At 67.1% G+C, this 44,056-nt stretch carries 50 protein-coding genes, 1 tRNA gene and 5 pseudogenes; 30 read left to right on the forward strand and 26 right to left on the reverse strand.

Annotated elements, in window-relative coordinates; genetic code table 11:
• Positions 1 to 12: 12 nt before the first annotated feature.
• Both MFF01_RS06290 and MFF01_RS06295 read right to left on the reverse strand, forming a co-directional pair.
• Positions 13 to 938 (reverse strand): annotated as a pseudogene (locus MFF01_RS06290) (IS3 family transposase); the annotation flags it as partial.
• A 253-nt stretch (positions 939 to 1,191) separates the two neighbouring features.
• Positions 1,192 to 1,407 (reverse strand): DUF2934 domain-containing protein, encoded by a 216-nt coding sequence (locus MFF01_RS06295; RefSeq protein ID WP_238223118.1) that lies wholly within the window; start codon positions 1,405 to 1,407, stop codon positions 1,192 to 1,194.
• 179 nt (positions 1,408 to 1,586) lie between these two features.
• Here MFF01_RS06295 and MFF01_RS06300 point away from each other — a divergent pair, with 179 nt between their 5' ends.
• Positions 1,587 to 2,147: a recombinase family protein gene (locus tag MFF01_RS06300; RefSeq protein WP_238223120.1), complete on the forward strand. Its 561-nt coding sequence runs from the start codon at positions 1,587 to 1,589 to the stop codon at positions 2,145 to 2,147.
• An 83-nt stretch (positions 2,148 to 2,230) separates the two neighbouring features.
• On the opposite strand, the gene MFF01_RS06305 is transcribed toward MFF01_RS06300, so the two are convergent.
• On the reverse strand, positions 2,231 to 3,115 hold the full coding sequence (locus MFF01_RS06305; RefSeq protein ID WP_238223122.1) for a DUF6662 family protein: 885 nt from the start codon (positions 3,113 to 3,115) through the stop codon (positions 2,231 to 2,233).
• A 162-nt stretch (positions 3,116 to 3,277) separates the two neighbouring features.
• Between MFF01_RS06305 and MFF01_RS06310 the strand changes: the two genes are divergently transcribed.
• Entirely contained in the window at positions 3,278 to 3,469 is a 192-nt protein-coding gene (locus MFF01_RS06310) for a recombinase family protein (RefSeq protein ID WP_238223124.1), read from the forward strand.
• 83 nt (positions 3,470 to 3,552) lie between these two features.
• Here MFF01_RS06310 and MFF01_RS06315 read toward each other — a convergent pair whose 3' ends face one another.
• The 3 genes from MFF01_RS06315 to MFF01_RS06325 form a co-directional block, all read right to left on the reverse strand.
• A complete protein-coding gene (locus MFF01_RS06315; protein ID WP_238223126.1) occupies positions 3,553 to 3,735 on the reverse strand; it encodes a DUF3606 domain-containing protein in 183 nt (60 codons plus the stop codon).
• 63 nt (positions 3,736 to 3,798) lie between these two features.
• The gene (locus tag MFF01_RS06320) at positions 3,799 to 4,158 is read right to left on the reverse strand and encodes a VanZ family protein (RefSeq protein ID WP_238223128.1); all 360 of its coding nucleotides are present in this window, start codon (positions 4,156 to 4,158) and stop codon (positions 3,799 to 3,801) included.
• Between the two features lie 167 nt (positions 4,159 to 4,325).
• Positions 4,326 to 4,727, reverse strand: a complete 402-nt coding sequence (locus MFF01_RS06325; protein ID WP_238223129.1) for a hypothetical protein — start codon at positions 4,725 to 4,727, stop codon at positions 4,326 to 4,328.
• 208 nt (positions 4,728 to 4,935) lie between these two features.
• Here MFF01_RS06325 and MFF01_RS22035 point away from each other — a divergent pair, with 208 nt between their 5' ends.
• Positions 4,936 to 5,067: a hypothetical protein gene (locus MFF01_RS22035; RefSeq protein WP_283207162.1), complete on the forward strand. Its 132-nt coding sequence runs from the start codon at positions 4,936 to 4,938 to the stop codon at positions 5,065 to 5,067.
• Between the two features lie 76 nt (positions 5,068 to 5,143).
• Positions 5,144 to 5,368, forward strand: a complete 225-nt coding sequence (locus MFF01_RS06330) for a hypothetical protein (RefSeq protein ID WP_238223130.1) — start codon at positions 5,144 to 5,146, stop codon at positions 5,366 to 5,368.
• Positions 5,369 to 5,504: 136 nt separating this feature from the next.
• Here MFF01_RS06330 and MFF01_RS06335 read toward each other — a convergent pair whose 3' ends face one another.
• Entirely contained in the window at positions 5,505 to 7,310 is a 1,806-nt protein-coding gene (locus MFF01_RS06335) for a glycoside hydrolase family 15 protein (protein ID WP_238223131.1), read from the reverse strand.
• 720 nt (positions 7,311 to 8,030) lie between these two features.
• On the opposite strand from MFF01_RS06335, the gene MFF01_RS06340 reads away from it, so the two are divergent.
• From MFF01_RS06340 to MFF01_RS06350, 3 genes and pseudogenes are all read left to right on the forward strand, one after another.
• Positions 8,031 to 8,210, forward strand: a complete 180-nt coding sequence (locus MFF01_RS06340; RefSeq protein WP_238223132.1) for a hypothetical protein — start codon at positions 8,031 to 8,033, stop codon at positions 8,208 to 8,210.
• Between the two features lie 3 nt (positions 8,211 to 8,213).
• Positions 8,214 to 8,864: pseudogene (locus tag MFF01_RS06345) on the forward strand (SOS response-associated peptidase).
• 220 nt (positions 8,865 to 9,084) lie between these two features.
• On the forward strand, positions 9,085 to 10,422 hold the full coding sequence (locus tag MFF01_RS06350) for a glutamate carboxypeptidase (RefSeq protein ID WP_238223133.1): 1,338 nt from the start codon (positions 9,085 to 9,087) through the stop codon (positions 10,420 to 10,422).
• Positions 10,423 to 10,469: 47 nt separating this feature from the next.
• On the opposite strand, the gene MFF01_RS06355 is transcribed toward MFF01_RS06350, so the two are convergent.
• Positions 10,470 to 11,708, reverse strand: a complete 1,239-nt coding sequence (locus tag MFF01_RS06355) for an MFS transporter (protein ID WP_238223134.1) — start codon at positions 11,706 to 11,708, stop codon at positions 10,470 to 10,472.
• 126 nt (positions 11,709 to 11,834) lie between these two features.
• Here MFF01_RS06355 and MFF01_RS06360 point away from each other — a divergent pair, with 126 nt between their 5' ends.
• Positions 11,835 to 12,734: a LysR substrate-binding domain-containing protein gene (locus tag MFF01_RS06360; protein ID WP_238223135.1), complete on the forward strand. Its 900-nt coding sequence runs from the start codon at positions 11,835 to 11,837 to the stop codon at positions 12,732 to 12,734.
• 260 nt (positions 12,735 to 12,994) lie between these two features.
• On the opposite strand, the gene MFF01_RS06365 is transcribed toward MFF01_RS06360, so the two are convergent.
• The 5 genes from MFF01_RS06365 to MFF01_RS06385 all read right to left on the reverse strand — a co-directional run bounded on the left by MFF01_RS06365 (position 12,995) and on the right by MFF01_RS06385 (position 16,446).
• Positions 12,995 to 13,762: an amino acid ABC transporter ATP-binding protein gene (locus MFF01_RS06365; protein WP_283207163.1), complete on the reverse strand. Its 768-nt coding sequence runs from the start codon at positions 13,760 to 13,762 to the stop codon at positions 12,995 to 12,997.
• Positions 13,755 to 14,411: an amino acid ABC transporter permease gene (locus tag MFF01_RS06370; protein ID WP_238223143.1), complete on the reverse strand. Its 657-nt coding sequence runs from the start codon at positions 14,409 to 14,411 to the stop codon at positions 13,755 to 13,757. Before MFF01_RS06370 ends, MFF01_RS06365 begins: the two co-directional genes overlap by 8 nt.
• Entirely contained in the window at positions 14,411 to 15,061 is a 651-nt protein-coding gene (locus tag MFF01_RS06375; protein ID WP_238223146.1) for an amino acid ABC transporter permease, read from the reverse strand. Before MFF01_RS06375 ends, MFF01_RS06370 begins: the two co-directional genes overlap by 1 nt.
• Positions 15,062 to 15,106: 45 nt before the next feature.
• On the reverse strand, positions 15,107 to 15,931 hold the full coding sequence (locus tag MFF01_RS06380; protein WP_238223148.1) for a transporter substrate-binding domain-containing protein: 825 nt from the start codon (positions 15,929 to 15,931) through the stop codon (positions 15,107 to 15,109).
• Between the two features lie 80 nt (positions 15,932 to 16,011).
• Positions 16,012 to 16,446, reverse strand: coding sequence for a RidA family protein (locus MFF01_RS06385; RefSeq protein ID WP_238223150.1), 435 nt, complete (start codon positions 16,444 to 16,446; stop codon positions 16,012 to 16,014).
• Positions 16,447 to 16,648: 202 nt separating this feature from the next.
• Between MFF01_RS06385 and MFF01_RS06390 the strand changes: the two genes are divergently transcribed.
• The gene (locus MFF01_RS06390; RefSeq protein ID WP_238223151.1) at positions 16,649 to 18,055 is read left to right on the forward strand and encodes an aminotransferase-like domain-containing protein; all 1,407 of its coding nucleotides are present in this window, start codon (positions 16,649 to 16,651) and stop codon (positions 18,053 to 18,055) included.
• A 396-nt stretch (positions 18,056 to 18,451) separates the two neighbouring features.
• On the opposite strand, the pseudogene MFF01_RS06395 reads toward MFF01_RS06390, so the two are convergent.
• A pseudogene (locus MFF01_RS06395) lies at positions 18,452 to 18,697 on the reverse strand (thermonuclease family protein); the annotation flags it as partial.
• Between the two features lie 98 nt (positions 18,698 to 18,795).
• On the opposite strand from MFF01_RS06395, the gene MFF01_RS06400 reads away from it, so the two are divergent.
• Positions 18,796 to 19,170, forward strand: coding sequence for a VOC family protein (locus tag MFF01_RS06400; protein ID WP_238223153.1), 375 nt, complete (start codon positions 18,796 to 18,798; stop codon positions 19,168 to 19,170).
• 44 nt (positions 19,171 to 19,214) lie between these two features.
• On the opposite strand, the gene MFF01_RS06405 is transcribed toward MFF01_RS06400, so the two are convergent.
• Together MFF01_RS06405 and MFF01_RS06410 are read right to left on the reverse strand one after the other, a co-directional pair.
• Positions 19,215 to 20,546 (reverse strand): Y-family DNA polymerase, encoded by a 1,332-nt coding sequence (locus tag MFF01_RS06405; protein ID WP_238223154.1) that lies wholly within the window; start codon positions 20,544 to 20,546, stop codon positions 19,215 to 19,217.
• A complete protein-coding gene (locus MFF01_RS06410; RefSeq protein WP_238223155.1) occupies positions 20,543 to 20,995 on the reverse strand; it encodes a LexA family protein in 453 nt (150 codons plus the stop codon). Before MFF01_RS06410 ends, MFF01_RS06405 begins: the two co-directional genes overlap by 4 nt.
• 359 nt (positions 20,996 to 21,354) lie before the next feature.
• Here MFF01_RS06410 and MFF01_RS22140 point away from each other — a divergent pair, with 359 nt between their 5' ends.
• The 4 genes and pseudogenes from MFF01_RS22140 (at position 21,355) to MFF01_RS06430 (ending at position 22,552) form a co-directional block, all read left to right on the forward strand.
• Positions 21,355 to 21,627, forward strand: coding sequence for a DUF6894 family protein (locus MFF01_RS22140; protein WP_373319662.1), 273 nt, complete (start codon positions 21,355 to 21,357; stop codon positions 21,625 to 21,627).
• Positions 21,618 to 21,854: pseudogene (locus MFF01_RS06420) on the forward strand (hypothetical protein). Before MFF01_RS22140 ends, MFF01_RS06420 begins: the two are co-directional and overlap by 10 nt.
• A gap of 147 nt (positions 21,855 to 22,001) precedes the next feature.
• The gene (locus MFF01_RS06425; RefSeq protein WP_238223157.1) at positions 22,002 to 22,376 is read left to right on the forward strand and encodes a hypothetical protein; all 375 of its coding nucleotides are present in this window, start codon (positions 22,002 to 22,004) and stop codon (positions 22,374 to 22,376) included.
• Complete coding sequence (locus tag MFF01_RS06430) at positions 22,376 to 22,552, forward strand: hypothetical protein (protein WP_238223158.1); 177 nt, start codon at positions 22,376 to 22,378, stop codon at positions 22,550 to 22,552. The genes MFF01_RS06425 and MFF01_RS06430 overlap by 1 nt, the downstream gene beginning before the upstream one ends.
• A gap of 271 nt (positions 22,553 to 22,823) precedes the next feature.
• Here MFF01_RS06430 and MFF01_RS06435 read toward each other — a convergent pair whose 3' ends face one another.
• A complete protein-coding gene (locus MFF01_RS06435) occupies positions 22,824 to 23,105 on the reverse strand; it encodes a hypothetical protein (RefSeq protein WP_238223160.1) in 282 nt (93 codons plus the stop codon).
• Between the two features lie 260 nt (positions 23,106 to 23,365).
• Complete coding sequence (locus MFF01_RS06440) at positions 23,366 to 23,626, reverse strand: hypothetical protein (RefSeq protein WP_238223161.1); 261 nt, start codon at positions 23,624 to 23,626, stop codon at positions 23,366 to 23,368.
• Between the two features lie 180 nt (positions 23,627 to 23,806).
• Here MFF01_RS06440 and MFF01_RS06445 point away from each other — a divergent pair, with 180 nt between their 5' ends.
• On the forward strand, positions 23,807 to 24,808 hold the full coding sequence (locus MFF01_RS06445) for an SDR family oxidoreductase (RefSeq protein ID WP_238223162.1): 1,002 nt from the start codon (positions 23,807 to 23,809) through the stop codon (positions 24,806 to 24,808).
• Between the two features lie 77 nt (positions 24,809 to 24,885).
• Positions 24,886 to 27,084, forward strand: a complete 2,199-nt coding sequence (locus MFF01_RS06450) for a xanthine dehydrogenase family protein molybdopterin-binding subunit (RefSeq protein WP_238223163.1) — start codon at positions 24,886 to 24,888, stop codon at positions 27,082 to 27,084.
• Between the two features lie 99 nt (positions 27,085 to 27,183).
• On the opposite strand, the gene MFF01_RS06455 is transcribed toward MFF01_RS06450, so the two are convergent.
• Positions 27,184 to 28,185: an asparaginase gene (locus MFF01_RS06455; protein WP_238223164.1), complete on the reverse strand. Its 1,002-nt coding sequence runs from the start codon at positions 28,183 to 28,185 to the stop codon at positions 27,184 to 27,186.
• 118 nt (positions 28,186 to 28,303) lie between these two features.
• Between MFF01_RS06455 and MFF01_RS06460 the strand changes: the two genes are divergently transcribed.
• The gene (locus tag MFF01_RS06460; RefSeq protein WP_238223166.1) at positions 28,304 to 28,891 is read left to right on the forward strand and encodes a Rossmann-fold NAD(P)-binding domain-containing protein; all 588 of its coding nucleotides are present in this window, start codon (positions 28,304 to 28,306) and stop codon (positions 28,889 to 28,891) included.
• 219 nt (positions 28,892 to 29,110) lie between these two features.
• Positions 29,111 to 30,251: pseudogene (locus MFF01_RS06465) on the forward strand (IS3 family transposase).
• A gap of 137 nt (positions 30,252 to 30,388) precedes the next feature.
• Here MFF01_RS06465 and MFF01_RS06470 read toward each other — a convergent pair.
• Both MFF01_RS06470 and MFF01_RS06475 read right to left on the reverse strand, forming a co-directional pair.
• Positions 30,389 to 30,604 (reverse strand): helix-turn-helix domain-containing protein, encoded by a 216-nt coding sequence (locus MFF01_RS06470; protein WP_238223170.1) that lies wholly within the window; start codon positions 30,602 to 30,604, stop codon positions 30,389 to 30,391.
• Positions 30,605 to 31,191: 587 nt separating this feature from the next.
• Positions 31,192 to 31,267 (reverse strand) — tRNA-Glu (locus MFF01_RS06475).
• Positions 31,268 to 31,424: 157 nt separating this feature from the next.
• On the opposite strand from MFF01_RS06475, the gene rlmB reads away from it, so the two are divergent.
• Positions 31,425 to 32,222 carry a 23S rRNA (guanosine(2251)-2'-O)-methyltransferase RlmB gene (rlmB, locus tag MFF01_RS06480; RefSeq protein WP_238223172.1) on the forward strand — a complete coding sequence of 266 codons (798 nt, stop codon included), beginning with the start codon at positions 31,425 to 31,427 and terminating at the stop codon, positions 32,220 to 32,222.
• 31 nt (positions 32,223 to 32,253) lie between these two features.
• On the opposite strand, the gene MFF01_RS06485 is transcribed toward rlmB, so the two are convergent.
• Positions 32,254 to 33,795, reverse strand: coding sequence for a CYTH and CHAD domain-containing protein (locus MFF01_RS06485; RefSeq protein WP_238223174.1), 1,542 nt, complete (start codon positions 33,793 to 33,795; stop codon positions 32,254 to 32,256).
• Positions 33,796 to 34,030: 235 nt separating this feature from the next.
• Here MFF01_RS06485 and MFF01_RS06490 point away from each other — a divergent pair, with 235 nt between their 5' ends.
• The 10 genes from MFF01_RS06490 to MFF01_RS06535 all read left to right on the forward strand — a co-directional run bounded on the left by MFF01_RS06490 (position 34,031) and on the right by MFF01_RS06535 (position 40,490).
• Complete coding sequence (locus tag MFF01_RS06490) at positions 34,031 to 34,777, forward strand: TlyA family RNA methyltransferase (RefSeq protein WP_238223176.1); 747 nt, start codon at positions 34,031 to 34,033, stop codon at positions 34,775 to 34,777.
• A complete protein-coding gene (locus tag MFF01_RS06495) occupies positions 34,774 to 36,045 on the forward strand; it encodes a class I SAM-dependent RNA methyltransferase (RefSeq protein ID WP_238223178.1) in 1,272 nt (423 codons plus the stop codon). Before MFF01_RS06490 ends, MFF01_RS06495 begins: the two co-directional genes overlap by 4 nt.
• A 57-nt stretch (positions 36,046 to 36,102) precedes the next feature.
• Positions 36,103 to 36,564, forward strand: coding sequence for a hypothetical protein (locus tag MFF01_RS06500; protein WP_238223180.1), 462 nt, complete (start codon positions 36,103 to 36,105; stop codon positions 36,562 to 36,564).
• A gap of 152 nt (positions 36,565 to 36,716) precedes the next feature.
• The gene (locus tag MFF01_RS06505; protein ID WP_238223183.1) at positions 36,717 to 37,415 is read left to right on the forward strand and encodes a glutathione S-transferase family protein; all 699 of its coding nucleotides are present in this window, start codon (positions 36,717 to 36,719) and stop codon (positions 37,413 to 37,415) included.
• Between the two features lie 338 nt (positions 37,416 to 37,753).
• The gene (locus MFF01_RS06510) at positions 37,754 to 38,122 is read left to right on the forward strand and encodes a hypothetical protein (RefSeq protein ID WP_238223184.1); all 369 of its coding nucleotides are present in this window, start codon (positions 37,754 to 37,756) and stop codon (positions 38,120 to 38,122) included.
• Positions 38,119 to 38,523, forward strand: a complete 405-nt coding sequence (locus MFF01_RS06515) for a hypothetical protein (RefSeq protein ID WP_238223185.1) — start codon at positions 38,119 to 38,121, stop codon at positions 38,521 to 38,523. The genes MFF01_RS06510 and MFF01_RS06515 overlap by 4 nt, the downstream gene beginning before the upstream one ends.
• A 102-nt stretch (positions 38,524 to 38,625) precedes the next feature.
• On the forward strand, positions 38,626 to 38,886 hold the full coding sequence (locus MFF01_RS06520; RefSeq protein WP_238223186.1) for a hypothetical protein: 261 nt from the start codon (positions 38,626 to 38,628) through the stop codon (positions 38,884 to 38,886).
• A 116-nt stretch (positions 38,887 to 39,002) separates the two neighbouring features.
• Positions 39,003 to 39,572, forward strand: coding sequence for a DUF2934 domain-containing protein (locus MFF01_RS06525; RefSeq protein WP_238223187.1), 570 nt, complete (start codon positions 39,003 to 39,005; stop codon positions 39,570 to 39,572).
• Positions 39,573 to 39,735: 163 nt separating this feature from the next.
• Complete coding sequence (locus MFF01_RS06530) at positions 39,736 to 40,020, forward strand: hypothetical protein (protein WP_238223188.1); 285 nt, start codon at positions 39,736 to 39,738, stop codon at positions 40,018 to 40,020.
• Between the two features lie 260 nt (positions 40,021 to 40,280).
• Positions 40,281 to 40,490, forward strand: a complete 210-nt coding sequence (locus MFF01_RS06535) for a hypothetical protein (protein WP_238223189.1) — start codon at positions 40,281 to 40,283, stop codon at positions 40,488 to 40,490.
• Positions 40,491 to 40,539: 49 nt separating this feature from the next.
• Here the strand turns inward: MFF01_RS06535 and MFF01_RS06540 are convergent, their stop codons facing one another.
• From MFF01_RS06540 to MFF01_RS06550, 3 genes are read right to left on the reverse strand one after another with little or no spacing between them, the layout of a single operon-like run.
• Positions 40,540 to 40,845 (reverse strand): hypothetical protein, encoded by a 306-nt coding sequence (locus MFF01_RS06540; protein WP_238223191.1) that lies wholly within the window; start codon positions 40,843 to 40,845, stop codon positions 40,540 to 40,542.
• A complete protein-coding gene (locus MFF01_RS06545) occupies positions 40,842 to 41,243 on the reverse strand; it encodes a hypothetical protein (protein ID WP_238223192.1) in 402 nt (133 codons plus the stop codon). Before MFF01_RS06545 ends, MFF01_RS06540 begins: the two co-directional genes overlap by 4 nt.
• 43 nt (positions 41,244 to 41,286) lie before the next feature.
• Positions 41,287 to 41,787 (reverse strand): peptide deformylase, encoded by a 501-nt coding sequence (locus MFF01_RS06550; protein WP_238223193.1) that lies wholly within the window; start codon positions 41,785 to 41,787, stop codon positions 41,287 to 41,289.
• A gap of 103 nt (positions 41,788 to 41,890) precedes the next feature.
• Between MFF01_RS06550 and MFF01_RS06555 the strand changes: the two genes are divergently transcribed.
• Positions 41,891 to 42,079, forward strand: a complete 189-nt coding sequence (locus tag MFF01_RS06555) for a hypothetical protein (protein ID WP_238223194.1) — start codon at positions 41,891 to 41,893, stop codon at positions 42,077 to 42,079.
• Between the two features lie 22 nt (positions 42,080 to 42,101).
• Here MFF01_RS06555 and MFF01_RS06560 read toward each other — a convergent pair.
• Positions 42,102 to 44,056, reverse strand: a 1,955-nt coding sequence (locus tag MFF01_RS06560; protein ID WP_238223195.1) for a translocation/assembly module TamB domain-containing protein, incomplete at its 5' end; no start/stop codon positions are given.

Genomic DNA, 44,056 nt, shown 5'->3' on the forward strand with positions numbered 1-44,056 from the left:
CGATTACGCCATCTCCCACGGCGACCCTGGTGCAATGTACTGGATCTGTGGGCCGGTTTTGGCGACCCATTTCCGCAAAGCCTTCGAGATCATCTCTGGACCATTGTCGCAGCGGATATTGTCTGGGATGCCATGCAGACACATCGCATCGGCCAGCGCCTCGATCACACCCAGACTATTGATGCGCCGCGCGACCTTGAGCGCCAGGCAGGCGCGACTGTGCTCGTCGATCAGCGTCAGGATGCGCAGGCTTCGCCCGTCATGGGTCTGACCCTGGACAAAATCGAAGCTCCAGACGTGATTGCGATGGAGAGCCCGCAGCCGCACGCAGGAGCCGTCGTTCAACCACAACCGGCTTCGTGGCCGATGCTTTTGTGGTACCTTGAGCCCCTCACGACGCCAGATCCGCTGAACCCGGTCCTTGCCCACCTGCCAGCCCGCCGCCTGTAGCAGCGCGGTGACACGGCGGTAGCCGTAGCGTCCGTACTCGGACGCCAGGGCGATGATGGCGCGGGTCAGCGCATCCTCGTCAGCCGGCACCGTCGGCACGTAGCGTTGCGTGCCCCGGTGCTGGCCGACGATCCGGCAGGCGTGGCGCTCCGAGAGGCCGTACTTCTCCTGGATCGCGTCGACTGCCTGCCGGCGTCGCTCCGGGGCTACAAGTTTCCCGAGGCGACATCCGCCAGCACTTGCTTCTCCAGGGACAAGTCAGCCACGAGCCGGCGCAATCGCGCGTTCTCCCGCTCCAGATCCTTCATCCGACGGGCCTGATCAATCTGCAGGCCGCCGTACTCCTTGCGCCAGCGATAGTAACTCTGCTCGGAGATCTCGGCCTCCTTGCAGGCCAGGGCCAAAGTCTTGCCCTGGGCCGTTTGAACCTCGATCTGGCGCAGCTTCAGAACCACCTGCTCCGCACCCGCCTTCTGACCTCGCTTCATATCCAGCTCCTTCAGTCCTGGCTGATCCTCTCAATCAGCCCGGTCCAAAGCCAGCCGGTCAGGTCACGTCACCCAGCTCACGCCGAGCGCGCGGATTGCATCGGCCACGCTCTGGCCCTGTCAAATCAACACATCCGCCTGCGGTAGCTTGGCGACAATCTCCTCGGGTTTCGGCTGCTTTGCCATCTTGTCCGTCCTCCAGGCTCAAAAGCCATACCAAAGGGCGGACCACTTCAATGGGGGACGATCACACTCACTCTCCCACCCCTCTGTCCGAGAGCGCCGCACAGACAATTTTCGTTTCCCGCTCCGCTATCAACTCGCGCTTCGCCATGAGCCAAAACTGCATCTCAAAGCCTTCTGGGCGATGATGCCGCTCCCAAATGTCATAGGCGCGCTCACGAATGTGCTCATCCGAGATCGCCTCGGCTTCTGAGCGAAGGGTCGGGGCTTCTTCACCGCACTTCACGGACGTTCCACACATCCATACCTCCAGCGCACTGGTCCCACCGTTCCAATAGAGCTTGCCCGTGCGGAACGTTCCAACGCCCTATCGTAGTCGTTCCACAAAAGTCATATTTCATTTCGGAACGGGGCATAGTTCAACGTCAAAAAACTTAATGGAACGACCCGAACCGGAACGCCCCCATGCTCATCGGATACGCCCGCACCTCCACCTTAGAACAGGAAGCCGGCCTGGAGGCTCAAACTCGCGACCTGACGGCCTTGGGATGCGAGAAGCTGTTCAGGGAGCAGGCGTCATCGGTCGGCCCCCGCAGGGCCCTGGAGATGGCCGTGGAGTTCGCCCGTGAGGGGGACACCATTGTTGTCACGAAACTGGACCGCCTGGCACGTTCGGTGACCCACCTGGGCAGCATCATTGCCGCCCTGGAGGCCAAGGGGGTGGCTCTGCGCATCGAGAACCTGGGCGTAGACACCTCGACGCCCACGGGCAAGCTCATGCTCAATGTGCTTGGAGGCGTGGCGCAGTTCGAACGAGAGATGATGCTGGAGCGCCAGCGAGACGGCATCGCCAAGGCGAAGGCGGAAGGCGCCTACAAGGGCCGGAAGCCCACCGCGCGGGCTAAGGCGGAAGAGATCAAGGCGCTGGCCGCGGAGGGCCTGAGCATGGGGGCTATCGCGACCAAGCTTGGGATTGGGAAAGGATCCGTGCATCGGGCGTTGAGCGAAGGTCCGAAGGCAGCGTGAGGGCCACCACGCAGCCAAGCCTGACTCGGCGGTCCTTCGGGCGGCCTAAGGGCTGCGTGCCAGCGGGGTGACAAACCTGGATGTCAGAAGTTGTAGCCCACCCTAAGACGCATCTGATGTCGGTCGAAACTCGTGAGGTCGAGCGACCCTGGCTCGCCCACGGCCTTCCCAGCTAACTGAACGCTCCATGTGAACGACGCCCAGGCATGAGGAGAAAGGCTCATGTAGATGGTCGGCCCCAGGTAGACCGCCTGTCCAACGAACTGATCGAGCGTCAGACCTTCGTAGGTGCGCGCGTAACGAACTTCGCCACCAACAAACAAGCCAGCTCGAAGTTGATAGGCGATGGCTGCGGCCAGCTCCGTGCCCGACCCAAGCACCCGCTCATCGCCGCTGTTGAGCCGCGTTGACGCGAAGGCAAAGCTGGCGTTGAGGGCTGCAACGAGCTTCCCTGGGATCAGCTCGTAATCTGCGAGCAACCCCACCTCTGTACCGAAGCTGCGTGCCCCCACCCCTGAGCCACTATCCACATCGCTGTAGCCCGGCACGATGTTGAGGGTGAGTCCAAACGGACCGGTTCGACGGTCGATGAAGCGGAGGCGAGTTTCCAAGAAGGCTCCCGCGATGCCACCGCTCAACCGCGTAGGAGTGCCAGGAGTACTAACATCGTAAGCGTTCAAGGTGATGCCGGGAGCCAGCCGGAAGTCACTCGTCAGTGGCACCTTCAGCGCCAGCCCGCTGTCAATGGCTACGAACCGCCGCAGACGTTTGCCCAGTCGCCCGGAGGTCTCCCATTCCAGCTCCGCTTCACCGGGCACACCAAGGTCACTACCTTCCGTGAAGCCAAACAGGTGCTCACTGTCGATATCGCCAGGAGTGAGGTTTTCAGCGGCGGTCGGTAGTGTCTGAGCCTTAGCGCGCGACGACAGAGGGACCTGCCCCGCTGCCAACGAAGCGAGCGCAAACAACCCAACGGAAGCTATACCCACGTTCCGGTGCGGGGGAGCTCGCATCCTGACAACCTCATTTATAGCCATTGCTATACGAATTAGTCATAGCTGCGCGGCTTCGTCAACGCCCTTCGCTAAGCTGAGGGGCCAACCAATGGGTTAGGGTGGAGGGCCAGCAGAATGGCCAAGGCGAACGAGCAGGCCGGTGACCTCGGGCCCATCCTCGCAGAGCTTCGTGGGGCCGGTATCGAGACCTCGGGGGGCATCGCACTTGCACTGAATGAACGCGGCATCCCGACCGCGCGGGGCGGCGAGTGGTCCCCCATGCAGGGCTCGCGGGTCGTCTCGAAGCTGGAGGCACAGGCCGGTTGAGGACGGGAGCCGCTTACGGGTCCCATGTGTGGTAGGTGAGGGGGCCTGGGGGCACCCGAGACCACTCATCGCCATCCCGGCCCCTACCGCTTCTTCCCCAGCTCGGCCGCAATGTCCTTGGTCATCCGGCCCACCTTCCGGTGCGCGGCAGTGAGCTGGTCCTGGGTCACGCCCCACCGCTTCGTCCAGTACTCCACGGCCTTGCGCTCCGAGAGGTCCAGGCGGTCCTTGTCGATGAAGCCTCGTTTGTCCTTCAGCCCGGCCATGTCCGTTCCCTCTTCCAGAGATCGCATGTCAGCATGGGGGCATCCGGGGTCAAGCTGGCCCCCTTACGGTCTGCCCAGGGGCACCCCCGCCCGTACCGTCATGCGAGTCAGGGTCACCGCCAGAGCCACGCCGAAGCCCCCGCCAGCGGCCTTCACGAAGAAGTCTCCAGTTCGGCCGTGCCGTGTCGCCTCAAGCAACTGAAGCGCCTCCAGACCGGCCCCCGCGAGGGTCACCAGGGCGAGCACTTCCCAGCGCCGCCGCGGGTAGCCGTAGGCGAACAGGAACCCGAGGGCGGCGAACGCGCCGAACCGTTCCAGGCCGACCGGAAGCCCGCTCACCGGACGCAACCCGATGGGGGCCATGGTCGCGAAGATCAGGGCGGCCAGGAGTAGCCATGCGAGGGACCGGGCAAGGTTCGACATGCGCCGGGTGTGGACGGCCAGCTAGGCGGCACTGAGGCGCATGTGACGGTTCGGTGAATAGGCCCGCGCGAGTGGTCTCGTACCTGAACGCAACGGCGGGCCGAGGAGGGGAACCGCTTACGGGTCCCCTGTGGGGAGGAGTGGGGGGGGGGTTAAGGCGTTCTGAGCTACCAGCCGCCGTACCCACGCGGACGGTCGCAGTCCCGCCGGAAGCCGTACCCTACGCGGCGATACCCGGAATCATCGTCCTCGTAGACACGCACGGGGCGGGGACGCCGATAGACCGGCACCTCTTCCACGTACTCACGAACCACCGGAGCGGGGCGATAGCGGACCACCGGGGGCGCCTCGTCCTCGTACCCGTAGACGGGGGCAGGGCGGCTGTAGCCGTAGCCATAGGCGGGAGCCGCATGGGCGTCCGAGATGGCGGCCCCGAGAAGGGCACCGGCCGCAAGACCGCCGATGACACCAGCGGCGACCGCGCCGCCACCCCGAGCTTCAGCCTTCGGCGTCCCGAGAGCACCGACCGCCACAATCGCCGCGGTCGTAAGAGCTGCAAACTTCTTCATCGCCCATCCCCTGACATTTCGAGGAGGCCGGCATCGTGTGTGGTGCCCGGTCTCGGTGACCCAGCCTATGGTCTCTCGGCTGTGAGAAGGAGATTGCCAGGGGGCGGCTGCATCAATGCTGAAGCTTATTGGCAGCGTCCGTTCAGGTTCGCGAAGGTGCCAGCAGAGGACGCCGGAGAGGACCACCCATGCCCATTCGGGGACGAGGATGGCCGAGAGACACTATGCACACCTCGCGCCCTCGTATGTCGCCGACACGATCCGCCGTACCGCCCCAGACCTGTCGATCCCACAGGGCAGCCTGATCAGCATGCCGAGGCCGACTGTGGTGCAGGCGTGAGCAGGGTTGGTCGCTCCGATCGGAGCGAGAGCCGCAACGCCGACGCACCGCATGCAGCGCGAGGGAGCGGGGCAGGATGGCATATTTCGTCGACATCATGCCAGCGCGGACGGGAGGGGCAGGGGGCGATCACGATAGACCGACCTTTCGCTTACCTGAGCGGTTTGACGACCTTGAGGACGCCGCCGAGTTCGCCCTTGCGCATTTGGAAGAACGGGGGTGGCTGCTCACCGAGTGGTCGTTCAACGTCGTCGAAGAGGCGGGCCGCATCATTCTGACGGCGGATGAGCCAGCGCCATGAAGCGGGGAGAGCTCGCTGGCGAAACATGCATTGCTCGCTCGCCCATATTCCGTCAGCCGCTTCTCCCAGGCTCGCTTTAAGCGATCCCTCTGCCCAGGATCGGCTTCCCCTTCTTCGTCGGGGCATTGGTCCGGCCTTAGAGTTCCAATCCCGACAAGGTTGCGGCCGCCTGAATCAATGCGAGATGGGTTAAGCCCTGCGGAAGGTTGCCGAGGTAGGCACCGGTGCTGGGGTCGGCCATTTCGGAATGGATGCCGGAGTTGCGATCGAGGACCTCGACCAAAGCCTCGAACTTCTGCGCAGCCTCGTCCCCCTGGCCCAGCAAGGCCATCGCCTCGACCAGCCAGAAGGTGCACGCAAGGAAGCACCCCTCTTCGGCATCCACCCCCGAATAGCGATAATGGTACGGTCCGCGCCCGAGATCGCGGTCGATGGCCTTGCAGGTCGCGGTGAGGCGATCAAGACTGCCGAAGCGGAAGCGAACTGCCAGCGCCAGCGACGCATCGAGCCTGTCGCTTCCGGGGTGCATCACGTAGGCCTGCTTTGCCTCTGACCAACAGTGCTCGTTGATCCAGTCGGCGACACGGTCCCGGGACCGCGCCCAGCGGTCCTTGCAAGAGCTCGGCAGATGGCCATCCTCGGCCAACTCGACCGCACGGGCCAACGCCTGCCAACAGCTAATTTTAGAACCTGTGTAGTGCTGCGGCTCCGGCAGCTCCCAGATCCCCGCATCCTTCAGCTTCCACGTCTCGGCACACTCGTCGGCGAGGCGCGCCAGCAGCGCGCCGCTTCGCAGATCGAGCATGCCGCCGCCGGACACGAAGCGTGCCGCCGTCTCGAAGATGTCGCCGTAGATCCCGTGCTGATGCTGCCCGGAGGCGGCGTTGCCGGTTCGGACCGGACGGGAATCGCGGTAGCCGGGGAGGTCGATTTCCTCCTCATCGGACACGACCTCTCCGTCCAGGGTGTAGAGAACCTGGGCGCCGTGCTCTTCAAGGCGACGGAACAGCCACGTCAACGCGGCACTGGCCTCGGCGTGGGCTCCGAGCCGGAGGAACGCCTTGATGACGTAGCCAGCGTCACGGACCCAAGCGTAGCGATAGTCGTAGTTCTTCTTGCCACCGATGCCTTCCGGCAGCGAGGTCGTGGCCGCAGCAGCGATCGCGCCAGTGGGAGAGTACAGCAGCAGCTTCAACGCCAGCGCGCTGCGCTCGACCTTGTCGCGGTAGCGCCCCCGGTAGCCCAGACGTTCGGTCCAGTTGCGCCAGGCGTCGCAGGACACCTCAATGCGGCGATCGATGTCCGCGACCGGCGCAACGACCAACGGCTCGTGCTCGCCAGCGACGATGGCGACGAGTTCGCTCTGGCCGGCAACGACCTCGACATGCGCTGTGATCGCGTGATCGTCCTCGGCGTCGACCTGAACGCCGTCCCCATGGCGAAACAATCCCATCAGACCCATGACGTGAAATGCTCGTCCGCTGGCGTTCGTCGACAGGAACGGACCGGCGGTATCCCCGCGGGTCCCGAAGACCAGTTCGATCCGGAAACGGACGTGCCCTTCCAGACCCTCAATGCGACGGGCGAGTTCCGCCCAAGGCAAACGGCCGGCGGGACCACTATTCAGGCTTTCGGTCAGCCGCGCCTTTCCCGTCGGCGTCGTGAAGACGGTCTCGTGCACGTTGCTACCGTCTCTGTACGCGATCTCGGCCGTGAAGGGCGCGTCGGGCGTCACAGCGAAGTAGCCGCCCCCTTCCGGAGCAAGCAGGCGGTCGAACAGCGGTGGGGAGTCGAGGTTTGGGCAGCACCACCAATCGATAGACCCGTCCGCGCCGGAAAGTGCCACGGAGCGGCCTTCGCCCAAGGCCGCGTAGGCCTCCAGGGGGAGATATCCGTTTTTGCGTTCGACAGGGCCGCCTATGCGGGGAAACGGCTTCAGCACAGACGACGACTCCTGGGTAACGAAAGGGGGTGGCCGTGCTTACGCCGACGCGCATCCGCCACTTGGCGCGCGTAGAAGGCCGCGTCGAGCTGTTCAGTCCGCTGTGCACTGACGGGCACAGTGGGCGTTGACCGACTTGCGTCGCTTCGTGGCGGGCGTGGTGAGGGAGAACGTGGTGGCGACGAGAAGAACGGGGCGAGATGTGGCCGAGGCTTCCGCTGGATGCGGCTCCAACGCGACCACCGATGGTTCGTTGCCGCCAAGCGCCACCTGCGGCAACGCGACCGCGATACAGCGAAGGTGCTCGGGAAGCTCCAAGAAGCCGCCACGCCCGATTTGCGGCTCAACCCTGATTTAGAGCTCGATGGCGGTGATCAGTGACCTGGCTTGCTATCTCCAGGTCTGGATACGGTTAGTTCTGCGCTTGATGGGAGCGGATGGCGCGGGATCGCGTTGAACTCTGCACACTGATATCTGAGGCAGCCGATGCATCCGAACCGACTGGCTGACACGGAGGCGGTTCTTGCCCAGGCCGATCGAAAGTGGCGCTCGGAGGTGACGCGCCTCTACGGTCCCGACGGCGTTCTTCGCTTCGGCTACAGCAGTGAAGGCCGCGGCGAGGATGGAACGCCGGTCCGACACGCCTACGATGCGCGCTGCCATGCGGTCGCCGCGTGGCGTCACGAGCGCCGACCCGCAGTCTGAAGCATCGAGCGCACCATGCCGACGTGGATCGTCTCCGTCCTGAGCCTGTGGGCTGCGTACTGGGCCGCGATGTTCGCGCAAGTCGCTCACCTTCGGGCCGTCGATGACGGCGTCGGCGCTGTCGCCTTCTCGCGGATTTCCGGTGCCTTCTTGATCGTCGGCCTGGGGTTGTTCGTCATCGCGAAGGGCGGGTAGGCCGTGTGCAACCTCTACAGCCTGGTGACGCCACAGGCCGAGATCCGGGAATCGTTCGGCGCCGCGGCCAATCGCACGGGCAACCTGCCGGCGATGCCGGGGATTTTCCCCGACCAGTGGGCGCCGATCGTCCGCATCAGCGAGGACGGCGAACGCGTGATGGAGATGTGCCGCTGAGGCATTCCGGGGCCGAAGCCGTTCGGCGAGCATCCCGTCACCAACGTGCGCAATGTGAAGAGCCCGCACTGGCGACCCTGGCTCAAGCCCAAGTTCCGCTGCCTCGTGCCGGTCTCGTCCTTCAGCGAGTACGCCGACACCAAGCTGAAGGAGACGCCGACGTGGTTCGCCCTCGACGAGGAGCGTCCGCTGTTCTCCGGCATCTTGCGCTCCCGGACCGGCATACGTGGCACGAAGGCTGAGAACCCCGACCGGGCCGAGGAGGAGCACCACCTGTTCTCGTTCCTTACATGTGAGCCGAACGGCGTGGTCGGACCCGTCCACCCGAAGGCCATGCCGGTTCTGCTGACGACGCCCGAGGACTGGAGCACGTGGCTCGTAGCCCCGACGGAGATCGCCCTGGAGCTGCAGCGACCGCTGCCGGACGCCCTGATGCGGATCGTGGCGCAGGGCGCGCGGCGGGATCCAGCGGAGTGATCCCGCAGGGGGCGCCTCCGACGCTCCGATCGGCCTGCTTTCGATCCGGGCTGAGCCCCATACCAACCGTTTTGACAGGCGCTCGCTCGCAGGAGTGTTTTGCTGTTCATCCCGGAGCGCGTTCGCAGCACCGTCGGCTGCAAAACCGGGATGGGCCGCAGCACGCGAGAGCTGCGCGATCCAAGCGCCGAATTGCGACCTACGAATTTTGAGAGCCTGGGTGGGCAAAGCCTCGGAAACGCGGAACAGGTGCGTTCAGCGAACCCCGAATCGCTGCGTCGACCCGCCAATGATCAGGACCTTCATGCGCGCTCCTGTTTGCTCACTCGCCATGGCGCTGTTCGTGACCCTGGCGCCCTTCCCGGCGCTGTCCGCGCCCGACGAGGCCGTTCTTGCCGTGGCCAAAGCCCAGGACGGTCCGTATCGCGAGACCTTGAAGGGGTTGGTCGACGTTGATACCGGAACCGGCGACGTGCCCGGCCTCTCCAAGGTTGAGGGGGTCCTGAAGGCGCATCTCGAAGCGTTGGGCCTCTCGGTTAACCTCCGAGCCGCCCCCGTGTTCGGCGGCAACACCCTGATCGGCACGAAATCTGGTAGCGGCACGCGCAAGATCATGCTGCTGGTGCACTACGACACCGTGTTCAGTACCGGCGACGCCGCCAAGCGCCCCTATACGGAGCGCGAAGGCCGCGCGTATGGCCCCGGCGTCGCTGATGCCAAGGGCGGTATCGCAATGATCCTGCATGTCCTTGCGGGCCTGGAAGCAATGCGTTTCGATGGGTACGGCACTCTCACGGTAGTGCTCAACCCCGACGAGGAACGCGGCTCACGCGGATCGCGCGACGAAATCGCAAAAATTGCCCGCGACCAGGACGTGGTTCTGTCCTTCGAACCGTCATTTGCCGAGGCCGGCATCGACGCCGTCACCGTGGCGACCAAGGGCATCAATTACGCGAGCCTCATCGTGAAAGGCCGGGCCGCCCATGCCGGCGGGGCGCCAGAAGCTGGCCGCAACGCGGTCGTCGAACTCGCCCACCAGATCCTCCAGCTTCAAGATCTCGGCGACCCGGCGAAGGGGACCAGCCTGCACTGGACTGTGTTTCATGGCGGTACCAAGCCGAACATCATCCCGGAGGAGGCGAAAGCGGAAGGCGACATGCGCTACTTCGCGCCAAGCGAGTACGACAGAGTGCTCACGGCGGCGCGCAGGATCATCGGTGCCCACCGCGTTCCCGACACTCAGGTGACCTTCGATCTCGCCAAGGGTCGCCCGCCGCTGCCGCGGAATCCTGCGACGCAGGCGCTCGGCGAACGCGCGCGGAGCATCTACGCGGAGTTGGGCGCCGATCTATCCCTCGCCGAGATCGGTGGTGGCACCGATGCGGGCTACGCCTTGCAGCCCGACAGCCCGGCGAAACCCGCCATCATCGAGTCGCTCGGTATCGTCGGCGGCCACTATCACAGCGCCGACGAGTTCGCCGTCCTCGCCAGCATCACGCCGCGGCTCTACCTCGCGACCCGCCTCGTGATGGAGGTGTCGAAGGACGCGAGCCGTTGAGCCGGGATGGTGCGATCGAAGGCCCGCGCCGTCTCCTCGGCCGAGCGTCATCGCCCCCTTGCGAGGTTCGGTGACAGGCGGAGCATGATCGGAACGACAGCCAAAGCCGTTACAGCCGCGGCCACGGCCGCCCAGGTCGGTCCGACCGCATCGCCCAGCGGGCCGTAAAGCAGAGGCGTCGCGAGGGCGCTGCCGCCGAGCGTCCAGGTGTAGAAGACCGCGAAAGCGCGCGCGACGCCCCCCGGCGGCGCGAGGTCCGGCACGGTTCCGTAGAGCACTGACGAGGTTCCGTTCAGCATCAGACCGAGGACGGGCAGCACCGTGAGGGCGGGGGTGAGGGGGAGTGCGAGGACGAGCAGGATCGCGACGGCTGTACCCGCCTCGGTGAGGATCACGCACCGCGTCACCCCGTAACGTTCCCCGAGCCGGCCGAAGATCGCCTTGCCCAGTGCACCGCCCACGGCGACGAGGCCGAACGCGACACCCACCGTGGTGAGGACCGCTCCCTTCTCCTGCAGCAGGAACGGGAGGTAGACGAGAAAGCCCGGTCGCGCGGCGTTGTCGAGCATGCCGACCGCGACGAGGAGTCCGAACCCGGTCCGGCTCGCAGAGCTGCCGCCGGGCACGGCCGCTTGCGAGCACGCCAGCGCATCCTCGCGCGGGACGGGCTCGCGGGGCAGCAGGGTGGCGACCCCGAAGGCGACGACGACCCCGAGGCCGGCGGCGAGCCAGAGCACGAAGCGCCAGTCGGCGTGGGTGAGGAGGAGCCCGGCGAAGGCGGGCAGCGCCGCCTTCCCGAGATCGCCGGCGAAATTGTAGGTGCCGAGTGGTCCCCTTGCCCCGGCCCCATAGGTCCGGGCGATCACCGCCGAGGCGAGAGGATGTTGGGTGCTGCTGCCCGCGCCGGAGAGCACAAGGGCACCACAGAGGCCGGCGAGACCGCCCGAGACGCCGGCCAGCGCATAGCCGCCGGCCCCCAGCAACGTGCCGAGAACCAGAACCCTGCGTGCACTGAATCTCCGGGCGAGGGCCGTGGCGGGCATCTGAAGACCGGCCAGCGCGCCGACGTAGAGGGAGCGCACCAGCGCGAGCGCGACGTAGCCGAGGCCGAACTCCGCCTGCCAGACCGGGAGCAGCACGTAGATCAGGTCGGTGTAGCCGTCGTGCAGGGCGTGGTTGACGCCGATCGTCGCGAGGGTGCGCGTCCGGATGGGTGGGCGGATGTTGTCCGCTCCATCGGTCGGGGTCGCGGCCCGCCCGTCCGTTTCCGCAATGGTCGTCGGCATCGATCACCCTTCCAAGGCCGACAGCAGCCAACCTCCTGACGGCTACACCCGTGAGCCTTCGTCGATGAGGGCCGTTCGACTCACGCTACCCGTGCGCTAAGCTCACGGATCGACCTCGGAGGTTTAATGCGCCGCCTTCCACCTCTCCACGCGCTGCGCGTCTTCGAGGTCGCTGCCCGAGCCGGCAGCCATGCCGCTGCGGCGGCCGAACTCGGGCTGACCCACGGGGCCGTCAGCCGTCAGATCACTGTGCTGGAGGCGTGGTTCGGCCAGCGCCTATTCGTGCGGGTTGGGCGCAACGTCGTCCCGACACCCGCGGCTCGAGCCTTCGCGGAAGCGGCCAGCCTCACCTTCGACAGGCTCGACGCGGCGGCGGAGATCTGCGGCCGGCCCCTCGCGTCACGGATCCTGCGGGTAAGCACGCCCACGACCTTCGCGATGCGCTGGTTGATCCCACGTTTGGACAGTTTCCACGCGGCGCGGCCGGAGGCTGAAATCGTCGTCACGACGACCACGACCTTGCACAATGCCCTGCGCGGCGGCTTCGACCTCGCAGTCCGGCGCGAACCGCGTATCGGGTCGGGGGCGCACCATCCCTGGGGCGCCTACCGCGCTGTCCCTTTCCTGCGGGAGGCCAACACGCTGGTTGCAAGCCCGTCCCTCCTCGCGGCCCGTCCCCTACACACCCCGAATGACTTCGAAGGGGGTACGCTGCTGACGAGCGAGACGCGCCCGGGCGATTGGAGCGACTGGCTGGGCCTCGCTGGTCTCCCCCTTGATACGGGCCGACGCCGGACGTTCGATCACTACTTCGTTGCCCTGCAGGCGACAGCGGACGGGCTCGGCTACGGCGTCGGGCCGCTGCCGGTGCTGTCCGGCGATCTGGCCTCCGGACGGCTCGTCGCCCCGTTCCCGGAGATCGTTGTCCCGCGCCCCGGCTACGTGGCCCTCGTCCCGAACGACGCGGACAAGACGTCGACCCTTACGGCATTCGTCGACTGGCTCGTCGCCACGGGCGCGCAATGAGACCGGACGACCATTGGGCCGAGCCGGAGACGGCTTCTTTCCTTGCGAGAGGCATCTTTGTCCGGCACGTTGACTGATCTGTGCGTGAAGTGGACCCCTCGCATTTTCCAAGCAAACATCCGTCCCTTTAACCCAACATCTAAGAAGCGGACCGACAAGATTTAACCCAGAATGGTCGCACCACTTGTTCCATCGAGTATTCGAAATCGGACGAAAGTCTTAATTTACACGAACGGCAGGTCGAGTTGCTGGATTGCCCGTTAGTGTCGGGTCAGGAAGCGTTTGGCGCGTTCCGATTGCGGATCGGTGAAGAAAGCCTGTGGCGGCGCGACCTCGCGGATACAGCCGCCTTCCATGAAGACGATTGTGTCGGCCACATCGCGCGCGAAGCGCATCTCGTGGGTCACGATCACCATGGTCAGCCCCTCCTTCGCGAGCTCGTGGATGACGCTGAGCACCTCCCCAACCATCTCGGGGTCGAGGGCACTGGTCGGCTCGTCGAACAGGATGACCTTCGGCCTCATGGCAAGGGCTCGGCTGATCGCGACGCGCTGCTTCTGACCGCCGGACAGCGTATGCGGGTAAGCGTCGGCCTTCTCCGCGAGGCCGACGCGCGACAGGATCGCGCGGCCCTCCGCCTCGGCCTCCCGCCTCGGGCGGCGCAGGACATGGACCGGGGCCTCAACGACGTTGCCGAGCACTGTCAGATGGGGCCAGAGCGCGAAGTGCTGGAAGACCATGGCGATGCTGGTTCGCGCGGTGGCGAGTTCGCGCCGGGCCATGGGTCGCGCGGTTGCCGCCGTTCCGATCCGGCCGATCGGCTTGCCGTGGATGAACACCGAGCCTTTGCTCGGCTCCTCCAGCCAGTTTAGGCAGCGCAGGAGGGTCGATTTACCCGAGCCGCTAGGCCCGAGGATGCAGGTCGTCGTGCCGGGGGCGATGTCGAGGTCGATGTCGCGAAGGACCTCGAACCCGTCGAAATCCTTGCACACGCCCTTCACGGAGATGGCAGCGTCGATCTCAGCCAAAGCGCACCTTCCTTACCCTTTCCATCCGTCGCACGCCTGCCTCGATTACAAACGACATGAGGAGGTAGAGGCCGACAGCTGCGGCGAACGGCGCGAACGGCGTGAAGGTGTTCGCACTGACGAAATTCGCCGCGAAAGTCAGTTCCTGCACAGTGATGATCATGAGGAGGGCACTGTCCCGGATGGTCGTGATGACCTGGTTTCCGATCAACGGCGCGGCTGTGATGGCGACCTGGGGCAGGATGATGCGCCGGTAGAGCAGGCCGCGGGACAGACCGAAGGCATGGGCAGCCTCGATGGAATCCCTGGCGACGGCGAGGAACGCGGCCCGGAAGATCTCGGCGAGATAGGCCGTGGTGTAGAGCGTCAGCGAGGCCAATCCCGCCCACCACGGATCGAGCCTGAGGCCGAGTTCGGGCAGGCCGTAATAGACCAGGTAGGCCAGCAGCAGGAACGGCACGCAGCGCAGGAGATCGACAAGTTCCGCGAGCGACCGGCGCAGCGGCCCGGGGGACTCGGTGAGGAGGATGGCGAGGAGGATGCCGAGTGGGATGCTGAGCAGCAGGCACCCCAGCACCAGCAACAGGGTGTTGGCGGCCCCCCACAGGAAGACGTCCCGGCTCTGCCAGACGGCCAGCAGCCCGCTCATCAGCGCGTCACCCCGTAACGCCGGGCGATTCTGCGCTCGACGACGCGCTGGCCCCGTACGAGCGTCGCGATCAGCGCGGTGTAGATTAGGGTCGCCACGAGGAACGGAGGCAGCGGCTCGTAGGTCTCGGCGCCGACACGGCCGGCGGCGCGGGTGATCTCCACGACGCCGATGACCGCCACCGCCGGGGTGCATTTGAGCAGGATGGTGACCTCGCTGATAAGAGGCCCGAGATTGGCCCGCCAGATCTGCGGGAAGACGATCCGGGTGAAGATCTGCCGCTCCGACAGGCCGAACGCGGCGGCGGCCTCGCGCTGGTCGCGCGAAAAGGTCTGGAGGGCCGCCCGCCAGATCTCGCTGCTGAAGGCCGCCGTGTTTATTGTCAGGGCCAGGATGGCGGCTGGCACCGGATCCAGCTGGATGCCGGCCGACGGCAGGATGAAGAAGACGAAGAGGACGAGCGTTATGAACGGCGTCGCCCGGACGAGGCTGACGAAAGCTGCGAGTGCTCCCGCGAGCACCGGGACCCGACGCCAGCGCAGAAGGGCGAGGAGCAGGCCCAGCGGCAGGCTGAGCAGGATGCTGACGGCCGCCAGCATGGCGGTGACCACCGCGCCGTCGAGGATCGTCCGGATCGCTGGCCACGTCATGGCCGCCTCTCCCCGCGTTTGAGGTGTTCGCCGCCCGGGTCCCCGCTACTTGGACGCCGTCGCGGGCATGTCCTTGAAAGCGCGGCCCAGCCATTTCTCCTGAAGGGCGTAGAGCTCACCGCTCGCCCGCACCTTCGCCATGAACGCGTCGAGATAGGCGAGAAGGCTGTCGTTGCCCTTGGCCACGGCCCAGGCCGCATACGTCGGCGCACCGACCGCCTCACCCATCCTGAAGCGCTTGGGCTGATCCTTCGTCAGGCTGACGAGGTTCACGACGCCGTTGATTACATAATCGAGCCGGCCGTTGGCCAGATCCTGGTAGGCCTCCGGCAGGGAGGTGTACTGCACCACCTTACCGAGCTTTCCGTTCGTCTTGGCGAGCGTGGGCTCGAGATCTGCTAGGGCGGCATAGGAGGCGCCGCCGGATTGGACGCCCACGGTCCTGCCCGCCAGATCCGCCACGCTCTTGATCCGGCTCTCGTCGGCGCGGACGACATAGTACTGCGTCGCATCTGCTATCGGCATCGTGAAGGCGAGGCTCTGCACCCGCTCGGGCGTGATCACGGCCGCGGTCAGGGCCACGTCGTACTTTCCGGTGGCGACGCCGGCCAGGAGCCCCGTCCAGGGGATGATCTGCTGGTCGATCTTGAACGGCGTCTCCTTTCGCAGCAGCGCCAGGAGTTCGTGGTCGAGGCCCATCGGCTTGCCGTTCTCAACGTACTCGAACGGCTTATAGCTGTCCTCCGTGGCGACGATCATCGTCCCCTTGGCCTTGATCTCGTCGAGGCTGGCCGCGAAGGCCTGCGAAGCGCTGACGGTCAGCATCACGGCGGCGGCGATGCCAAAGGTCTTGGTCCGAACGAACGACATGGCTTAGTCCTTCTGCTCTCGATGAGGATCGTGCCGCCCAATCCTGCGCCGGAGCGATTCCCGGTCGCGGCGGAGGCGGTTCAGGCCTTCCGGGACGGCGCCGCCCCGCGATGAGCCACCAAGTCGATCTCGACCAGCGCGTCGTAGGCCAGGCCCGTCGTGCCGATGCAGGTGCGCGCCGGTCGCCGGTCCTGCCGGAAGTACGACTGGTAGGTCGCGTTGAAGGTCGCATAGTCGCGCTGGAACTCCCTGAGGAAGGCGCGGGCGACCACGACGTGCTCGAAGCCCAGTCCGATCCCCGCCAGCACGGCGTCGAGATTGGCCATCACGTTGCGGGTCTGCGCCTCGATGCCCTCCGGCAGCAGGCCAGGCGCCTGCGAGGTATCGGGCATCTGCCCCGTCACGAATACCAGGCCGTCGATCTCCACGGCATGGCTGAAGGGCGCCACCGGCTTCGGCCCACCGGCAATCATATGAAAGAGCGCGGTGGACGGGGTCTCGGGATTCGTCACCATGAACTCCTGGTCGCAGGCCGTGCCCGCAAGACGCTTCCGCGGTCCTCACCGTGAGCCGCATTGTCACGAGCAGATTAGGCGGGATTGTCCTACTTTGCGCGGGGAGACATCCGGCACGATGCTTGGATTTCCGGCGCTCCCTGGAGCACGCTAGGACAATCACCCGGACAATTGGAACGGCCATGACGCGACTGGAACATCCATGACGCGACCGGTATGGACGGAGGCGATCGAGCGGGCGGCGGGCCCGCGCTACCTCGCCATCGTGAGCGCGGTGGAAATTGCACTGCGATCCGGCATTCTGCGCCCGGGCGACCGGCTGCCGCCGCAACGGGACCTCGCCGCCTGGCTGTCGCTGAACATCGGCACAATCAGCCGCGCCTATGCGGAGATGCAACGGACAGGCCTGGCGCGGGGCGAGGTAGGCCGGGGCACGTTCCTCAACCTAGTGCAGGAGACGGACGCACCGTCATCTCTGCGGGCCCCCGCCCCACGCCCGGCCTTCCTCGACCTGTCCCACAACTTCCCGTCGCATGCGATGCGTCACCCCGCGCTGGCGTCGATACGCCCGGCATTCGACGCCCACATGGATGTCGGCGCCATGCTCTCTGCCCAGGTCGATATCGGTCTGAATCGGCATCGGGAGATCGCGGCGCGTTGGCTCGGCCGCTTCGGAATCGAGGCCCAGGCCGACGACCTGCTGGTCACCTGTGGCGGTCAGCACGGCCTAATGCTCGCGCTCATGGCGTTGACCCGACCCGGCGAGGCCGTGCTGGCAGAGGAACTAAGCTTCTACGGGCTGAAATCGGCCGCCGGCATGCTAGGACGCTCGCTGGTCGGTGTGCGCATGGACCGCGAAGGCCTCATGCCCGACTACCTCGACGTCGTCTGCCAGCGGACCAAGGCGAAGGTCCTGTTCTGTACGCCGACGTTGCACAACCCGACCACGGCGACGATGTCGTTGGAGCGGCGGCTGCATGTGGCCGAGGTCTGTGAACGCCACAACGTCATGATCGTCGAGGACGACGTCTACGGCTTCTTGCCTGATCCGCCGTTGCGGCCGCTGGCCGCCTCCGCCCCGGACCGGGTGGTGCATATCTCCAGCTTGTCGAAGCTCGCCGGCCCAGGGCTGCGTATAGGGTTCATAAGAGTGCCTCGGCATCTGGTCTACGCGTTCGGCATCGCCCTTCGGGCCAGCACCCTGATGGCCTCCCCCTTCAACGCCGAATGGGCGACGCGCCTGCTAGCCTCGCAGCAGATCGATCAGGTCGTGGCCGACTTGCGAACGGAAACCGAAGCCCGGCAGGCCCTCGTGGCCTCCCGCATGCCGGAGCAAGCCATCATGAGCCACCGAAACGCGTTCTACTTCTGCCTCAACCTGCGGAACGGCTGGTCTGCCGAGGCTTACAGGCAAGCCGCCGAAGACATCGGGGTGGGCGTCACGCCACTGAGCCTCTTCGAGGTGTCCTCCTTGCACCAGAGCGACAGTGTGCGCGTCTGCATCAACGCAGCGCCGGACCAAGCCTCGCTTCGCGAAGGCTTGGATAAGCTCGCAGAGCTGCTCGTATCAGGCGCACCGCCGACCGTCCGGTTCAGAGCGGCGATCTGAACCGGACGGTCGGCCTCCGGGCAAACGTCCGATTTCGTCACTTCCATTCCATAAGCGGTCCAGCTGAAAACCACCCCACCCGGACATTTGACCAAAGCGCCGAGCGGCCGGCTCCCGCCCCCATCGATCTCACCCTCGAGGTGGTCGCCACCCGGCTGCCTTCGCCTCGTCCTCCGAGCAGCACACCCGCTCGCCAGATTTTTTGCCGATCCGAGTCCGGTCGTAATCGCGCTAGCCAGGGACGTGGTGAACCTTTTCGCCCGCGCGGGAAATGTTGCCCTTGATGGCGCAATCGCCGGGAGCGGGCGTTTCCGCCCGACCGGCTAGGGCTGGAATAGGGCCTTCTGGGCCACAGGGGGCTGCGACCCCCATCCCCCTCGCGCTCCCCCCCCGGCGCTAGTCGGAGGGCGTTGTGAACGCGCCTGCCCAAATCCCGCGCTTCGTGGCCTTGGCCGTCGCCTCGGCTGCGACGTAGTCCGTTGAGTACCACTGGTAGGCGATCGCATGGCCCTGCGAGAGCATCCAGGCGTTTAGGTCCTCGCTAGCCTTCCGGTAAACCGCGACCATCCGGCCATAGCGGTCGGTGTCGCGCGGCTCGCACGTGATCGGGGACTGCCCAATGCGGTCGGACAGGGCCAAAGCCGCGACCTGGCCAAGGCCGGGTGGATCAGATCGGGGTGAAGGGCGCGGACCGGTGGTTCACAGGCTAAGATGCGCTTCACGCTAGACCGGGAGGAAGCATGTTCACGCACATCATGATCGGCAGCAATGATCTGGAGCGATCCAGGGGCTTCTACGACGCCACGTTCGCCGCCTTGGGCGGCGGTCCCGGCAGAATGGATGAGAGAGGCAGGCTGATTTACGCCTACGAGGGCGGTCGGCTGATGATCACGAAGCCGATCGACGGCAATCCCGCGACTGCGGCCAATGGTGGGACGATCGGCATCGTCGCCGCGACCCCTGACCACGTCCTCGCTTGGCACCGGGCCGGCGCCGCGCAGGGGGGGACCGCGATCGAGAGCGCTCCTTCCGAACGTCCAAATGGGGCTTTCGTCGCCTACCTCCGCGATCCTGACGGCAATAAGCTCACGGCACGGACCCATCCGGCGAAATGATCCGAACTCTCGTGAAAGTTGGTCTCATCGCAGCAGGCCGCTCTTCACGCGTGCGCCGTTGGTAGCTCGGCCACCTGGGTCGTGTACCGAGGCGAGCGCATTTCGAACTTCGTCGACCACGTCCGCTTCTCGGTCAGCCCGGCACGCGCTGGCACCACGGTCCCGCGTCCGAACCGGCTGTTGCACGCGTCCATAGCCGCCATGAGCGGACCGCTGCGCTCGCGATCCATCTGCCCGATGAGCGCGCGGGGCGAGGCGGCCAGGGGCATCAGGTCCGTGGTGATCACGCCGGCCTTGCTGTAGCGCCACGGCCGGTCGCCCGGTGCTTCGCGCCAGGTGCGGGCGACGCCGAGCTGTGCCGCCTGGATTAGCACGAGGCTGTCGTTCGTCGCCTCGGGCAGCGTCACCGTGGTGGAGACCGAACGCATCGGGTCGCCGCGATCGTGGGTCGAGGTGTGGTAGAAGACCGTCATATGGTCGGTACCCAGGCCCTCGCGCCGGAGCTTCTCGCCCAGACGCGTGGCGTGGGCGGCCACCGCCTGTTCCACCGTGGCCCGGTCCTCGACGCGGCGGGAGAACGAACGGGTGACGGCGCAGCCCTTGCGCTGGGCCGGCACCAGCTCGAGGGGCAGGCACGACACGCCACGCAGCTCGTGGATGATGCGCTCGCCCACCACCGTCATCGCCTTGCGCACGGGGCGCGGATCGAGGTCGCGCAGGTCCGCCACCGTGTCGACACCCATGGCCTCGATCTTCGTCGCCGAGGCGCGACCGATCCCCCAGACCTCGGACGCTGAGATCCGGCAGAGCCAGTGATCGTAGGCCACCGGGTCGGTCAGGTCGCAGACGCCGTCCAGGGCGGGTTGCGTCTTGGCGATGTGGTTAGCGAGCTTGGCGAGCGTCTTCGTCGGGCCGATGCCGACGCAGGTCGGAATGCCGGTCCAGGCCAGCACCGTGGCGCGCAGGTCCCGCGCCAGCTCGATGCGCAGATCCGGGTGGACGTCCGACAGGTCGAGGAACGATTCGTCGATGGAGTAGATCTCGACGCGGGGGGAGAAGTCCCGATAGACTGCGTTCGTGCGCGAACTCATGTCTCCGTAGAGCGTGTAGTTCGAGGAGAACACCCGCACGCCGTCGCGCCGACACTGCTCGCGTATCTTGAAGAATGGATCGCCCATCTTGATCCCGAGGGCCTTGGCCTCGGCGGTACGGGCGATGGCGCAGCCATCATTATTGCTCAGCACGATCACCGGCACCCGGGCGAGCTTGGGATCGAACACGCGCTCGCACGAGCAATAGAAGCTGTTGCCATCGATGAGGGCAATGGCGCGCCCGCCCCCGATCGGATCCAGTTGGCTTGGCGCTGAATCGCTCACGACAGCCGCCCGCGCACAAGATGCCAGCGGATCGAGAAGCGCAGTACGCCCCAGATGTCGACCTCTCCGTACTCATCGACGGCGAAGGCGGGCATGTCCGGGTTGTCGAACTCGAGCCGGGCGCGGTTGCCCGCCATCCGGTAGCGTTTGCACGAGAGCTGCCCGTCGACCACCGCCACGACGACGTTGCCATCCTCAACGCGGAGGCTGCGATCGATGCAGGCGAGGTCTCGGTCATGGATGCCGGCGCCGAGCATGGACCAGCCACGAACCTGCATTAGGAATGTCGCGGGCGGGTTCGGGACCAGCCATCGGGGCAGCTCAAGTGCCCCTTCCATGAAGTCGTCGGCCGGGCTCGGGAAGCCGGCGCAAAGGGCTTGTCCGATCACGGGCACGCGAACGGCATCCGCACTGCCGAGAATCAGTTCATCAACGGTGTAGGGGCTCACGAAGCGGTGCTCGCTCGTGCCAGCGGCAGGCCCCCACGGACGTAGCCGTGAGAGATTAGCCGGTCCCGCTGCATAGTCCGGCGCTCGGCCTCCGTGAGGTCGGCCAGCGCGTCCTCGATCGCCCGCACTAGGGCGGCCCAAGCGTCGCCACGGGCTGCGCGGTGATAGGCGAGCGCGATCCTTTCCGCCTCGGTGAGACGGATTTCAACAGGCGGCTCGTTGGGAGAGGCGTGCATCTCGCGTCCGGCTCCTGCTAGAACATAACAGGAACAAACTGCATCTCGACGAGTGGTTCAATCGATACGGCCAAGTTTGCAAACGAGCCGGTGGACGCCTGTGGAGTGAGGGGTAAAACCGTAGTGCCGACGCGGCTTTACCGCTTCCACTGTACAGACGGGTACGATCTGGTCGCAGACCTGCGCGGACGGCGTATTCCGACGGTCGCGCTGGTGCGGCTGCACGCGGAACGGGTCGCCCTCGATCTTATGTCCCGCGCCGCGGGCACTGATTGGTCGGCATGGTATGTCGAGGTCTACGACGAGAGAGGCCATGCGGTGCTGGCGAAGGCCTTCGCTGAGGTTCGGTGCGAGCGCCGAGCAGGTGCAATCAGAGGAGGGCGACCATGGCGATGAAAACGACGTTCCTGGTGCAGACTTTCGTAATCAAGCGGAAGCGGTTGGTGCCGGGCGATCGCGAGGTATCGCCGACCGAAAGCCGCGCGCTGAAGTAGGCCGAAGCCATGGGTGGACGGATGCCGGGGACGGCCGCGCTGAAGGTCGTGGCAGACGACGAGACGGGCGAGCTCGAGGCAGCGACAATCCTGGGGCAGGTCGGCGAGGTGCCGGAGGATTTCGCGTAAAGCCTGCAGGGCGGCTGAGGCGAGCGGCTAGCGTCGACGAGACGCTCTGAGCCCGGAGAGCACGGGCGACGGCCGCAGGTGACACCCGAGCCCTAGCCCGCTGCCCCGGGCACGCCTATCCCGTCCGGCCACCACACGCCGGATCCCATGCCAGCCGCACCAGCCGTTATCCCCGCCGACCCAAAACTCTGGCGCAAGGGCTTCCTCGACCTTCGACCAAGCGTCGTTCCGTGCCCAGACCTGACTGCACAAAGCTGGGCGAGCGTCCACGAGAAGTGCGTCGATTTCCTCGATCGATGGGCGGAAGAGGCCGCCGGGCTCGGCTGGACCACGCTCGACCTGTTCGGCGTGCATCGGCACGTTGGTCTGATCCGTTTCGACTACTGCGGCGGCGTCGTCATGTCGGGCGACAAGGTGTCGGCGATCACCGCCAGCCGGATCGCCTTCGTCAACACGGCCCACTATCGCGATACGCCGGGCCGGCCGTCCGGCGCCGTGCCGATCTGGCTGTTCGGCCGGTGATGGGCGAGATCGAGATCGCAGTGGGGCGAATTCTGCCGTTCGCGGCGGGCCTCGGCGTGGACGAACTCGCCCTGCGCCTCATCGTCTTGGTGGTCTGGACGGACAGCGTTGAGCGGACGGTCGAAGAGAAGGCTGTCGAAATCCGGCGGCGGTTGATGCGAGCAGCGGGGGCCTAAGACGCAAAAAGCCCGGCTCGCCATGATGGCGGCCGGGCTGATAAACTCAATGAAAAGATAAGTTCATGTGTGGACGAATCTTCATCGTGAGAGCCTTCCGAGCTGAGAGTAGATCTTCACGGAGTTTTGATACATTTTCATGCTGTTGCTCGTAATTATCATCATGAACAGATCTTAGAGAAAGCCGTCCCTCTCTAGAGATCAAATCGTATTACTGATCGACGATTGATTTTACGTATGGAAATATTTCTGGCGGAAACAGAAACTCAGCTTAAAGTGCGGCATATGCTGACTTATGAAAATCGGGATTTGATAATCTTTGATCGCTATCCTCGAATAGTGCCACCTCAGACGTTTTCATGGCTGCTTCATAGGCAGAAAATCTTCGATCAAATATGTCTGCCATAAGCTTGTTGCGTGCAGTTTCCGACTGCCGCTCTGCGGCAGCGGCTTGGCGCCGTCCGAGCTTCAGGGTCACGAACACCGCGACGCCAGCTGCCGTGACTGTTGCGATAGGCCCCGCAAAATCCTTGAAGAACTCGTAGGCGGTCACTTGCTGTCGACCTTTCGCGATGTCGGCCGGGCTACCGGCATGCTTGGCACGAGGCTCTACGAGGCTCAAACGAAAAACCCGCCGCGGCGCGAGCCGGGCGGGTGAAGGTGGATTCCTCGGGGGGAAGATGGTGAGTGAACGGCCCGCAGGCCGGACGGTTCCGGTCTACCGCTTCGCCGCCCCGCCGACGATGAGCCCCACAAGGCCAGCGATCAGCGCGTAGACGGCGCCCAGATCCTGCGGTTCGACGAGCGGGCAGGTCACGGCGCCGCCTTCGGCAGGATCTCGAACTCCAGGGGCTGGAGCACGGAGATGATCGACCAGCCAAGCGCCCGCTGCAGCGGGTTGCAGTCATAGGCAATTACGCCGCGCAGCACGCCCTTCCCCGGCATGGCGTCGATGGGAATCACTGGGCCGATGGTTTCTTCCTCGCGTCCGAGATCACCGTAGGCATCGAAGTGTTCGGGCTCGTAGTCGAGGCGCCGGCCGGCCCCAACCACCACCGCCAGGTGATCTTGCACTGGCGCTTACGCTCGCGAATGCCGTGGATCAGCAGCCGTTCGCCGAACCGTACCCTTAGAGGTCAATCGACGGAGTGCGGAGCTGCATCCGAAAGACGTCGATCGCTTCCTGCGACAGCACTGCGCCTGAACGTTCCGACTGCCCGCCGGTTCTCCCAGCATGACAAAGCAGGACACCGAATGACCTCGAACGACATCCCTTCGCCTTCGCGCCGCCAGATCGTCGGCGCCGTCGGCACGGGTCTCGCCGTCGCCGCGGCGGGCGCCGCGCAGGCGCAGGAGCCGTCCGCCGCGACGGGGCAGCCACTCACGGACCCCATCGGCAAGTTCCCGGCGCCGCCGTTCAAGCGCCAGTCGCAACCCTGGCCGGGCCTCGCCGGCCGCATGGACCCGAAGCCCGACCATGGCGAGACGAGCTATCGCGGATCGGGGCGGCTCGCCGGGCGCAAGGCCCTCATCACCGGAGGCGATTCCGGTATGGGCCGGGCGGCGGCTATCGCTTTCGCCCGCGAAGGCGCGGACGTGGCCATCAACTACCTTCCGGACGAAGAGCCGGATGCCCGCGAGGTCATCGATCTGATCAAGGCGGCCGGCCGCAAGGGCATTGCCATTCCGGGCGACCTGCGCGACGAAGCCTTCTGCCGCGACCTCGTCGCGCGCGCCGTCGAGGGCCTCGGCGGCCTCGACATCCTCGTGAGCAATGCCGGCCGCCAGCAGGCCCACGATTCGATCCTCGACATCTCCAACGAGCAGTTCGACTGGACGATCAAGACGAACATTTACGCGCCGTTCTGGATCATCAAGGCAGCCCTGCCGCATCTGAAACCCGGCGCAACGATCATCGCGTCGACCTCCGAACAGGCGACCGATCCGACGCCGGACCTCTACGACTACGCCCAGACCAAGGCCGCCACGACGAACTTCGTGCGCTCGCTCGGCAAGCAGCTCGCCAAGAGGGGTATCCGCGTCAACGGCGTGGCGCCAGGCCCGATCTGGACGCCGCTTCAGGTTTCCGGCGGCGCCTCCATGGAGAAGCTCGAGAAATTCGGTGCGCAGACGCCGTTCGGCCGCCCCGGTCAGCCCGTGGAACTCGCGGGGATCTACGTGCAGCTCGCCTCGTCCGATGGCAGCTACGCGACGGGACAGGTTTACGGCGCGGCCGGCGGCAACGGTCTGCCGTGAGCGGCGACCGCGCCGTCGAACCTCGAGGCCGGAGGTATCTGGGGCATCCGCACACCCGGATCGATGGGGATGCGAAGGTGACGGGGGCGGCGATTTACGCTTCCGACGTCCCTCTGCCGGGCCTCGCACATGCGGCCCTGGTCACCAGCACCATCGTCCGCGGCCGCATCATCGGATTCGAGCTCGAAGCGGCGAAATCCATGCCCGACGTCCTCGGCATCTTCACCCATCGCGACTTCGCTGGGGCGATCCGCCCCGTCGATCACCTGATGGCCGGCGGTTACGCGAACTCCTCGCACCTACCGTTAGGCTCCGACGCCATCGCGTATGCCGGCCAGATCGTCGCCGTCGTGGTCGCCGAGACCCGACAAGCGGCTCAGGCCGCCGCTGCACGGGTCCGGGTGGCCTATGACGAGAGCCCGTTTGCCGCCGGGTTCGACGAACCAGGCGCCGAGACCGTGCGTCTTGCCGACCTGAAGCCCGATCATCACGATCCCCGCACGGGCAATGCCGCCGTGGCCATGACGAGTGCGCCCGTGCGCGTCGAGGCGCGCTACGAGACGCCGGTGCAGCACCACAACCCCATAGAGCTGTTTACCACCACCTGCGCCTGGGACGGGCCGCACCTCACCGTCTACGAGCCGACCCGCTACCTCGGGGCCGTCCAGCACGGGCTCGCCGCGCAGCTTGGCCTCGATCCGGCAAACGTCCACGTTGTAGCAAGCCTCATCGGCGGCCACTTCGGCTCGAAGTTCGCCCTGGCGCAGTACACCGCGCTCGTCGCCCTGGCGGCCCGGCGCCTCGATCGACCGGTCTCCCTCGTTCCAACGCGGCGCCAGTGCTTCACCATCGCCAACTACCGGCCAGAGACCCGCCATGACATCCGCCTGGGTGCGGAGCGAGACGGCCGCTTCACCGCTCTCGTGCATGAGGCGAAGGTGACCACCTCGCGCTTCGACCCTTTCGCCATGGAGGGCACGGACGTCACGGCGAGCCTCTATGCCTGCCCCAACGTGCATACTGACGAGCGCGCGGTACGGATCGATTGCAACACGCCGGGGCCCATGCGGGCACCGCCCGAGGTGCCCTACCTGTTCGCCCTTGAGAGCGCCGTTGATGAGATGGCCCATGCCCTCGGCCTCGACCCCATCGCCCTGCGCCGTCGCAACGACACCGGCACGGACCCGATCAGCGGCAAACCGTTCTCGTCCCGCCCTCTCATGGCGTGCTTCGACGCGGGCGCGTCGGCTTTTGGCTGGGAGCGCCGCCGCGAGCCCGGAACCCTGCGCGCGGGCCCCTGGCAAGTTGGCCTTGGCTGCGCGAGTTCCGTACGCCCGGTCAAGATTTCGCCGGCCACCATGCGAGTGACTCTTCTGGCCGATGGCACCGCCTTCGTGGAGACGGCGCATCACGAGATCGGCAACGGGATCGGGACCCTGCTCGCCATGGGGGCCGCCGACGGGCTCGGACTCTCCGTTGAGGCCGTCACCGTGCGCCTTGGCGATACGACACTGCCGCCCGCCGGCCTGTCGGGCGGGTCATCGACGACAACGAGCCTGATGCATACCTTGGCCCTCGGCTGCGAGGCGCTTCGAGCCCGCTCAGCGGCCGTGGCCGTCACGCCCGGCAGTCTCCTCGCCGGCTGCGACCCGGCGCATCTGCGATTCCACGCAAAAACCCTGGCGGCGCCGGACGGGCGGTATGCGCCGTTGAGCGACCTTGTGGCAGGCAGCGGCGGCGACCGCATCACGACACTGGCCGAGTTCGTCCCGCCAGGCAGCGGGAAAAAGGCCCTCGACGCCATGCGGGCCGGGCGGATCGCCCTGAAGAGCGGAGGCGCCGATACGCTGTCTTGGGCCTTCGGGGCGCAGTTCGCCGAGGTGCATGTGCATGGCGAGACCGGTGAAATCCGGGTGGCTCGCCTCACGGGCGCCTTCGCGGCCGGCCGCATCCTCAACCCGCTGACGGCCCGCAGCCAGCTCGTGGGCGGGATGCTGTGGGGACTCGGCTCGGCGCTGCTCGAGGAAACCGTGGTTGATGCCGGGCACTACCGCAACGACGACCTGGCCGAGTACCTCGTGCCGACCTTCGCCGACACGCCGGCGATGGAGGCCATCCTAGTGCCGGACGCGGATACGGAGGTGAACCCGCTCGGCCTGAAAGGCTTGGGCGAGCTCGGCATCATTGGCGTCAACGCCGCGATCGCCAACGCTGTGTTCAACGCTACCGGCAAACGATTGCGGCGGCTGCCAATCCGAATTGAATCACTCGAATAGCGTGCTTGTTCGCCCGAAGGCACGACGCAGCCCCGCGCCTGAAGGTCTGCGGGGCTTTGGTTGTCCGGATAACTGCAGAGGGCCCAGGCCCGTCTCGCCTCAATAGGTCGCGAAGATCTCGGCGATGGCGGCGGGGTCGCGCGTCGTCGTGAGGGCGAGCGCGAGCAGTATACGGGCCTTCTGCGGGGTGAGGTTGTCGGCGCTCAGGATGCCGCGTTCGGCGAGCCGGGTGGTAAGGGGGACGACTCCACTTCCTGCGCGCGTCGACTGCACGACGATGACGCCCGCGGAGACCGCATCTTCGAGGGCATCGGCTTCCGCTGGCGGGGTCATGCCAGGCGCAAGACCAGCGGAGACGATGCCTCGTGCTCCAGCGGCGACGAAGGCCCGCACCGCCGTGCCGTCGGCGTCGGCATGGGCATAGGACACGTCCACACGCGGGAGCGTGGAGCGGTCGCGGATATCGAAGGGTGTCCCGGGGGCATGACGACGCTCGGAGCGGCGATAGTAGTGCACCGCCGCGCCGTCGATCTGCCCGAGGGCGCCGAAATCGAGTGTCCGGAACGTCTGCAGCCGCGCCACCGAGGTTTTGGTGACGTCTCGGGCAGCTTGGATCTCATCGTTGAGCACCACCAGCACGCCCCGGCTGTGTGAGGCAGGTGCTGCGGCGGTGCGCAGGGCGGCCACGAGGTTCAGTCCCGCATCGCTCGAGAGGGCGCTGATTGGACGCTGGGCCCCCACAAGCACGACGGGACAGGCCACCGTCAGGGTAAGGCTCAGGGCGTAGGCCGTCTCCTCTAGGGTGGCGGTACCATGGCCGATGACGATGCCGGCAAGATCGGGGTGCTCGCAGGTCAGCCGCTCGCACAGCCACACCAGATCGCGCCACTCTGAAAAGCCGATCGCGGGGCTCGCCACCGCACGGAACGGCACCGCGACGACGTCAGCGACCGTGCGCGCCTCGGGAACCCGGTCGAGGATCGCATCGGCCGTCAGGCGAAGGCCCGTGGCGGTGTAGTTGAGGATGTCGAGGCTGTCGGTACCGAGGGACGAGATCGTGCCCCCCGTACCGATAAACGCCACCTTCGATCGGTTCGACATTCTGTGCTTCTCCGCCCACAGCGCAGGATAGGAAGGTCGAGGCCCGGCCGGCTCCAGATCGCAGGCATGAACCGGGCACTTGATGCTTGCATGCACGATCCCTGCCGAGGCGCTGGATATGCTGCAAGCCAAGGAACCGAGGCCACTGCCCACCCCTCTGCTGCTCGAGACCAGCCTCGGATCGAACCAGGAGGCAAAGTGGCGCGCCGCACTGGTGGCCACCATGCCCGACGAGGCGATCGTCTCCGGTGGCGATCACGCCCACGTCCTCCGCGACGTCGAGATTGCCATCATGGCGAACCCGCTTCCTGGATCGCTCCGGTATCTTGCAAGCCTCCAGTGGGTGCAGAGCCTATGGGCCGTAATCGATGCCCTCCTTTGGGATGCGATCGTGCTGGTCGGGCGCCTCGTCGATCCGTCCCTCGCCAAGCCGCTCTCCGTTTGCAGCGGAATCCGCTTCAGATACGGCGAGTCCCCAGCGCCGATGGCCGAGCTCATCATCCGTAACTACTGCGCGAGAGCTCTCCCGAAAGATCCACTCGTCGTCCTGTCTGTGCGACAGAGGGACAAGCGCCGGGCCAGCCTCGAGCAAGAGCAAACTTTTAGCATCCAAATGCGCCGATCGTCGGGCCATCGCGGGCAGGACTCGGCTGCGCCCCCGTCTCCGCTACAGCAATCGCCGAACCGGCCCAATCTAGCTGCTTGAACATGATAAATAGACTGCTAGAGTAAATCGATTTTACAATACGCCAAACTCGTCATACGAAAAATGTGTGATCGATTTACATCATGCGGGTTCAAACGCCATGATGCACTTGGCGGGAGCGAACTGATTTTTTTACTCCACCCCGGGGCTCCTTGACCTGACCGGCTGGCTTTGGACCGGGCTGATTGAGAGGATCAGCCAGGACCGAAGGAGTTCAACATGAAGCGAGGTCAGAAGGCGGGTGCGGAACAGGTGGTTCTGAAGCTGCGCCAGATCGAGGTTCAAACGGCCCAGGGCAAGAGTTTGGCCCTGGCCTGCAAGGAGGCCGAGCTCTCCGAGCAGAGTTACTATCGCTGGCGCAAGGAGTACGGCGGCCTGCAGATTGATAGGCCCGTCGGATGAAGGATCTGGAGCGCGAGAACGCGCGATTGCGCCGGCTCGTGGCTGACTTGTCCCTGGAGAAGCAAGTGCTGGCGGATGTCGCCTCGGGAAACTTGTAGCCCCGGAGCGACGCCGGCAGGCAGTCGACGCGATCCAGGAGAAGTACGGCCTCTCGGAGCGCCACGCCTGCCGGATCGTCGGCCAGCACCGGGGCACGCAACGCTACGTGCCGACGGTGCCGGCTGACGAGGATGCGCTGACCCGCGCCATCGTTGCCTTGGCGTCCGAGTACGGGCGCTCCGGCTACCGCCGCGTCACCGCGCTGCTGCAGGCGGCGGGTTGGCAGGTGGGGAAAGACCGGGTTCAGCGGATCTGGCGTCGTGAGGGGCTCAAGGTTCCGCGAAAGCATCGGCCGCGAAGCCGGCTGTGGTTGAACGATGGCTCCTGCGTGCGGCTGCGGCCTCTCCATCGCAATCACGTCTGGGGCTTCGACTTTGTCCAGGGTCAGACCCATGACGGGCGAAGCCTGCGTATCCTGACGCTGATCGACGAGCACAGTCGCGCCTGCCTGGCGCTCAAGGTCGCGAGGCGCATCAACAGTCTGGGTGTGATCGAGACGCTGGCCGATGCGATGTGTATGCGTGGCATCCCAGAGAACATCCGCTGCGACAATGGTCCAGAGATGATCTCGAAGGCTTTGCGGAAGTGGGTCGCCAAAACCGGCCCGCAGATCCAGTACAATGCACCAGGATCGCCGTGGGAGAATGGCTCTTGTGAGAGCTTCAATGGCAAGCTGAAGGACGAGTGCCTACGCCAAGAGATCTTATACTCGCTCAAGGAGGCACGGACCGTGATTGGGATCTGGCAGAATACCTACAACCGCGTTCGACCGCATTCGTCCTTGGGCTACCGGCCGCCCGCGCCTGTCACCTTCCCGGATCTGGCCTTCCGGCTACCCATGGCCGCTACCATGCAGTAGCCTCTCAATCGGCTCGGTCCAAAATACCAGTCAGGTCAGCACATTGAGGAACGCGATCAGGCTGCCAGTCTCGACCAGCGTGTGCCCGACGGTCTGTGCAGAATCAGGCAGCCTGAGCAGCTTGTCGACGACCCGCATCACGCGCCCTGCACATGACGAGCAAGCACGGCGTCGAGGTCGTCACGGTGAAGCAGCGTGCGCCCTTTCAAACGGACACAGGGCAGCGTTCCATCCTTGATGCGACGCCAAACGGAGCTGCGGGATACGCCGAGATACTCGGCGCCCGCCTCAATGCACAGTGCGGCAGGAGCGGGGAAAAACTCTGAATTTCGGGCGGTTTTGATCGATGGCATGGACGGGCCTCACTGATGGGAGAGGCCTCATTACTGTCCCATGCAGCGCCATAGCGTCTCGGGACGAATTCCTGCGCAGAGAATATGTCAGGTCGGGTTGCGCCGTCTGGCGCGCCGATAGCGCTGCTCTATCGCGCTGGGCGCCACACTTAGAAGCTCACCCATTAGCCCTTCCTGGTTGTCGAGATGCGAGTGAACCTCAGTCCAGTTGGCTGACCCTTTGGTTCCTTTGCGATCGAGATCGTGGGCGATGGCAATCACAAGCGCATCAAGGCCGGGCTTCGGTTTCGGGCCCGGTTTCTTCCGGGGACGATCAACGCCGAACACGCGATAGATGAGGCGGGCAAGCGCTGTCGGGCGTCGGAGCTCTCTGAGCGCGCCTGCCGGGTCCTCGCCATGAGCAAGAGCCCAAGCAGCCACCTGGCCCTCAAGCTCTGATACAGATTTTGGAGGTCGGTGCGATTGGATCGCTATAGGAGACAGGGGACGGGATTTTTTCGTCGCTCATGACCGCCACCACCCGGCAACGAATTCGACAACGAATGCTCCGGGGCCAACACAAATCGAAGTTAAGTGCTTAAGATAGTTGGCGCGCCCTACGGGAATCGAACCCGTGTTTTCGCCGTGAAAGGGCGACGTCCTGGACCGCTAGACGAAGGGCGCTGGTCGGAGCGAGGCCTCTATAGGCGGGATCGGCGGCGGGAGCAACGGGTGTTTGCGGACAAGTTTGCCGCTTGACGAAAAGGCCGGTGGCCGGTTTGTCGCGGAACATCGGGGCGGGCGTTTCCCGCACCTCTCCAGAGACGGCGGACAGCACCCCATGACCACGCGACGCGACGGCCCGCCGGGCCGGCAGACGAGACGGCCCGGTCCCAGCGGCGACCGCTTCCGGCCCCGGCCGTCCGGACCGGAGGGTGACCGCGTGGTGCTCTACGGCTGGCACCCCGTCGCCCAGGCGCTGGCCAACGAGGGGCGCCGCCTGCATCGGCTCCTCGCCACCGAGAACGCCATGGCACGCCTGACGGAGGAGATCGGACAGCTTCGCATCGATCCCGAACTGGTTCGGCCGAGCGCCATCAACGCCCTCCTCGGGCCGGACGCCGTGCACCAGGGCCTCTACCTCGAAGCCGACCCGCTGCCGGGCCCCGACCTCGACGACCTACCAGACGACGCCCTACTCCTCGCCCTCGACCAGATCACCGATCCGCACAATGTCGGGGCCATCGTCCGCACGGCCGCCGCCTTCGGGGTCGCCGGGATCATCACCACGGCGCGCCATTCGCCCACCGCCACGGGCGTGCTCGCCAAATCCGCCTCGGGCGGCCTCGAGCACGTCCCCCTCGTCATCGTGCGCAATCTCTCCGAGGCGCTGATCGAGCTGGGCGAGCGCGGCTTCACCCGCATCGGCCTCGATTCCGACGCCGACACCGACCTCGACACCATCGGTCCGAAGCGCCCGGCGGTGATCGTGCTGGGTGCCGAGGGCAAGGGTCTGCGCCAGCGCACCCGAGACAATTGCGACGTTTTGGCCCGGATCCCGTTCCGGGGCGAGATCCGGAGCATCAACGTGTCGAACGCTGCGGCCATCACCCTCTACGCCCTCAGCGTCGGCCGCTGAGGGCTGCCATTGGCGGCCCGAAGGCTCCACCTCACCGCCAGAACGGCTTCACGTCCATGAGATCACCATGGGCCTCCGCCGCCTTGGCGAGGAGGGCCTTGGTCGAGGCTTCGTTGTCGGCCGCCGTCAGGCCGGCGGCAAACAGGGTCTCGGCCGGGACACCGGACCCGTCATGGGTGAGTCCCGCCAGGACCTCGTGGGCCGTCGCCATGTCGTTCAGGGCGCCGAGATGGTCCTGCAGGTCCGACAGGGCCGAGACGAAGGCCTTGTGGCGCTTCTGCCGCTTGCCGTCGGCATAGAGGCTGGCGAAGAACTCGGCGCCGTAGCGCAGTTTCTTGCCCTCGATCCGGACACGGTGACGTGCCTCGGAGTCGATCCGGTCGAGGTGGCGTCCACGCTTGCGGATGCGGCGGCGGGCGCGGTCGAGGATGTCAGCCGCGAAATCCTCCGCCGGAGCGTCGCGCACCGGCGCGTCCGTCTGACTGCGCCACGCCCCCGTCTCGATCCAGGCGGCGACATCGAGGATCAGGCTGCGCCAGGCCGGCGATTCGAGGGTGGCGATGACGGCATCATGCGCCCGGTCGCGCTCGGCCTCGAGCCGGGTGCGCAGGTCGTTCAGGCCGGCTTCGTCGGGCCGCTTCTCCAGTTCCGCCGGCAGGGTCGTCTCAAGGAACACGTCGAGGTTACGTGCCCGCCCGAACGGTTCGGTAACGCGTTTGATCTCGTCGCGCAGGTGCGCCGTCGCCGGGTCGCCCGCGAGGATCGGCTTGAACAGGGTGAGGGCCGAGCGCAGGCGCCGCAGGGCCACGCGGATCTGGTGAAGCCCTTCGGGATGGCGCCGCTGGAGGAACACGTCTTCGTTGAGACGCAGGTGATGCAGGCAGGCCTGGGCGATGGTCCGGAACGCCTCGCCGGCCGTCGCCTCCGGCGCGAGGCGGACGGCGCCGGACTTGCTCGACTTGCGCAGGGTGCCGTCGAGGAGGCTCCAGCCGCGGGCGCTCTTGCTCAGGGCCCCGAGGCGCAGGGGCACGGTCTCGGCGAGCGCCTGGGCGAGGCCGAACAGGTCGCCGGGCTTACCCTCCTCGAGTTCGAGCTCGACCTCGCAGAGGGGCACGTCGCCGCCCTTCGTCTCGATGCGCCCCTGGTCGAGGGTCACGAAAATCAATGAATCGCCGTGGACCACGAGGCGGGTGGTGCGCTCCACCACGGTCGTGAGGACGGGTTGGAGATCGGTGTCGGACAGGTCCGCCAACAGCGCCGGCACCGGCGTCTCGGCCAGGCGATCGAGGTCGGGCCTCTCCCCGGCGATCTCGCCCTCCCATTCGGCGCGGTCGAACAGGCCCGCGCCAGACGCAGCCGCCTTCACCGTCTGGACGCGGCGCTCGCCCTCCCGGCGGACCCGCAGGGTCAGGCCCGCCCGACGCAGGTCGCCCTTGGCCGTGTCGAAGTAGATCGAGGTGAGAACCACCGGCTCTGGCGTCCCGTCCGCCTGCAGCAGGGGATGGCTCGCGAGGGCGGGGAGGTCGGCGACCCCGCATTCCAGCTTCAACTCGATCTCGCGCGGCGTGGTCATGGTCTGTCCTGCTCTGGCGGCCGGCTCGGGAGGCCGGACGATGCGACCTCAAAGCCGTCGTCCGATGTCCGTTCCCGGGCAGGATCGGCCCCCGTTCCCCATTCATGCAACGGGCGGGCACGCCGGCGCGAGGCGAACGCGCATGATTTTCGTTCGCGGACGCCGTTTTGTGGTGTAGCGGACGCTGTCCGCGCCGGTGAGACGCACTGCGGGGCATTGAGTTTTGAGTTTGGGCATGACGCGGGACCGGATCAGGGCCGATCGCCTCCTGGTCGAGCGCGGCCATTTCGAGAGTCGGGCGCGGGCGCAGGGCGCCATCGCGGCGGGCCTCGTGCGCGCCGATGGGCAGGTCGTCGCGCGCGCCTCAGACCTTCTCGATCCGAATGTGCGCATCGAGGCCACAGCCCCGCATCCCTTCGTCTCGCGCGGCGGTCTCAAGCTCGTCGCCGCCCTCGACGCCTTCGGCTTCGATCCGACGGATCTCGCCTGCCTCGATGTCGGCGCCTCCACAGGCGGCTTCACCGACGCACTCCTCGGGCGTGGCGCCGCCCATGTCTATGCCGTCGATGTCGGGCGCGATCAGCTGCACCCGTCCCTGCGCACTCATCCGCGGGTGACGAGCCTGGAGGGATGTGATGCCCGCAGTCTCGATGCAACGACGATCCCGGTGGCCCCGATGCTGGTCGCCATCGACGTGAGCTTCATCTCGCTGCGCCTCGTGGTGCCGACCGTGGCGAGGCTGATGGGGGAGGACGCGGCGCTGGCAGCCCTCGTCAAACCGCAATTCGAGGCTGGCCGCGAGCGGATCGGGCGGGGCGGCATCGTCCGCGACACCGCCATCCACGAGGCGGTCTGCGCCGAGATCCGGGACTTCGTCGCGGCGGCGGGCTTCACGATCCTCGGCCTCATCCCGTCCCCCGTCACCGGCGGCGACGGCAATCGCGAGTTCCTCTTGGGAGCGCGCCGGAAAGCAGTTCCATGACCGACTCCCCTGCGACCGCCGATAGGGTCACCATCGCGAAGCTCGGCGCGCGCGGCGACGGCATGGCCCCGGATGGCACGGCCGTCGCCTACGCCCTGCCGGGCGAGCGCGTCGCCATCCGTCGCGAGGGGGCGCGTGGGCAGCTCCTCGCCGTCGAGGTGGCCTCGCCGGACCGGATCGCGCCGTTCTGCCCGTATTTCGGAACCTGCGGCGGCTGCGCCGTCCAGCACTGGGCGCCCGAGCCTTACGCCGCCTGGAAGCGGGCGCTGGTCGGGCAGGCCCTGTCGCAAGCCGGCCTCGACGCCGAACCCGAGCCGCTGCAGGACGCCCATGGCGAGGGACGCCGACGCCTGACGCTGCATGTGCGCGCCGGGGAGGGGGGTGCCCGCGCCGGCCTCATGGCGGCCCGAAGCCACGACCTCGTCGCCATCGATCATTGCCCCATCACCGTCCCGGCGCTTCACCGGGCGCCCGCCGTGGCGACGGTGCTCAGTGCGCCCCTCGGCCACGGCCGCAAGCCCCTCGACGTCGCCTTCACGGCCACCGATGCCGGGCTCGACGTCGACATCCGGGGCCACGGTCCCGTGGCCGAGGGCGTGAGGGCCGTTCTCGTGCGCCTCGCGGACGAACTCGACCTCGCCCGCCTGTCGCTGCACGGCGAAATTCTCGTCGAGCGCCGCGCGCCGGTGATCGAGACCGACGGCATCCGCCTCGCCCCCCCGCCGGGCGGGTTCCTCCAGGCGACGCAGGCCGGTGAAGCCGCCTTGACGGCCCTGGTCCTGGCAGCCCTCGACAAGAAAACGAAGCGCGTCGTCGACCTATTCGCCGGCAGCGGCCCGTTCAGTCTGGCCCTGGCCAGGCGCTGCGACGTCCATGCGGTGGAGGGCGAGGGGGCGGCCCTCGCGAGCCTGGACCGGGCCGTGCGCGCCACCCCGTCCCTGCGCCGGGTCACGACGGAGCGGCGCGATCTGTTCCGGCGCCCGCTCCTGCCCATCGAACTCGATGCCTACGATGCGGCGGTGTTCGATCCGCCCCGTGCCGGGGCACAGGCCCAGGCCGCCCGCCTCGCCGAAAGCAAGGTGCCTCTGGTGGTGGGCGTCGCCTGCGATGCCGGCACCTTCGCCCGCGACGCTGCGACCCTGGTGGCGGGCGGCTACCGCCTGGACAGCGTCACGCCCGTAGACCAGTTCAAATATTCGAGCCACGTCGAGGTGGTGGGGGTCTTTCGCCGAACCGTCGTGCGCCGGCGGCGCGCCTCCCTGGCATAAGAGCACCTTGGCACGAGGCCGCTCGACAACCGCGGGGCCGCCCCTAGGTGGGAGGCCATGCGCATCACCTCAACGATCTTCGGCCTCACCCTCGCGCTCGCATCGCCCGTACTGGCGACCCCCGCCCTGGCGGATCCGTGCGGCGATCTCATCGACCGCGTCGGGGCGGCGACGGAGGCGACCGTCGTGCGACGCACCGCCGACTTCGCGGAGTTCACCACGCGCGACGGAATCGGCCTGACCCTGGCCTGCGACGAGCTTTCGGCCGCCGGCGCCCAGTTCAAGGGACAGACCCTGCCGGACGCCTATTTCACCCTGCTCGGGAAGGCCGGGCACGCCGTCAACGGCCTGCCCGCAGAGGCCATCGCGGAGGCCGGGCGCACGGCGCGGGCGAGCGCCGAAACCAAGCGCCACAGCCAAATCGATCTCGGCAAGGCCCTGGTGACCTGCTCGCTGTCGCGTATGAGCGACGTCCCGGTCACGACCTGCGCGGCCATCGACAAGGACGACAGGACCTGAGGGTCCGAACGCAAACCATCCCGTCGAGCCCCGATCATCGACCGGTCTCGCCGTGCCCCGTCGCGGGCGTTGCGATGGGCCGTTCGCTCAGCTCGATCCAGCCCGACGCGGCCGATCCATTTCCAAATCGACACCCCACCCTGGATATTCGAATGACGGCCAAGCCTCGCCTCTTCACCTCGCCCTCGGCTTTCCCGAATCCGCAGCGGCTGCGCCTCTTCCTGCACGAGAAGGGTATCGCCGATCAGTTCGAGGAACACGTCTACGACATGGCTCCCGGTGGCGAGCAGAGGCAGTGGCGTCACCTGAAGATGAACCCATGGGGCGAGACGCCAACCCTTCGCCTCGCCGACGGCACCATCCTGTCCGAGACGGCCGCCATCGTCCGGTATCTCGATCAGGGGTTCCCCGGCCGGCGCATCATGGGCGAGACTCCGATGGAGCAGGGCCTCGACACGATGTGGGACAACCGCATCTGGGTCCACGTCCTGTACCGGATCACCACGATGTTCCACGTCCTGCATCAGGGTCTCGGGCCGAAGCTCGAACTGACGCACAATCCGGCCTGGGGTGAGCATTGCCGCAAGGAGGCCCTCGCCCATGCGGGACTGGTGAACCAGCATCTCGCCGACGGCCGTGACTGGATGCTCGGCGGGGAAGCACCGACGTTCTCGGACATCACGCTGGCGACGGCCGTTGCCTTCTCCAAGTTCCCCGTCAACGCGACGCCCCTGGACGAGCGGTTCGAGCACCTCGACGCGTTCTGGCGGCGTTGGCAGGAGCGGCCGGCATTCCGAGCCGCCTACGCCGACGGCAACAGCGGCGTCGCGGAACTCGACGGTTCGCGGTAGGCCCGCCGGAGGCTGATCCGGCATTCGGATCGGCCCCGACACATCGCCCGTGGGGCACCACCCTCACGACCGCATCGTGAAGACCATGAAGCCGGAATAGGTGACGGCCGCGGCCATCCAGAGCCAGATTGTGGTGTCCATGATCCGGGGTTAGGGTCGTGCTGCAGCGCGGTCGATTGGGCGGAGTGCCGCTGCGTCGTTTCTCGGGTCGCGGTGGCACCTCCCGCGTGCGCGCTTCGCCCCATCATCTGGAGCCGGGCGTTTCGTGGGGTTCCCTAAGACCTTGTTAACCATGCGGCGGTGATCGTCGCGCCACAACGCAGCCGACCGGGGAGCCGATGCGCCGTTCGATCCTCGCCTGCTTCGTCGCATCGGCCTCCGGCGCGATGGGCGTCACGTTCGCCCTCTCGGCCCACGCGCAGGAACCCTTGCTCCTGCGCATCAAACCCCTCGGCGAGGCACCGCAGGACCTCGGCGCCGGTTCGGGACCGACGTGGGAGGACGAAGCTCGCCAGGCGAGGGCCCGGAACGAGGCGGTCTGGGCGCGGGCGGAGCGCCGGGCCAACATCGCCATCGCGTCGGTCTGCACCGGCTGCCTCGTCCCAACCAAGCCCCACGCCGAGCATCCGGCCGCCATCGCCACCGGGTCGGCCGCCCCGGCCCTCCCTGCCACACCCGTTCCCATTGCACAGACAGGTACCCCATGACCCAGTCCCATCCGACCAGCGGTCCCGTCGCCGATCCAGCCTGCCCGGTCTCCCTCGATCTCCTCGGAGAGGTCTATCGGGCCGATGCGGACGACCTGCCCGAGCTCCTGGCGACCATCTCCGAGCCGACCCGCTCGAAACTGGCGGTCTACCTCTACGGCAAGAGCCACATGCACCAGCTCGGCCTCACGGTGGCCCGGGCCTGCGAACGCGAGGACCTCGTGCGCGTGGCCGGCGAAATCGGCTCGGTGGTCTTCGGCCAGTCGCGCCTGAAGCCCGCCCGGCCCGCCGTGCCCACGGAAGCGGCCGCCGCCCCCGCCCGCAAGATCAGCCTCGCGGGCGCCCCGGCCAAGAAGATCAGCCTGGGCGGCTCCGCCGCCAAGGGCCGCTCGTTCGACTGAGATCATTAGCCCGCGCGGCGCTCGCCCGAGGCCGAACCCCGCCGTTCCCAAAGGATCGACCGGAGTTCGGCGGGCGGCCCGGCGGTTCGCGGAAGGGCCAGAATGTTCGGTGCGTGGTGGAAACTCGGTCTCGACGCGACCCTGCTGGCGATGGAATCCCAGCAGGTGATCGGCCTGCGGCTGGCCAAGCTCGCCGCAGGCGGACAGGCCGCTGAGGCGGAGGCGCACCGGATGGTGAGCGAGAAGATCGCGGCGGCCGGCGAGGCGGCCCTGCTCATGGCGACGGGCGCTTCCACGGCCAAGGTCGTGGCGGGATATCGCCGGAAGGTACGCGCCAACGCACGGCGCTTGTCGAAAAGTTAGGCCGCATCGTTTCGCCGGCGCGGCGGCGGGGGACAGTGGATTCGGGCGTCAACATGGTTAACTCCCCGTTAACCATCCGCTTCCATCGTCGGCCCAGACGTCACGAGGAGACTGCGATGCCACCCTTCGAACAGCAGGTGCGAGAACGCGCCTATTTCATCTGGGAAGACGAGGGCCGCGTGTTCGGCCGGGCCACCGACCATTGGCTGCGCGCCGAAGGCGAGCTGCAGGCCAGTCGGCCGCTGCATGTCCAGGCGGTGGAGACCGAGACGGATCTGGCGCCGCGCCCCACCCGTACCCTGAAGCCAAAGGCCGGCACCCGGAGCGCCGCCAAGGCTGTCGCCGCCACGGTGGAAGCCGCCAACGACGTAGCGAAGTCGACCAAAGCTCCAGCGACCAAGGCCCCCGCGGTGAAGGTCCCGGCCAAGACGGCCCGGTCCACCGCCGCCAAGACGGCTTCGATCGGGACGGCTTCCACCGAAGCGGCCGCAACCGAAAAGACTGTCACGAAGAAAACTGCAACCAAGGCCGCTTCGACCAAGGCGACGAACACCAATGCCGCCCCGGCCTCCACGAAGGTCACGGCCGCCAAAAGCCCGTCTTCAAAGAGCACCGCCACGAAGGCTAAGACCGCCGCATCCCGCGCCAAAACCTCCGGCATCGAATCCGGCATCGTCATGCACTGACGGCACCACCCTTCCGCGTGTCCCTCGAAGCCCGCCGTCCGACGAGGACGGCGGGCTTCGCCGTTTCGCGGACCCGGGCGGGAACACGCGATCCGAGCGTGGCGTTGACGCGCCGAATCACGGCGGGGGACGCGACGCCCCGGCGCGCACCGCGAGATCGATCATGAGAACCGCCCGGCCAATCCTCGTCGTCCTCGCCCTCGTCGTGCCCGTTGCAGCGGAGGCAAGGCCTTATGGCTACGGTGCCGCCGCGGCTCCCGGAGCGTTCGAGACGACCGCCGGCATTGGCGGCCGTGCCCCGTGGAGCCAGCCCTACGAGTACGATTCCGGTAGCGACAACGATCGCCGCCCCGAGCTGCCTTACTACCAGCAAGGGCGTGGTCAGCAGACCGGCGGACCCGCCCGCAATCTGCTGCCCGACGACGGCTTCCACATCTTTCCGCGTTGAAGTGGCGGGAGGTCCGGCCTCGACGAGGTTGGGGCCGGACACGCGACGAGAATCAATCCCGTGACGGCCGAGTCGGAGGGCCTCAGGGCGTCCTCGTCTCGGCGCCGGCGATTAACCGACTTGGTGCGGACACACGACCTGAGACCCAAAAATTCGTGTCGGCTATGGATAGACGGCAAAAAGGGGGTGGCGCCTCACCGGAACATGGCGTAGCGAGCCGCGCGGGATTAGCCTGATCACAGCGACGGATTCGCGGACCCATGCTCCAGTCGGCCCTTTCGAGCGAGACCACCGAGTTTCCCTGCGAGCAGACGACGCTGCAGGACCAGATCGACGCGGCGGTCCGTGACCGCTCGACCCCCATCAGCCGACTCCTGCGCCTGATGTCGGCACTGGACGCCGATACCAGTGCCAATCAGAACCTGCGCCACCAGCTGCGCGCACGGATCGGCGCGCCCCTGAACGCCTGATGCCCGGCCGCGACCGGCCATTCGGCCGGTCGCGCGCAGCCTCTTGGCGTCAGGGCAGGACCCAGGCGCAGCGGGTCTCGTCGCGGATGACGAGGCATTCGAACGGCGCGCCGCCCACCATCGCCCTGTGCTCTGCTACGCCGACGCGGTCACGCGAAACGAGCCGGCAGGCCGGATGGCTGGGCAGGCGCGAGATGGCCGAGGCGTGATCGGGGGCGCCGTCGCCCATGAGCACGCGAAGGCCGACCAGGGTTTCGCAGGCGACGACCGATTGGCTGTCCGGCGCCGAATCAGCCGTGCCTCCCCCGGCCAGCACCAGGAGCAGCGTTGCGAGATATTGGGCGGAACGGCTCATCGTGAGGGCTTATCCTTCGCGGCCTTGCCGGCATCGGCCGTCCCCCGGCGCGCGGCGCGCCCCGGCTCGGGCAGGGTAACAGAACCAGCGACCGTCCATTGGCAAACGCTGGTGGTGCGAACCGCAACGCAATCGTAGGCGCTGCCGTCGAGGGCGGTGTGATCCGCCAAGGCTGTGACGGCGTCGCGCCCGAGGATCGCACATCCGAGGTGGTCCGCCTTGCTGTCGGACAGGAGTGCTGCCGTCTTCACCGGATCGGCGCCCGTCTGCCGCAGGAGGATGCGGAGATTGGCCAGAGAGGCGCAGCCGATGACGGGCGGCGCCGCGGGAGCCGACAGTGCCGGAAGGGCGGAGCTTCCCAGAATCACGGACAGGAGCGTCGGAAGAGCGAAGCGCATCCTACCTGCGTATCACGCACGGAATCGCGGCGGAACAGGAGGTTCAGCCCGGTCGCGCCAGCTTGGCAAATCGCTTCACCGCCCTGTCTCGGCGTAGGCGCGACAGACGGTCGATCCAGAAGATGCCGTCGAGCTGGTCGACCTCGTGCTGCAGGCACGCGGCGCGGAATCCCTCCGCATTCTCCTCGTGCACGGAACCGTCGAGATCGTGGAAACGCAGGCGCACATGGGTGGCGCGGTCGACCCGGTCAGTGACGCGCGGCATCGAGACGCTGCCTTCCATCTGCGGCGCCCGCTCGGGCGAAGCCCACACGATCTCGGGGTTCACGTAGGTCACGGCCGGTTCGTCGGGCTCCAGGCGCACCACCATCACCCGCTGAAGGAGGCCGAGATGGGGCAGGGTGAGCCCCAGGGCCGAGACCACCTTGAGGGTTTCGAACAGATCCTCCGCCGCCGACCGGAGGGCCGCGTCGAAGGCGAGGACGGGCGCGGCCGGCAGGCGAAGGCGTGGATCGGGGAAGAACAGGAGGGGTCGGGCGGGCACGATGCGGCTCCGGTGATGGGCGGTTCAGCGGCGGGGTCTGGCGTGGGCCTTGCGAGTTCCTAGGGCCGCCCCCGTGGCGGTTTGTGAAACGAAAGGAGACCGGATGGCGCGCAACGGACACGAGACGAGCCCCCTGACCGCACGAAACGCGCGAAATCGCCTGCATGAGCGCGCCGAGATCATTCTGCTCGGACTGACGAGCGTCCTTGGGCTGCTGTGGGCCATTGTGCTGGTGACCCGTTTCCACGTCCCGCTCAGTGGGTTCGGGCAGTCCCTCTGGCTGATGCGCTGAGGGCCTCCACCCGACCCGCGGATCAATATTCCCACTCGGCGCCGACGCCGACGGCCGTGCGCCCGTCGCTGCCGGCCTCGCCCTGGATCTTGATCCGGCGCGTCACGTCGTAATCGACGGTGGCCGCCGTGTCGGCGGGCTTGGCCCCGGCCTTCACCCCGACGCTGAGCTTGTCGCTGAGATAGCGCGAGGCCCCCACCGCCGGGCCGCCGCTCGCCCCCGTGGAGATGTCGAGGCTGTCGAGGCCGAGGCCCTTACGCGCCTGCTCGAACACGTCGACGCCCCCGGCGCCCCCGGAGAACTGGGCCACGGCCTGGGCGAGCTGAAGTGCCTGGAACGGCGACAGGCCGCCGGACGCCTTCTTGAACAGGAGGCGTGAGAGCACCTCGTCCTGCGGCAGGGACGGGTCGGAGGTGATCGTGAACGCGGGCTGGCTCGCCGGGCCGGTAACGGCGATGCGGGCCGTGATCTCGGCGGCCTTGGTCTCGGCCAGGAAATCGAGGTCGGGCTGCGCGATCTCACCGCCGAAGGTCAAGCGGCCACGGGTGAAGTCAAGGCGCTGCCCGACTACGCTGAGGCGGCCGCGCCGCATCTCGAACTCGCCCGTCGCCACGGGGTCGCGCGAGGAGCCGGTGAGGCGTAAGGCGCCCCCGAGTTCGGCGTCGATGCCCCGCCCGCGCACGAAGATGCGGTTCGGCGCGTTCACCGCCACGTCGAGGGTGGCGTCAAAGGGCACGGCGGCCTTGCCCCGCCGACGTCCGGCCGCCGCGACGGCGGCCTTGCGGTCAGCGCGGGCGGCGAGGCGTACGCGGACCTCAGGCGGGGTGTTGACGTGGCGCACGCCGTCGAGGGGCTTCACGCTCGCCGGCAGACGATCCGGCACCGTGACGTCGACGGAAACGAGATCAACGCGCCCCGAGATCTTCGGCGTGCGGGCCAGGGGACCGCTCAGGGCGAGGTTCAGGCTCGCCACCGCCGTCATGAGCGGGCTCGACACGAGTTCGGCCCGCTCGGCGGTGAGCCGGAGGCTCCCAGGAAAGCCCGACGCAGGTTGCAGGGCGACGCGACCGTCGGCCCGCAGGGTGCCGCCGTTTCGGGTCAGCGCCGTCAGCCGCTCGACCACCAGGGTATCGCCGCGCCCCGTGACCCGGCCCTCGACGTTCGTGAGCCGGATCCCCTGGAGGGGATCGGTGAAGGACCCGCCGGTGAGGGTCGCGGCGCCCTCGGCGCGGGGCGCCGCGAGGGTGCCGGTGACGCCGGCGTCCAGGGCGATGCGGCCGGCGACGCGCTGCCCGCCGACGCTGAGGAGGGAGTTGGCGAGCGCCGCTTCCAGGGTGCCTCTCAGCTTGAGGGCGATGGTGCCGCCGGCCGCCACCGGCACGGAGCCCGAGACCGTCATCTCGGCGCCACGCCCCGCCGAGACCCGGCCCTCGATGCCGGCCCGGCCTTCGGACAGGGTGCCGCTCGCCTTCGCGTCGATGGGCGGCAGTCCAGCCTTGCGGGTCTCCGGCGTCACGAGGCGGGCGACGGTGAGAGCGTAATGCCCGTCCGGCCGCTCCGTCGTTCCGCGCAGATCGGCCTCGCCGTCGAGGGTTCCGGTGAGGGCGAGGCCGGGGGAGGCGATCCGCACGAGGGCAAGGGGCACGGCGCGCAGGGCGAGCTTGAGATCGAGGCGGGGGCCGGCGCGCCCCGACAGGGCGACCCGGCCGGCACCGGCAGCGATGACGAGGTTGTCGATGAGGGCGCCGCCGTCCGCGAGCGTGATGGTGGCGGGACCGGCCAGCGCGAGGCGATCGCCGCCGCGCGCGGCGGAGAAGCGGGCGAGTTCGATCCGGGTCCGATCCGCCGGCACGAGGCGGGCGGCGCCGTCGAGGTCGAAGCCCCGCGCCTTGGCGGTGAGGGTGATGTCGCTGGCGCTCGGCGTGCCCACGGCGACGAGCCGCACGGTGTCGGGGGAAACCCTCGACACCGTGCGGC

The organism is Methylobacterium adhaesivum (assembly GCF_022179065.1).
Lineage (GTDB): Bacteria > Pseudomonadota > Alphaproteobacteria > Rhizobiales > Beijerinckiaceae > Methylobacterium > Methylobacterium adhaesivum.

Excerpts from the sequence above, each read along its gene's own strand:
- MFF01_RS06425 (WP_238223157.1), top strand. The coding sequence starts at position 22,002 with ATGCCAGCCGCACCAGCCGTTATCCCCGCCGACCCAAAACTCTGGCGC.
- MFF01_RS06400 (WP_238223153.1), top strand. The coding sequence starts at position 18,796 with ATGTTCACGCACATCATGATCGGCAGCAATGATCTGGAGCGATCCAGG.
- MFF01_RS06495 (WP_238223178.1), top strand. The coding sequence starts at position 34,774 with ATGACCGACTCCCCTGCGACCGCCGATAGGGTCACCATCGCGAAGCTC.
- MFF01_RS06370 (WP_238223143.1), bottom strand. The coding sequence starts at position 14,411 with ATGAGCGGGCTGCTGGCCGTCTGGCAGAGCCGGGACGTCTTCCTGTGG.
- MFF01_RS06300 (WP_238223120.1), top strand. The coding sequence starts at position 1,587 with ATGCTCATCGGATACGCCCGCACCTCCACCTTAGAACAGGAAGCCGGC.
- MFF01_RS06320 (WP_238223128.1), bottom strand. The coding sequence starts at position 4,158 with ATGTCGAACCTTGCCCGGTCCCTCGCATGGCTACTCCTGGCCGCCCTG.
- MFF01_RS06535 (WP_238223189.1), top strand. The coding sequence starts at position 40,281 with ATGCTCCAGTCGGCCCTTTCGAGCGAGACCACCGAGTTTCCCTGCGAG.
- MFF01_RS06340 (WP_238223132.1), top strand. The coding sequence starts at position 8,031 with ATGCCGACGTGGATCGTCTCCGTCCTGAGCCTGTGGGCTGCGTACTGG.
- MFF01_RS06315 (WP_238223126.1), bottom strand. The coding sequence starts at position 3,735 with ATGGCCGGGCTGAAGGACAAACGAGGCTTCATCGACAAGGACCGCCTG.
- MFF01_RS06530 (WP_238223188.1), top strand. The coding sequence starts at position 39,736 with ATGAGAACCGCCCGGCCAATCCTCGTCGTCCTCGCCCTCGTCGTGCCC.
- MFF01_RS06515 (WP_238223185.1), top strand. The coding sequence starts at position 38,119 with ATGACCCAGTCCCATCCGACCAGCGGTCCCGTCGCCGATCCAGCCTGC.
- MFF01_RS06520 (WP_238223186.1), top strand. The coding sequence starts at position 38,626 with ATGTTCGGTGCGTGGTGGAAACTCGGTCTCGACGCGACCCTGCTGGCG.
- MFF01_RS06540 (WP_238223191.1), bottom strand. The coding sequence starts at position 40,845 with ATGAGCCGTTCCGCCCAATATCTCGCAACGCTGCTCCTGGTGCTGGCC.
- MFF01_RS06505 (WP_238223183.1), top strand. The coding sequence starts at position 36,717 with ATGACGGCCAAGCCTCGCCTCTTCACCTCGCCCTCGGCTTTCCCGAAT.
- MFF01_RS06380 (WP_238223148.1), bottom strand. The coding sequence starts at position 15,931 with ATGTCGTTCGTTCGGACCAAGACCTTTGGCATCGCCGCCGCCGTGATG.
- MFF01_RS06325 (WP_238223129.1), bottom strand. The coding sequence starts at position 4,727 with ATGAAGAAGTTTGCAGCTCTTACGACCGCGGCGATTGTGGCGGTCGGT.
- MFF01_RS06310 (WP_238223124.1), top strand. The coding sequence starts at position 3,278 with ATGGCCAAGGCGAACGAGCAGGCCGGTGACCTCGGGCCCATCCTCGCA.
- MFF01_RS06375 (WP_238223146.1), bottom strand. The coding sequence starts at position 15,061 with ATGACGTGGCCAGCGATCCGGACGATCCTCGACGGCGCGGTGGTCACC.
- MFF01_RS22035 (WP_283207162.1), top strand. The coding sequence starts at position 4,936 with ATGGCCGAGAGACACTATGCACACCTCGCGCCCTCGTATGTCGCCGAC.
- MFF01_RS06430 (WP_238223158.1), top strand. The coding sequence starts at position 22,376 with ATGGGCGAGATCGAGATCGCAGTGGGGCGAATTCTGCCGTTCGCGGCG.
- MFF01_RS06555 (WP_238223194.1), top strand. The coding sequence starts at position 41,891 with ATGGCGCGCAACGGACACGAGACGAGCCCCCTGACCGCACGAAACGCG.
- MFF01_RS06385 (WP_238223150.1), bottom strand. The coding sequence starts at position 16,446 with ATGGTGACGAATCCCGAGACCCCGTCCACCGCGCTCTTTCATATGATT.
- MFF01_RS06500 (WP_238223180.1), top strand. The coding sequence starts at position 36,103 with ATGCGCATCACCTCAACGATCTTCGGCCTCACCCTCGCGCTCGCATCG.
- MFF01_RS06460 (WP_238223166.1), top strand. The coding sequence starts at position 28,304 with ATGCTGCAAGCCAAGGAACCGAGGCCACTGCCCACCCCTCTGCTGCTC.
- MFF01_RS06330 (WP_238223130.1), top strand. The coding sequence starts at position 5,144 with ATGGCATATTTCGTCGACATCATGCCAGCGCGGACGGGAGGGGCAGGG.
- MFF01_RS06445 (WP_238223162.1), top strand. The coding sequence starts at position 23,807 with ATGACCTCGAACGACATCCCTTCGCCTTCGCGCCGCCAGATCGTCGGC.
- MFF01_RS06485 (WP_238223174.1), bottom strand. The coding sequence starts at position 33,795 with ATGACCACGCCGCGCGAGATCGAGTTGAAGCTGGAATGCGGGGTCGCC.
- MFF01_RS06545 (WP_238223192.1), bottom strand. The coding sequence starts at position 41,243 with ATGCGCTTCGCTCTTCCGACGCTCCTGTCCGTGATTCTGGGAAGCTCC.
- MFF01_RS06390 (WP_238223151.1), top strand. The coding sequence starts at position 16,649 with ATGACGCGACCGGTATGGACGGAGGCGATCGAGCGGGCGGCGGGCCCG.
- MFF01_RS06525 (WP_238223187.1), top strand. The coding sequence starts at position 39,003 with ATGCCACCCTTCGAACAGCAGGTGCGAGAACGCGCCTATTTCATCTGG.
- MFF01_RS06470 (WP_238223170.1), bottom strand. The coding sequence starts at position 30,604 with ATGCCATCGATCAAAACCGCCCGAAATTCAGAGTTTTTCCCCGCTCCT.
- MFF01_RS06355 (WP_238223134.1), bottom strand. The coding sequence starts at position 11,708 with ATGCCGACGACCATTGCGGAAACGGACGGGCGGGCCGCGACCCCGACC.
- MFF01_RS06490 (WP_238223176.1), top strand. The coding sequence starts at position 34,031 with ATGACGCGGGACCGGATCAGGGCCGATCGCCTCCTGGTCGAGCGCGGC.
- MFF01_RS06360 (WP_238223135.1), top strand. The coding sequence starts at position 11,835 with ATGCGCCGCCTTCCACCTCTCCACGCGCTGCGCGTCTTCGAGGTCGCT.
- MFF01_RS06455 (WP_238223164.1), bottom strand. The coding sequence starts at position 28,185 with ATGTCGAACCGATCGAAGGTGGCGTTTATCGGTACGGGGGGCACGATC.
- rlmB (WP_238223172.1), top strand. The coding sequence starts at position 31,425 with ATGACCACGCGACGCGACGGCCCGCCGGGCCGGCAGACGAGACGGCCC.
- MFF01_RS06510 (WP_238223184.1), top strand. The coding sequence starts at position 37,754 with ATGCGCCGTTCGATCCTCGCCTGCTTCGTCGCATCGGCCTCCGGCGCG.